Genomic DNA, 57,024 nt, shown 5'->3' on the forward strand with positions numbered 1-57,024 from the left:
ACTCCCGAACTGGGCGGCCGCGGGGGCGCGTGTGCGGGGGGCGGGGGCGGCCCCGGGGGTCCTCGCCGCCGTGCACGCCGGGGGGGCCGCACCCCCCCGGGCGGCCGCCGCGGCCGCGGCGGGCAGCCTGATCACCGTGATCGACAACTCGCACGCGGATTCGGTGGTCGAGATCGACCGGTCGGCCAACGTGCAGGCCGCCGGCCCCGGCACCGCGGGCAGCGACCACGACGGCAGCGCCGTCGAGGTGCTGGCCACGCTGGTCCGAGCGGCTCGCGACGGGGCCCGCGCGGACTAGGGCCGGGGTCGGGCCGGGCCCGGTGCCGCGAACAGCTCGGCCAGGGTGCGCCGGGCGACCTCGGCGAGCACCGGGTTCCTGCCGCCCCGGTAGTAGTGGACGGCCGTCAGGCCGAAGCACAGCGCCCAGCCCCGGCCCCGCAGCCAGGTCGCCGCGTCCGCGCCTGCGGCCTCCCGGAACGCCTGCCGGGGTCCGGCGGAGAACAGGGTCCAGGCCGGCATCAGGTCGCAGGCGGGGTCACCGGAGCCGGCCCCGCCGAAGTCGATGACGGCGCCGAGCCGGCCGTCGACCGCGAGCAGGTTGCCCGGCAGGAGGTCGGCGTGCACCCAGACCGGGTCGCCCTCCCACTGGGGCAGGGCCAGGGTCTCCTCCCACAGGGCGGTCGCGGCTGCGCCGTCCACGGTGCCGTCGGCCCCCAGGTCCGCGATGGCCTCCCGGACCCCCCGGTCCCGGCCCGCGAGCGGACCGCCGCGGAAGGACCGGGGCACGCCGGTGGCGTCGACCTCCCGGAGCGCCGCGACGAAGCCGCCGAGCGCGGCCGCGGTCCCGTACGGGTCGCCGGCCGGCGCGTCGAAGAGGTTCTCGCCCTCCAGCCAGCGGTAGACCGACCACGGGAAGCCGTAGCCCTCCCCCGGGACGCCCCGCTCCACGGGGACCGGCACGGACAGCGGCAGCCGGCCGGCCAGCCGGGGCAGCAGCCGGTGCTCCTTGTCGACCTGCCCGACGGCATCGGGGATGCGCGGAAGGCGTACGGCCAGTTCCCCGCCCAGCCGGTACATGGCGTTGTCGGTGCCGGCGGAGGGGACCTCGGTCACGGGCAGGTGTGCCCACTGCGGGAACTGCTCGGCGACGAGTCCGCGGACCAGGGCCGCATCGATGTGGACCTCGTCGGCGTGCATCGGGGTCTTGTTCGGCTGGGCGGTGGTCACGATCCTCCCGGTCTTCCCGTGTGTCGCGGGGTGCGGTCCTGCGGGACCCTATGCCGCCGCGGTTGCGGCGGGCCAGCGGATTTCCGGCACGGGCGACCGGGCGGCGGGCGGTCACCCGCTCCGGGGTGACCAAATGTCAAAATATGGACATGACACACGAGCTGACGGGTCATCGGTGGGACGAGCGGATCCGGGAACGGGTCGGGGAGACCGTCCGGCGGCTCGTGGAGTCGGGTGAGGAGACCGGCCTCCAGGTGGCCGTGTACGTGGACGGCGAGCAGGCCGCGGCCGTGCACGCGGGCACCGGCGGCCGGGTGGACGGGGTCCCGCCGCGCCCCCTCGCGCCGGACTCCCTGGTCCACAGCTTCTCGACCGGGAAGGGGTTCACCACGACGCTGGTCCATGTGCTGGCCGAGCGCGGGCTGATCGAGTACGACGCCCCGATCGCCCGGTACTGGCCGGAGTTCGGGGCGCGCGGCAAGGAACGGGCCACCGTGTGGCACGCGCTGACGCACACCCTGGGCACGCCCCAGCTGCCCGCACGGCTGACCCCGGCCGAACTGTGCGACTGGGACACCATGTGCGGGGTGGTCGCGGACCTGGAACCGCTGTGGGAACCGGGCACGGCGAGCGGCTACCACGGCTGGACGTTCGGCTGGATCCTCGGCGAGACCGTGCGCCGGATCACCGGCCTGACTCCGGGCGCGGCCCTGCGGGAGTACGTGTCCGGGCCGCTCGGGGTGGCCGACGAGATGTTCTTCGGCCTGCCGGAAGGGGCGGTGGGGCGCGCCGTACCGCTGGAGGAGGGCAACTGGGCGGCCCGGCTGGCGCACCTGCCGGAGTCGGCGCCGTTCCGCCGGTACGTGGTGCCGAACCCCGGGCTGTGGACCACCGCCGAGCTCGCGAACCGCCCGGACTACCTGCGCGCCGACCTGCCCGCGTGCGGTACGACGACGGCCCGGGCGGCCGCCCGGCTGTACGCGGCCCTGCTCGGCGAGGTGGACGGCGTGCGCCTGCTTCCCGCCGAGCGGGTGGAGCGGGCGGCGGCCGTGGCGGTCGAGGGCGAGGACCGGATACTGCTCGGCCGGTACGCCAAGGGGCTCGGCTGGTTCCTGGGGCTCCCCGCGATGGGCGGCGACCCGGCCTGCTTCGGGCACCAGGGCAGCGGCGGCAGCATCGCCTTCGCCGACCGGAGCCGTGGACTGTCCTTCGCACTGACCCGGACCCGGCTGGTCGGGGGCTCGGCGGACACCACGGCCCGATTGCTGGCCGCGGAGGTCCGGCCGCTGGTGCCTCGGGTGCGTTGAGCGGCCCGTGGAGGGGCAGACGCGGGACGACGGACGGGAGGGACGAGAGAAGAGATGACCGCGGAGAAGAAGGAAGAGAGGAGCCGCATGATGGCGAGCGAGGCGCAGTTCGAGAACCCGCCGCCCGTGCCGGAGGATCCGGACGCGCAGACGCCCGACCTGCCGGCGACGGGCCCGGACGACGCGGAGGAGGCCGACGTGGAGGAAGCCGCCGCGCCGGACCGCACGGACGAGGCGGCGGACCGGGCGGGCGGCGGGAGCGAGCACGCCGGCGGGGCGCACGGGCAGCCGGCCGGACCGGGCAACGCCCCGGCCCAGGAGCCCCCGGACTAGGGACCGGCAGAACGTCCTGGACCGGGCCTTCTGCAGCACCCTTTAGACGTAGCCGTAAGCGGCGAGGGTCGTCTGGATGTCGTTGTAGTACCACCACTCGTTCACGAACAGGGAGCCCCAGGAGTACCCCGCCTCGAACATGCTGTCGGCGTTCAGGGCCACGCCGAACCGGGCGAGGGCGATGTCGCCGCTGCCGTAATCGCTCCAATCGACCACCGTCCACGTGTTGGGGTCATGGCTCGTGGTGCCGTTGAGCGAACTCGACGTCCAGTTCACGTTCATGAGGGTGGAGTTCGCGATGAGACCCAGCTGGGTGTTTCCGCCCGCATTGGCCGTCACCGCGCCACGCACCTGGGTGCTCCCCGATTCCAGGCGCACCTTGCACGCCGTGCCCGCGCTGTCGCACGCCCTCCCGCGGAACACGTTCTGACCCGCCCCGCTGTCGATCCACGAGAACCCGTTGTGGATCAGCGCCTGCTTGGACGCCTCACCGAACCCGTCGGAGGCCGGGTCGGCGACCGCGATCCGGTTCCCGCTCGCCGCCAGCCAGCTCACCACGCCCGGGATCGACGTGGGCGCCCCGCCGGAGACCGGCGGCGCGTCACACCGGGGTGACTGCGGCCTGCCGTTGCCGCTGCCACTGGCGTCCGAGCCGAACGCGAGCCTCGGAGTGGCGCTGTTGGACGGGTCGGCACCCTTGGCCGCGCCCGCCCAGCTGCCGCTGCAGCTGTAGATCGCCAGCTGCCCGGTTCCCAGCCACGACTTGCTCCAGCCGGTGCCGTTGCACTCGACGGTCTCGCTCGCCGTGCACGTCCCGGCGTCCACGGTCGGGATGACCGCGTCCACGGCGGCTTCGTCGGCCCCCACGAGCGCGTCGATGTGCAAGGGCCCGTTTACGCAGTTGTTCGACGTACGGGGATTGCACGTGGTGAAGGGGCCGTAGCTCTTCAACTGCTGGACCAGGTTCCCCGGCGCGACCCCCCGCATCGTCGTCATGTCGATCGCCGGCTTGTTCCAGTACCCGTCGATCTGCGGTGTGGTCTTCGCCGTGAACGGCGTGAGCGAGTAGATGCCCGCGATGGTGCTCTTCATGTCCCTCACGGCGGGATACATGGGGGTCGCGACACCGACCCGCGAATCCATCGTGTCGGCGGATGCCGCCGGCGCCATGACGGCGAGCAGTGCCGTGGCGAGGGCACCGGCCGCGAAGGCGTTCCGTAAACGGCGCATCGCAGGGAGGCCCCATGGGGCGCTCCGGGCGCGCCTGGACTGTCGTCGCATCTGCTGCTCCTCATCGATCCGGTTCGCGGCGCCGGACGGGCACCCCGTGGGTGCAGGCACATGCCGGGAATCCCTGGGCATGTGCCAGGTTTTCGGCATGACAGCGCCGCACACGCCTGAATGGTGCTCACGCGGGAAGCCGGTAGTCAATGGTTGACGATCATGCTTGCCGCGGATGATCGCCACCGAGCCCGGGCACCCCGCCCGTCAGCGGACGCCGTGGGGGCGGAACTGGATGCTGATGCGGGGGCCGACGGCCCGGGCGGACTTGAGGACGGCGTGTTCCCAGGTGCGCTGGCAGGAGCCGCCCATCACGGCGAGGTCTCCGTGGCCGAGCGGCAGCCGCAGGGCGGCCTGGCCGCCACCGCGCGGGCGCAGGGCCAGTTCGCGCGGGTCGCCCACGGACAGGATGGCCACCATGGTGTCCTCGTGGGACGAGCGTCCGGTGCGGTCGCCGTGCCAGGCCACGCTGTCCCGGCCGTCGCGGTAGAAGCACAGCCCCGCGGTGGTGAAGGGCTCCCCCAGTTCGGCGGCGTAGTGCCGGGACAGAGCCTCGCGGGCCTCCGTCAGGACCGGGTGCGGCAGCGGGTCCCCGTCCCCGTAGAAGGCGAGCAGCCGGGGTACGTCGACGTCCTGCTCGTACATCCGGCGGCGCTCCGCGCGCCAGGGGACGCCGGCGGCGAGTTCCTCGAACAGAGCGTCGGAGCCGGTGAGCCAGCCCGGCAGGAGGTCCACCCAGGCTCCGCCGCCGAGTTCCTCGCGGCGCAGCCCGTGCAGCGGGGCGAGCCGGACGTCGTCGGTCTGGTCGAAGAGCGATCCCTGGAGTGGCGCGTGCATGCGTCCACGCTACTCCCCAATCCGAACACGTGCACGAATTTCGGGCGGCGGTGGTGGACGCTCCGGGGCTCCGGCAGGTTTGGAGCCCGCCACCACGGGCACCCGCGCGTCATGAACGACTTCCCCCAGGGCGGCGCCGTGAGCGCGCCCGCGGACGGCCGGTCCGACCACCGGCGCCCGCCCGTCGGAACGCCGGCCGAGACCGCCGCCCGGACGCCGCTCACCGAGCGGAAGGTCGACCTCGACCGGCTGGCCGAGGAGCACCTCGCATCGGCCCGGGCCGACGAGCACGGCCGCAGCGCCCTGCTGGTGCTGCGCGACGCCCCGCTGCGGCAGGCGGTCATCGCACTGACCGCCGGCACCCGGCTGGGGGAGCACAACGGCCCGCCGGCGGCATCGCTGCAGGTGCTGCGGGGCACCGCACAGGTGACCACCGAGGACGCGGTGGTCGAGCTGTCGGCGGGCGCCCTGCTGCTGCTGCCGGACGGGCGGCACTCGGTGGTCGGCGTGACGGACACGGCCCTGCTGCTCACGGCCGTCAATCCCTGACGCGGAAAGGCGGTCCGGGGCGGCGGTCGGCAGCGGCACCCCCGACCCGGGACGGCCGACGCGGCCGTTCGCCCCGGCCGCGGCGCCGCTACGAGAGCTTGCCGTCGTAGTCCGGGAGCTTGAAGGTGCGCTCGGCGTGGCCCCCGACGAGGTCGCTCTGCTTGTTGCCGATATTGGCGATGATCTTGTAGCCGCGGGCCTCGATCTCGGCGCGCTTGGCCGTCTTGTACGCGCTCACCTCGTCGAACAGGTCGGGCAGGTCCCGGACGTAGAGACCGGTGACCGGATAGCCGACCGCCTTGAGGTTGTACTGGGTGAGCGACTGGATGATGCCGGGGCGGGCGGTCACGAAGAAGATGGCGGCGCCGTGGGCGTGGGCGTACTGGACCAGGTCGCGGACCTTGGCGATGGCCGGGGTCGGGAAGGTCCAGAAGTAGTGGAAATCCGTCTCCAGCGAGGAGTTGTCGATGTCCAGGACGATCGCGGGCTTCTCGCCGGCCGGAGCGGCGGCCAGGCGCTGCTCGACGTAGGGGCGGGCCCCGTCGATCACCGTCGCCACGTCGCGCTGCCAGGTGCCGTAGTCGATGCCGAGGAGGGCGGCGTTGCCGCCCGGGGCCCAGGCCGTGGCCGTCGCGGCCGCCTCGGCCCGCTGCGGGGCGGGGGCCGCCTGGGCCGCGCCCGCCGGGACCAGGGCGAGGACGGCGGCCGCGGCCGTCACGGCGGCCGCGCCGGCGGCGGCGCGCGACGGGAGGGACGTACGGGAGGCACGGGGCGTGCGAATGCCGGGGTGGCGCATGGGGGGCTCCTCGATCAGCATGCGGATGGCATGGACACGTCCAGGGTTGAGCATGATCCAGCCACGTGTCTACCGGTCGGTAGGAAACTCTTCGTTGCCGCCCGGTGAACCCATGATCCAAAAGCCCCGAAGGGCCCGCGCCGGGCGAACGCCCGGCGCGGGAGGGGCATTTCGGCCCCGGGGGTCAGTCTCCTCGGGTCAGCCCTCGGATCAGTCCTCGCACTGCCCGGTGCGCGGACCGGTGGCCGTGACGCCGTCCAGCCGCGGGGCCGGGTCGTTGCCGGTGCAGCGCAGCGGGCCGGTCACCCTGGCCCCGGACAGCTCCACACCGCCGGTGTTCCGCTCCACGGTCACCGCGCCGACGACGGTGTTCGCCGCGCAGGCCTCGGCACCGTCGGCTCCGGTCCCGGCGAGCACCCGGCCGGTCGTACCGCCGATGGACAGCGGGCCGCTGACCGAGGTCCCGCAGACCGTCAGGGCGAGGGCGCCCTCGGCCGAGAAGGGGCCCGCGATCGCGGCACCGGTGACGGCCAGGGCTCCGCCCGCCTGGACCCGGACCGGGCCGGTCTGGGTGGCGCCGGCACCGATGCACAGCGCCTCTCCGGCGCCGACGGTCAGCGCACCGCGGTGGGAGCCGGTCAGGCACGGGCCGCTGAAGCCGACGGTGACGTCGGTGGGAGCGGCGGTGACGGCGGGCTCCAGGCCATCGGCGCCGGCGAACCGGGCGGTGAACGAGTGGGTGCCGGGCCGGAGCGTGCCGGTACGCAGCCGGGCCCGGCCGTTCTCCAGCGTCGCGGTGCCGAGCACGGCCTCGCCGTCGCGGAACTCCACCGTGCCGGACGGGGTGCCCGCGGCCGGGTTCGCCGCTTCGACGTCGGCGGTCAGGGTGACGGGGCGGCCGAAGAGCGGGGTGCCCTCGTCCGCGGCGAGCCGCACCGTGCTGCCGTAGCGGAAGCTGATCAGGGCCTTGCCGCCGCCGTGCTGCACGCCCGCCCGCAGGGAGGCGTCACGGACGGAGTCGGCCGTGTGGCCGCTGCCGCCGCCACCGCCGGCCGCGTACAGGTTGTCCGGGTTGCCGCCGCCGGAACCGCCGCCGCCGCCCTGCCAGCCGCCGCCACCCCCGCCGCCGCCGTTGCCGCCGCGGGCGCCGTTGCCGCCCGAGCCCCCGCTGCCGGGGTTGACGGTGCCGTACCAGTTGTCGATGTCGCCGCCGGGGGCCCCGGGGGCGCCGAGGTTGGAGTTGCGGGGGCCGCCGGCGCCGGCCGTGGCCTGGGTGCCGCCGCCGCCCGCGAGGCCGGAGCCCTCGGGACCGCCGCCCTGGCCGCCGGGCTCGCCCTCCGGGCCGCCGCCGTCTCCGCCGTGCAGCAGCGGACCGCCGTTGCCCGCTCCCCCGCCGGCTCCCGCGACCATCACCCGGTCGTAGGGGCCGAAGGCGCCGGTGCGGAGGTCGGTGGCGCCGCCGCCGGAGCCGCCGCCGCCGTGCGCACCACCACCGCCCGAGCCGTGTCCGTAGCCGCCCGGGCGGGCGTACTCGCCCTTCCGGGAGGAGCCGGGTATGCCCGCGGCGCCGACGGTCAGCTGGAGGGTCTGGCCGGGGGTGACGGCGAGGGTGCCACGGGTCTCGCCGCCGAGGCCGCCCGGGGCCCCCTCGTTCGGCGGGTTGGGGGCGACGAATCCGGCCGCGCTGCCACCCTCGGCCCCGTAGAGGGCGACGGTGACGGCGGTGACGCCGTCCGGGACGGTGAACACGTCGGTGCCGACGGCGTCGTAGCTGCAGGTGGGTGCGGCGCCGGTGGCCGCGGCGAGGACGCCGCGCGCACCGCAGGGGGAGGCGGCCGGGCTCGCCGGCTCCGCCGGGGCCGACTGGTCCGCCCCTTCGGCGGCGGCGGTCGCGGGCGTCAGCGCGGCGGCCAGGAGCACGGCCGCGGCGGCCGGCAGCAGCGGCCTGAACTTCTTCTTCACGAGCGGGGGTTGCCTTTCGAACGGGGCCCTGGGCCTCCGTCCGGGCACAGCACCGGGCGCCGGTGGGCGGCTCGGTCTGGTCCGGCGCGGGAGGCGGGGGGCCGGTGCCGGAGTCGGTGCGGGTGCGGCGCCGGTGTTCGGCGCGGGGAACGAGGGGGCGAACGGGGATGGGGTCGCCGGGAGCGCGGCGGACCGGAGAGGTGGAGCGGTCGCCACGCCACCCTGCACTCGGATGGCACCTGCGGACTGTAGCAGGGGATTCCAGCCGCATCCATGGCCTGAAGCAGCCCATTAACTCGCACATGCAAGGTTACCGGCGGGTCGCTCGCCGGCCGGTCCGGCGCCTGCCCTGATCCGGCCCGGTGCCGCTCCGATTCCGGTGCACTACCGGTCCGGTTCCGGTGTGCTGACCGGTCCGGTTCCGGTGTGCTGCCGGTCCGGTTCCGGTGTGCTGCCGGTCCGGTTCCGGTGTGCTGCCCGTCCGGTTCCGGCGTGCTGCCCGTCCGTACGCCGCGTCCGCGTTGCGCGCCGGTGGCCCCCGGGGCAGGGTCGGGAGGGGCCCGCCCGGAGGAGGACGACCATGCCCATCGCCACCGTGAACCCAGCGACCGGCCAGACCGTGCGCACCTTCGAACCCTTCGCCCCGGAAGTGGTCGAGCGCTGCCTCGGTGACGCCGCGACCGCCTTCACCGCCTACCGGACGACCTCCTTCGCGGAGCGTGCCGAGCTGCTCCGGCGCGCCGCCTCGCTGCTGGAAGAGGACGCCGAGGACGTCGCCCGGACGATGACCCTGGAGATGGGCAAGCCGATCGGGGCCTCCCGCGCCGAGGCGGCCAAGTGCGTCAAGGCGATGCGCTGGTACGCCGCCCACGCCGAGGAGCTGCTGCGGGACGAGCTGCCCGCCGAGGCCGACGTGCGCGACTCGGGCGCCTCGGCGGTCCGCGCCCACTACCGGCCGCTCGGGGCGGTGCTCGCCGTCATGCCGTGGAACTTCCCGCTCTGGCAGGTCGTACGGTTCGCCGCGCCCGCACTGATGGCCGGGAACGTGGGCCTGCTCAAGCACGCCTCCAACGTCCCGCAGACCGCCCTGTACCTGGGCGAGCTGTTCCACCGGGCCGGCTTCCCGCGCGGCTGCTTCCAGACCCTGCTGATCGGGTCGGGTGCGGTCGAGGCGGTGCTCCGCGACCCCCGGGTGGCCGCCGCGACCCTCACCGGCAGCGAGCCGGCCGGACGGGCGGTGGCCTCGGTGGCCGGCGACGAGGTCAAGAAGACGGTGCTGGAGCTCGGCGGCAGTGATCCCTACGTCGTGATGCCCTCGGCGGACGTGGCGGCCGCGGCCCGGACCGCGGTCACGGCCCGGGTGCAGAACAACGGCCAGTCCTGCATCGCCGCCAAGCGGTTCATCGTGCACGAGGACGTGTACGACGAGTTCGCCGAGCGGTTCACGGCCGGGATGGCGGCGCTCACCGTGGGCGATCCCATGGAGGAGTCCACCGACGTCGGGCCGCTGGCCAGCGAACAGGGCCGTGCGGACCTGGAGGAGCTGGTCGACGACGCGGTGGAGCACGGCGCCACCGTGCTGTGCGGGGGCCGGCGGCCGGCGGAACGGCAGCACGGGTGGTTCTACGAGCCCACGGTGCTGGCCGACATCACCCCGGTGATGCGCGTGGACCAGGAGGAGACCTTCGGGCCGGTGGCGACCCTGTACCGGGCGGCCAGTCTGGACGAGGCGGTGGAGCGGGCCAACCACACGCCGTTCGGGCTGAGTTCGAACGTGTGGACGCGGCGCGAGGAGGACGTCGCGCGGTTCGTCCGGGACCTGCAGGCGGGCGGGATCTTCGTGAACGGGATGACGGCCTCGCACCCGGCGCTGCCGTTCGGCGGGGTCAAGCGTTCCGGGTACGGGCGGGAGCTGTCCGGACACGGCATCCGCGAGTTCTGCAACATCACCACGGTGTGGCAGGCGGCGGACGGGTCCTGAAGACCGGTCACTCCCCGTCGGGCCGGACCGGCAGCCAGGCGATGCACTCCGAGTCGATCTGGTCGGCGACCTGGTACAGCGCGCCGGCCAGTGCGAGCACGGTCTCGGGCTCCAGGTCTCCCCCGGTCTCCTCCGCGGACCGGATCCACGCCGTGCCGAGCCGCCGGAGCAGTCCGGTGACCTCCTCCGCCGGGATCAGGAGCCTGCCGTCGGCGGCGGACATGGCTGACAGGGAGGTACTCATCGGCGAACCGCCTCCGTGGCCTGCGGACACTCTCGTACGCGTGCCGCGCTACTGCGCGGGTACCCGGACGGTCGGGCGCTAACCCCGGGCGCCCGGGCACACGGCCGGGGTCGGTACCGGTCAGCGGCTCGGCACCGGCGCGGCGGCGCGGCACAATCGGGGGGTGACCGATACCGATCCCTACCTGTGGCTGGAAGACGTGACCGGCGAGGCCGCGCTCGCCTGGGTCCGGGAACGCAATGCCGAGACCTCGGCCGCGTTCACCTCCGGGCCCGCCGGGCCGGCGTTCGCCCGGCTGACCGCCGAGGTGCGCGAGGTCCTGGACGACCCGGGCCGCATCCCTTACCTGCGCCGGCGGGGCCCGTACGCGTACTCGTTCTGGCAGGACCGCGACCGGGTGCGGGGCGTGTGGCGCCGTACCCCCCTCGCCCGGTACGACGCGGAGGATCCCGGCTGGGAGGTGCTGCTCGACCTCGACGCCCTGGCCGCCGAGGAGGGCGAGGACTGGGTGTGGGCCGGGGCGGACGTACTGTTCCCCGGGTACGGGCGGGCACTGGTGAGGCTGTCCCGGGGCGGCGGGGACGCGGTCACGGTCCGGGAGTTCGACCTGTCCGGCCGGTGTTTCGTCGCGGACGGCTTCCGGGTGCCCGAGGCCCGCACGACGATCGGGTGGATCGACGCGGACACCGTGTTCGTGGGCACCGACTTCGGCGAGGGCAGCCTCACCGCCTCCGGCTATCCGCGCACGGTGCGCCGCTGGCGCCGCGGGACCCCGCTGCACGAGGCGGTGACCGTGTACGAGGCCGCGGAGCGGGACGTGTCGGCCGCCGGCTGGCGCGACCCGACGCCCGGGTTCGAGCGGGACTTCGTGATCCGCCACGTCGATTTCTGGAACAGCGAGCTGTACCTGCTGGACGGGGACGGCGCGCCCGTCGCGCTGGACGTCCCCGCCCATGCCGACAAGCACGTCCACCGGCAGTGGCTGCTGGTGACCCCCAGGGAGCTCTGGCTGGGGCACCCGGCCGGCACCCTGCTCGCCTTCGGCCTGGACGCGTACCTCGCCGGCGGCCGGGACGCCACGGTGCTGTTCGCCCCGGACGAGCGCACCTTCCTGACCGGGTACGGCACCACCCGGAGCCACCTGGTGCTGGAGACCCTGGCCGACGTCTCCACCCGGCTGGAGGTGCTCACCCCCGGCCCGGACGGCTGGGCCCGGCGCCCGCTGGAGGGGGTCCCGCCGCTGTCCACCGCCACCGTCACCGGCACGGACCCGTACGCGGACGACGCGTACTTCCTGGACGTGACCGGCCCGCTGCAGCCGGCCACCCTGTACGCGGGCGAGCTCGGCACCGCCGCGGACCCCGGCGCCGCCCCGGACTCCGGCACCGCCGGGGTCACCCGCACCGCCGGCCCGCCCCCGGCGCACCGGGTGGTCAAGCGGGCCCCCTCCCACTTCGACCCCGCAGGGCTGTCGGTGCGCCAGTACTTCGCGGAGTCCGAGGACGGCACCCGGGTCCCCTACTCCGTGGTCGGCCCGGAGCACCGGGACGGCCCCGGCCCCGCCCTGCTCTACGGCTACGGCGGCTTCGAGTACTCCCTGACCCCGTCCTACCAGCCCGTCACCGGCCGGGCCTGGCTCGCCCGGGGCGGCACCCACGTGGTGGCCAACATCCGGGGCGGCGGCGAGTACGGCCCGGCCTGGCACCGGGCCGCGCGCGGCGCCGGCCGGGTGCGTTCCTTCCAGGACTTCGCGGCGGTCGCCCGTGACCTGGTGGCGCGCGGGCTCACCACGCCCGGCCTGCTCGGCATCGAGGGCGGCAGCAACGGCGGCCTGCTCGTCGGCGCGATGCTGGTCCGCCACCCGGAGCTGTTCGGCGCGGCCGTGGCGGCCGTGCCCGTACTGGACCTGCTGCGCTTCCACACCCTGCTGGCCGGGGCCTCCTGGACGGCCGAGTACGGCGATCCCGACGACCCCGCCGACCTGCCGCACCTGGCCGCCCTGTCCCCGTACCACCAGGCGGGGGCGGGCCGCCCGTATCCCCCGCTGCTGCTGCTCACCTCCACCCGGGACGACCGGGTGCACCCGGGGCACGCCCGGAAGATGGCGGCGCGGCTGCGGGAGCTCGGGCAGCCGGTGTACTTCCACGAGCACACCGGCGGCGGCCATGCGACGGCGAGCGACCACGCGCAGGCCGCGTTCAACGAGGCGCTCACCCACACCTTCCTGTGGCGCCACCTCGGCCCGCCGCCGGGCAAGGGGTGAGGCGGCCGGCGGCCGGCGCCCGCCCGGCCGGACCTCATCTGATGTAGCGTCAGAAACGTGGTGTACGGGTCTGGGAACCGCGGGGGCCGCGCGCTACTCTCCGCCGCATGATTTCCACGGTTGTCTGGGGTACCGGCAATGTCGGACGGGCGGCCGTCCGCGCCGTCGCGGCCCATCCGGGGCTGGAGCTCTCCGCCGTCCTGGTCTCCAATCCCGCCAAGGTCGGCCGTGACGCGGGAGCGCTGGCGGGGCTGGACCGGGAGCTGGGGGTGGCGGCGACCGACGACGTCGCCGCGGTGCTGGCGGCCGGGCCGCGGGCCCTGGTGTACGCGGGGTCCGGGGACATGCGGCCGGACGAGGCGCTGGCCGACATCGCCCGGGCGGTGCGCGCCGGGGCGGTGGTGGTGACGCCCGCGCTGTACCCGCTGTACGACCAGCGCAACGCCCCGCCGGAGTTCCGGGATCCGGTGCTGGCCGCGGTGGCGGAGGGCGGGGGTTCGCTGTTCGTCTCGGGGGTGGATCCGGGCTGGGGGAACGACGTACTGCCGCTCCTGGTCAGCGGGCTGGGCAGCGTGGTGGACGGGATCCGCTGCCAGGAGATCTTCGACTACTCCACCTACGAGCAGGAGGACTCGGTCCGCTACCTGGTCGGGATGGGGCAGCCCATGGACTACGTCCCGCCGATGCTCGTCGAGTCGGTGCCGACCATGGTGTGGGGCGGGCAGATCCGGCTGATGGCGCGGGCGCTGGGCGTCGAACTGGACGGGATCCGCGAGACCCTGGAGCGGCGGGCGCTGGAGTCGACGGTGACCACCCGCACCATGGGCGACTTCTCCGCGGGCACCCAGGGCGCGGTGCGCTTCGAGGTGCAGGGGATCGTCGGCGGCGAGCCGCGGATCGTCATCGAGCACGTGACGCGGATCCACCCGTCGTGCGCGCCGGACTGGCCGGTGCCGCCGGACGGGGCCGGGGCGCACCGGGTGGTCATCGAGGGCCGGCCCCGGATCGAGGTCACGGTGGAGGCCACCGACGAGGGCGAGAACCGGTCGGCGGGCGGCAACGCCACGGCGGTGGGGCGGCTGGTGGGAGCCATCGACTGGCTGGTGGAGGCGGAGCCGGGGCTGTACGACGCGCTGGACGTGCCGTTGCGGCCCGCAGTGGGGAAGCTCGGAAGGAGCGGATGACGGTGTTGCGGATCGACATTCCCGAGGGGAAGCATCCGATCGAGTACGTGTGGGGCGACATGGTCCCGGAGATCGGGGCGGCCGCGTCGAACTTCTCGCTCTCGGTGTACGCCCACACCACCCTGGGGCTGCGCGAGTTCGAGGCGGCGCGGCTGCGGATCGCGCAGATCAACGGATGCACGCTCTGCCAGGACTGGCGCACCGAGAAGGACGGCGAGAAGGTCGAGGAGGAGTTCGCCGGGGCGGTGGAGCAGTGGCGCACCACCGACCGGTTCGACGAACGCACCCGGCTGGCCGCGGAGTACGCGGAGCGGTACGCGCTGGACCCCCACGGTCTGGACGAGGAGTTCTGGGCGCGGATGACGGCGGCGTACGGCCAGGCGGAGATCGTGGAGCTGAGCATGAGCCTCGGCTCGTGGCTGGCCTTCGGCCGGCTCAACCACGTGCTGGGCCTCGACAGCGTGTGCGTACTGCCTTCGGGGTGACGTGCGCGAGGGGGCCGGCCGGTGCGACCGGCCGGCCCCCTCTCCACCTGCTCACGCGGTCACGGTGCGGCGCGTCACAGGTCGGTGGCGATGATGTGCTCGATGTTGCGTTCGGCGAGTGCGGTGATGGTGACGAACGGGTTGACCGTGGCGTTGCCCGGGATCAGCGCGCCGTCGATGACGTACAGGCCGGAGTAGCCGTGCAGGCGGCCGTGGTTGTCGGTGGCCCGGTCCAGGACCGCACCGCCGAGCGGGTGGTAGGTCAGGTGGTCGCCCCAGATCTTGTTGGTGCCGAAGAGGTCGGTGCGGTAGATCGTCCCCTCCTTCGCGTTGATCTTGTCGAAGATCGTCTTGGCCATGGCAATGGAGTCCTGCTTCCAGGCCCGCTGCCAGCTGAGGTCGACGGTGCCGGTGGCCGCGTTCCAGGTGAACTCGGCGCGGTGCGGGTTCTTGGTGATGGAGAGGTAGAAGGAGGCGTAGGTCTCGATGCCGGTGGGCAGCGGGGCGACCTCGGCGAAGGCGCCGCCCGCGTCCCAGTTGTCGATGCCGGCGGTGGGCATGGCGGACTGGAGCTTGCCGGTGGCGTCCCACATGTGGTTGGCCCGGCCGCACATCACGTTGCCGTTGTCGCCCCATCCCCTGCCGACCTCGTCGCTGAGGTCCGGGAGGGCTCCGGTGGCCTTGAGCCGGACCAGCAGCTTGCTCGTGCCGACGCTGCCGGCCGCGAAGAAGACGCGGTCGGCGGTGACCGTCTTGGTGGCGGTGACCGTCCCGGTCGTGTCGAGCTGTTCGAGGACGACCGTGTAGCCGCCGCCGGACGCGGCCGGGGTGACCGAGGTGACCCGGTGCAGGGGCGAGATCGCGACCCGGCCGGTGGCCTTCGCCTGGGCCAGATAGGTCTTCTGCATGTGCTTCTTGCCGGCGTTGTTGCCGTAGATGACCTCGCCGTCCAGGGCCGACTTGGGCACGGTGCCGGCGGCCTCCTGCTTCATGTAGTCCCAGTCGTAGACGTTGGGGACGAACACGAAGGGGAAGCCGGACCGCTGGGCGTGCTTGCGGCCCACCCGGGCGTACTGGTAGCAGGCGGCGGACTCCCACCAGGCGGGATCGACCTGGGTGACGCCCAGCCCGGCGTTGGCCCGCGGGTAGTAGACGTCGTACATCTCGGCGGGGTCGACGGTGGGCAGCACGGAGCCGAAGCGTTCCCGGCGGGGGGTGACGGCCATGCCGCCGTTCACCAGGGAGCCGCCCCCGACGCCGCGGCCCTGGTACACGGTGATGCCGGCGAACTCCTCGGCGTCCAGGATCCCGGTGTAGCGCGGTACGTCCTTGTCGAGCGGGAACCCGAGGAAGTTGCTCAGCGGCTGCTTGGTCCGGGTGCGGAGCCAGAAGGAGCGGTGGTCGGGCTTGGTGGTGTTGGCGAAGATCTTGCCGTCCGGGCCGGGGGTGTCCCAGGCCATGCCCATCTCGGCCATGTGGACGTCGACGCCGGCCCGGGCGAGCCGGAGCGCGGCGACGGAGCCGCCGTAACCGGTGCCGACGATCAGCACGGGGAGGCGGGCTCCGTTGTCGAGGCCCTGGACGACGGTGGGGACGGCCGCCGTGCGGGCATACGCGGCGGAGCCGTGGCCGGCGAGGGCCACGGCTCCGACAAGAGAACTCGTTCCAGCAAGAAATCCACGGCGGGACATCTCGCCGGATCCCTTGTTGCAGGGGGTTTTGTTGCCCATGTGGGCTTCCTCACTCTTGGCGGAAGAGGAACGAGTTCTACTGCCGCCCGTGAGGTAAGTCGATAGATACCAGTTGGTAACTTTTGTCTGTACCATCGCCCTTCGCGGGCGGACGGTCAGTTGCGGACGAGCACGACCGCGACGGCGAGGACGGTCGCGAGCGCCAGGGCCCCGATCCCGTAGACCATGCGGTGGTCCCGCAGCACCGGGACGTAGCGGTCCGCCGCGAACCGGCCGGGGCCGGCGATGGCCACGGCGGCCGCCGAGACGGCCAGCAGGGACTCGAACTCGATGCCCTGCTCGCCGAAGACGGAGCCGGTCCACTTGACGTCCATGGCGTTGATCATCACGCCGAAGATCCCGGCGGCGGCCAGCGGGGTGAGCAGCCCGACGATCAGCCCCAGGCCGCCCAGGGTCTCGGTCAGGCCCGCGATCAGCGCCATGGACTCGCCCGCCGGATAGCCGGCCTTGGTGAAGAACCCGCCGGTGCCCTCGATGCCGCCGCCGTCGAACCATCCGAACAGCTTCTGCACCCCGTGGACGAACATGATCAGCCCCACCGCGAGGCGGATGAGCAGCAGGCCCACGTCGTACGGGGTGCTGTCGGTCACGGTACGGGGCACACGGGCGAGGTCACTGGTGATCATCGCGATCTTTCTGGTGGGAGGGGAGGGGGAAGTGCCGGCGGGCCGACACGAGGGGGCGGTGGTCAGCCGAACTGGAGTGAGCGTTTGGCCAGGCCCATCCAGAAGCCGTCCACCGGGGTGCGCCGGACGCCGAGGTCGCCGGCGGCGTCCGCCGCGCCCAGCGTGACGAAAAGCGGGGCGAAATGCTCGGTACGCGGATGTGCGAGTCGGCCGGACGGGGAGGCGTGCTCGAAGTCGAGCAGGGCGTCCACGTCCCCGGCCGCCAGCGCCTCGCGGCCCCAGTCGTCGAACTCGGCGGACCAGCCGGGCACGCCGGGGCCCCGGTGGCGCAGGGCCGCGAGATTGTGGGTGAAGAAGCCGCTGCCGACGATCAGGACGCCCGCGTCGCGCAGCGGGGCGAGCCTGCGGCCGATGTCCATCAGCCGGCGCGGGTCCAGGGTGGGCATGGAGATCTGCAGGACCGGGATGTCGGCCCCGGGGAACATCTCCACGAGCGGGACGTACGCACCGTGGTCGAGACCGCGGTCCGGGATGTCCTGTACGGGGGTGCCGGGGGCGCGCAGCAGTTTGCGGACGTCCTCGGCGAGCCCGGGGGCGCCGGGGGCGTCGTACCGGACCCGGTAGTAGTGCTCCGGGAAGCCCCAGAAGTCGTGGACGAGCGGGACGCGCTCGGTGGCACCCAGGGCCAGCGGGGCCTCCTCCCAGTGGGCGGAGACCATGAGCACGGCGCGGGGCCGGGGCAGCCCGGCCGACCAGACGGCCAGCTGGCCGGGCCAGACCGGATCGTCGGCGAGCGGGGGCGCGCCGTGGCTGAGATACAGGGCCGGCATGCGGCCGGACCCGGGTGTGGTCATGACGGCGCTCCCTCGTTCCGGTGTTGTTCAAATTCAAACGACTACACCCACCGTAGCTCCGAGTTCGAATTTGAACAACTTCCCTTACCCTGGATCCATGACGGACACGGAGACGGGCACGGAGACGGGCACGGACATGGGCAAGGGCACGGAGCCGGGCGACCGGCTCGCCGACGCGGAGCCCAGATGGCTCGGCGACCACGAGATGCGGGCCTGGAAGGCGTTCCTGGCCGCCTCCGCGCTGCTGGGACGGCGCCTGGACCAGCAGCTGAGGACCGACGCGGGGCTCTCCCACGCGCAGTACGAGATCCTGGTGCGGCTGTCGGCGGCGCCGGAGGGCGAGCTGCGGATGACCGAGCTCGCGGACGCCCTGATCAACACCAAGAGCGGGCTGACGTACCAGGTCACCCAGCTGGAGAAGGCCGGCCTGGTGCGCCGCCGGAGCTGCCCCAGCGACGTGCGCGGGGTCTTCGCCGTGCTCACCGGGGCCGGGCGGCAGCGGCTGGCCGAAGCGGCGCCCGGGCACGTGGAGACGGTCCGGGAGCTGCTGATCGACGTGCTCACCCCGGAACAGCTCACGGCGGTGGCCGACGGCCTGGGCGAGGTGACCCGCCGGCTGCGGGAGTCCGGCGCCTGACCGGCCGGCACGGGCGGGGCGCCGCTCCCCGGCCCGTCGCCCGGGTCGGCCCCGGGGCATCTGCCCGGTCGTCATCGGCCCGCCGTCACGTCATCCGCCCGGTCGTCATCCGCCCGGCCGCGCAGCGGATGCCGGGCCGCGCGCGCCGCGTCAGGCTGCGGTCAACGGCACCACCGCACAGACGAGGACCGAGCCATGTCCCACCTCCGGCGTTTCGGGGTCATCACCGGAGCGGCACTGCTGCTGCTCACCGCCACCGCCTGCTCGGCCGGCAAGACCACCACGGGCACCCTGACCTTCCGCGCCCACGACTCACCGCTCGAGCTCACCTACTCGAACACCCCGGTCCAGGGCTGCCACCGGATCGCCCTGCCGCACGGCGCCGCCCACGTCGAGAACAACACGCTCGTCGACATCGTCCTGTACCGGACCCCGGAGTGCCAGAAGGGCGAGAAGGCGCCCGGGATCTACGTCGCGACCTCGCTGTCCAACGTCACGGCGCCCGACAGCCTGCCCTGGCGCAGTTTCAGCGTGGTCGGCAGCTGAGCCGCCGGTGCCCCCACGACCGGCGGCTCAGCCCACCGGCCCCAGGGCCCAGTCGCTGAACCGGGCGGTGCCGCGGGCCCCGGTGCCGGCGTTGGCCGCGGTCATGAACAGCCCCGCGTCCTGGGCCGCCGCCGCGCCCGGGACGCTCACCGTGGCCACGGTCCGCCAGGTGCCTCCCCCGTCGGCCGAGCACTCGGCGGTGAACCCGGTCCCGGAATGCCGGGTCAGCCGCAGCAGCGCGGGGGCCGCGAGGCCGGAGATCCGGCGCAGCGCGTCCAGGGTGCCGTCGCCCGTGCTGTCCCAGGAGAGCACGATGCCCTGTGACGGGGTGGTGGCCAGGTTGAGGAACCCGGCGGAGCCCGGCCGGTCCAGCCGGTTGCGTACGACGATGCCCGCGCGGGCCCAGCCGCCGGTCGCGTCCTGGGCGTCCACGCGCAGCCGGACGGTGGTCCCCGGGGTGAGGGCGGCCGGCCGGTAGGCGGTGCCGAACTGCTCCAGGTTCCGCCACAGGTCCTCGCCGGCGCCGCTGATCGCGAAGCGCCGGCCGGTCTGTCCGAACACCGCCGCGTTGCTCGTACGGGTCCGCCAGCCGGGGTCGAGCGGGGCGGCCAGCAGCAGACTGCCGCGCTGGGTGACGGTGACCGGGGAGCGGTCCTCCGGCCCGTAGCGGGCCGTCACCCGGAGGGCGTACGGGAGCGGTTGCAGGGGTTCGGCGGCCGGTCCGAGCGGCGCACTGATCCGCCAGGAGGCGCGCACGGTGCCGCCCGGGGCGACGGGCCCGGCCGGCGGGAGGGTGAGCGGGGTGGCCTCGGCGATGCCTTCGGGCCCCTCCAGGACGAGGCCGACCGGGCCGGTGGCACGCAGCCCGTTGTGGTTGCGGAAGGCGGCGGTGAGGGTGGCGGTGCCGCCCGGCGGGAGGGTGCGCGGTTCCAGGGTGAGGGTGGTGAAGCCCTGGTAGGGGGCGTCGGCGAGGGTGTCGTACACGGTGCGGGCGGTGCGGTACGCGTCGCCGGTGGGGCGGACCGGGTGGCGGCGGCCGCGTTCGGCGGTCCACTCCTCCTCCCGCGGGTAGAAGTCGAAGGCGGCCGGGTCCCGGTCCTGCTCCAGGGCCGCGGTGTGCTCCCGCAGGTACTCCTCCCACTGTGGCAGGTGCAGGTCCGCGATCAGGCCGTGCCAGTCGCGGCCCGCGTAGTTGTTGAGGGTGGTCGCGGCCGGCCGGTCGGCCCAGGTGGTGATCAGCGCGCGGGCGGTGCGTTCGAGGGCGGCGGCCTCCGCGGGGCCGGTGGCGAACCGTTTGGCGGCCTCCAGCCAGGGGCCGAGCAGGAAGTCGCGGTGGCAGCCGGCCGTGGTGTCGGCCAGCCGCATCAGCTTGAGCCAGAGCGCGGCCACCGGGCGGAACGCCTCGGCGTCCCGGCTCAGCCAGGCGGTGCGCAGCACCTGGTGGAGGGTGCGGGAGCGGTTGGCCAGGGCCTGGCGGGCCAGGTCGGTCAGGTCGCGCCGGTAGGCGTCGGAGTCCCGCAGGGCGGGTGCCACGGCGAGCAGGGCGGCGAAGGCCCGGTCGGAGCCGGCCGGGTCGAAGGCGGTGGCGGAGGAGGAGTACAGCCTCGGGCGGCGGGTGAAGAGGGAGTCGTGGGGGCGTCCGTCACGGCTGGTCAGCCGGTAGGCGGTGGCCGCGAGCGCGGCGAGGGCGGTACGGGCGGCCGGGTCCGGGGCGCCGTAGCGGAAGTCGGCGTACCCGGCGAACCAGGCGGCCCGGTCGACGGGCTCCTCCCGCCAGGCGAGTTCACCGAACAGCTCGAAGGCGGCGGCGTCGCGGCCGGTGGCCTCGGGCATCCAGGCGGTACCGGTGCAGGCGCTGCCCGGCTTGTCGCGCCAGGCGGGGAACCTGCCCGTCCAGCGGTCGGTGTTGGCGCCGAGGGTGGTACGGCCGCCGAAGTTGGGGATCGTGCCGAAGGCGTACGGGGTGCCGCCCCAGTCCCGGTCCCGGTCGGTGACGGCGTCGACGTCCGACAGTCCGTCCACGATCAGCAGGCGGCTCCTGTCCACGGCGTCGAGGAGGGCGGGCAGCGGGTTGTGCTGCCAGCCGAGCAGCACCCAGGTGGCGCCCGGGTGGGCGGTGTGCAGGGCGCGCTCCACGGCGCGGGCGGCGTCGGCGACCGGGACGTCTCCGGGGGTGCCGCCCTCGTGCAGCAGGTCCATCTTGAAGTGGTCGGCGTCGCCGAGGAGTTCCCGCTGGTGCCGGTAGAAGGAGGCGGCCGCCTCGGCGAACGGCGGGGTGCGGGGGTCGAGCCAGTCGGGGCGGCGCAGCCCGCACCACGTGCCCTGCGGGACCACCCGGGCGGTGGGGTGGCGGTCGGTGAACCCGTCGGGGACGGTGCCGAACCAGCCCGGCAGCACCGGCCGCATGCCGTACGAGCGGAGCCGGTCGGTGATCCTGCGGCCGAGTTCGGCCCGGCGGGCGATGAGCGCGGCCGACAGCGGGCCGCCGTAGCCGCTGAGGTTCTGCAGCAGCCACCAGGGCTGGTGGGAGGGGGCGGGCAGCCAGGCGCGGGCCTCGGCGTCGGTGTAGCCGCAGTCCAGCAGGAGGCGGCGGTAGACGGCCTCCTGGCCGACGGTGACCAGGACCTGGTTGAAACCGTGCAGGGCCAGGTCGTCGATCAGCCGCTCCCAATGCGCCCAGTCGGCATAGGGGCCGGTGTACCCGTCGTGGGTGTCGTTGAGGGCGAAGCGGTTCGGGACGGTGGCCGACCGCTCCAGCGGCTCGTCCGGAGCGGGCAGTACGGCGGGCAGGTCGGGCGGTCCGCCGGACGGGGAGAGCTGCGCCCGGCAGACGTACTTGAGGTACCAGTGGAGCCCGGTCAGGAGGGCGGCCGGGGCGGTGCCGGTGATCTCGATCCGGCCGGTGGTGCCGGTGACCTCGAACCGGTCGCGGCCGCCCGGCCCGGCGGGGTCGAGCCGGAGGACGAACTGGGTGGCGTGGTGCGGCAGCAGGCGGTGGAGCGCCCCGTGCGCGGCGGCGGTCGCTGCCGCGGTCCCGGCGGCCGGGCGGGGCGCGCCGGGCTCCGGGGACGGGGCGGGTTCCGGTGCCGGGCCGGGGAGGGCGGCCGCAGGGGCTGCGAGTCCGGGCAGGCCCGCGGACAGGCCCGCCACCCCGGCCGCGCCGAGCAGGGCACGCCTCGACAGCACGTCCATCGGTGTTCTCCGTGGTGCTCGGGCGGCGTCCGGGACGCCGGGGGGCAACGGGCTCCTGCGGAGCGCAGGTTATCGGCACGGATCGGGATATCAGGGGCGATACGGCCGGGACACGGGCAGCGGGGTGCCGAGGCCGGCCATCCGGTCCGCGCGGCAGCGCGGAGCGCGGATGCGAGGGCGGGGCGGCGTCCGCCCGGGGCAGCGGGATCGAGGTGCAGGTCGGGTCCGGAGTGCGGCCTCACCGGACGGGGCGGGACAGCACCGCACCGGACTGCACCGGACCGGATCCGACCGCAGTGGAGCCGAGCGCACGGCACCGGACCGGTCTTCCGACGCGCAAGTGGATCTTACGGCCGGGCCGGTGGCGGCGTACGTTCGCACACGTGCGCGCACCGGTGCACCATGCACCCGTACACCGGCACGCGACCCGCAACAGACCCTCCACCGGAAGGACTTCGGCTCCGTGGCCCTCATCGCCCACCTCAGCGACATCCACCTCGACACCGCGGACGGCGGCCGCAGCGCCGCCCGCACCCGGGCGGTGATGGACTACCTGGAAGGCCTGCCCGTCGATCTCGACGCCGTGCTGGTGACCGGGGACATCGCCGACCACGGCCGGCCCGACGAGTACGCCTCGGCCCGGGAACTCCTCCTCGGCTCCCGGCACCCGGTGCTGGTCTGCCCCGGCAACCACGACGACCGTACGGCCTTCCGGACGGGTCTGCTCGGCCTGCCCGGTTCCGTGGAACCCGTCAACCAGGTGCTCCGCACCGCCGGTTGCACCATCGCCCTGTGCGACTCCTCGGTGCCGGGCGAGGACGAGGGCTTCCTGTCGGACGGCACCCTGGCCTGGCTGGAGGAGGTGCTGGCCGGGACCCCGGCCGGGACCCCCGTGCTCGTCGGCTTCCACCACCCTCCGGTGGAGCTGCACACCCCGTACGTGGACCAGTGGCGCCAGTTCGGGGAGGAGCGCCTCGCCGCCCTCGCCCGGCGGTACCCGGACCTCGCGGGGTTCCTGTGCGGTCACACCCACACCGCGACGGCCACCGTCTTCGCGGGGCGCCCGCTGCTGGTGGCGCCCGGTGTGGTGTCCGCACTGCGGCTGCCCTGGGAGCAGCCGACCGGGCCCTCGCCGCACGTGCACCTGGACCTGCCGCCCGCCGTCGCCTTCCACGTGGTGGACGGTGGCGGGCGGCTGACCACGCACTACCGCATCGTCGACGCGAGCAGCGGGTTGGGCAGCGGCAGGTAGCGGGCGTCGGCGCCGTCCGCGCCCGTCCAGCGGAGCAGCAGGTTGGTCTTGCCCGGCAGGGCGGGCGCGGTCAGCAGGGCGTCGATCTCGGGCAGCGGGTTCGCGGCCCGGTACCGCAGGAGTTCGCGGCGTACGGCGGGCCAGAGGGAACCGGCGGCGCGCGGGTGCCGGGCGGCGAGCGCGGCCGCGATCTCCGTGAGGTGGTTGACGAAGAGGCAGTAGACCAGCCGTTGCCAGCCCGCCTCGCGGGTCACGGCGGGAAGCCGCTTGACGCCCTCGGCATCCCGGAACAGGGCCTGCGCGGGGATGCCGGCCGGGTCGAGCGCGATCAGGGTGTTCTGCAGGTGGGCTTCGATCACCACTCCGTCCCGGGCGTACACGTCGAGCACCGGCGGCAGGACCCGGCGCAGGTAGGCCACCCACCAGGCGACCGGGTCGGGCAGGGTGTCGAGCGGGCCGCCCGAGAAGCCCTCGGCGAGCGAGGCGGCCAGCAGCGGGGTGGTCCCGGGCAGCAGGTGCTGCCGCAGGCCGTCGCGGACCAGGACGGCCAGTTCCTCGAAGGCGAACGCGGCGGTGCGGTAGCCGCGGTCGCTCAGCCAGGCCGCCGCGTCGTGCCGGCCGGTGGACCGCGCGCCGTCCTGCCCGGCCGGCGTCCTGCGCGCGGCGAAGGCCGCGGTGACGGCCGCGTCCGTCTCGCGCAGGGCCAGCAGGTCGTGCCGCCACAGCCGGCGCACGTCGTTGGTGATCCGCACGTCCAGGCTGAACTTGACGAAGAGGTCGGGGGTTCCGGCCCGGCCCGGCACGTGCACGGTCCGCACCGAGGCGGTGGGGTGGACGTGCTCCACGGTGGGGCCGAGGCGGATCAGCCGGCCGTCGGCGAGGGCCTCCCGGACCGCCGGGGTCCCGGAGACCAGGGCGAGCTGCCAGGGGTGCGCGGGCAGCAGCCGGTATCCGCGCGGCGCCTCGGGTCCGTTCAGCAGGGCGGCGAGGCCGTCGACCGCGTCGGCGGCCGGCCGGCCGCCCTCCTCCGCCGCCTGGTCCTCGCGCACGGCGAGGAACTCCAGCGGGAAGCTCGCGTGCGCCTCCGGCGCGTAGGGCAGCCAGCGCGCGGCCGGGCCGCCGCCGCGGGTCTTGGGCGCCGGATGGCAGGGGTGTCCCATCACGAGTGCCTGCTCCGACCGCAGGTAGGGGTCCCCGGGTGCGGCGGCCCCGGCGCGGGCGGCGAGCAGCGCGGCCACCGCGTGGCGGCTGTCGGCCATCTCCACCGGGAGCTCGCCGCCCGGCACGCCGGTGAGGTGGTACAGCTCCTCGGAGGTGATCTTGACCAGTTCGGCGTGGCCGAGCGGCTGCCAGCCGGCCGCGGTCCGCAGTTCGGGCCGGACCGGACGGCGGCCGCCGGAGGTGCGCAGGAGCCGGCCGGTGGCGCGCAGCCGGTACGCGCCGCCGCCGACATGGTCGGCCACCTCCTGGAGCAGACAGTTCAGGAGCGGTGCGGAGGCGTACGCATCGGCGGCGTCAGAGATGTGCTTCACGGATTCCTAGTATCCGTGGTGGGAACCATCGAAGCGGAAGCGGGTACTTACATGGACCACCGGTACGACGGACGCGGCCGGCACGGCGCGGGATCGCCCGCCGAGGACGCGGTCGCCGGCGAGCTGGCCTCCGTACGGCCGGCCCTGCTGCCGGGGTACGGTGCGGCCCTGCCCGGAGCGCGGGCGGCGGTCCTGACCCGGCTGTGGCGGGGGCTGACGATCGACCCGCTGCCGTGGGTGGTGCGGCGGGAGGACGGCGCGGACGGTACGGAGCTGCTGCTGGCCGGGGGCGCGCGGCTGCGCGGTCCCCGCTGTGATCCGTTCGCGACGGGGGCGTACGTGACGGCGGTCCGCCTGGACGGGCGGGAGTTCCGGGACGCGGCGGCGCTGGTACGGGCGCTGGGGCTGCCGGCGGGCTCGGGCTTCGCCGCCGAGCTCGACCACAGCACCGCCTCGCTGGCGCTCTCGCTGGCGTCGGCCGCCGCCCGCGGCGGGGGGTCCGGCGCACGCGATGCGTACGGGGCGGGCTGGGAGTGGGAGCAGCGGGTGGTCGACGGGCATCCGTACCACCCCAACTGCCGCTCCCGCCCGGGGTTCTCGGTGGCCGAGCAGCTGGCCTACGGGCCGGAGCACGGCGGGGTGGTGGAGCTGGGCCTGGCGGCCGTCCCTGCGGACGAGAGCCTGGTGACGGGCGACTGGCCGGACGCGCTGCGGGACGCCGGGCGGATCCTGGTGCCGGTGCACCCGTGGCAGGCCGAGCACGTGCTGAAGTCCGTGCCGGAGCCGGGGTCCGGGATCGCGGCGCATCCGCTGATGTCCCTGCGCACCCTGGCTCCGGCCGCCGGGGCGTGGCCGGGGGCGGAGGCATCCGGCGGGCGGCCCGCACCGCACGTCAAGACGGCGCTGAGCAGCCGGCTGACCTCCTCCGTCCGGGACATCTCGGTGTACTCGGTGGAAACGGCCGCGGCGGTCTCGGAGTTCGCCGGGGCCCTGGCGGAACGCCTCGACGGGCGGCTGCAGTTCACCCGGACGCTGGGCGCGGCCACCGCACGGACCCCGGACCTGGCGGCGGTGCTGCGCGAGGCACCAGAGGTGTACGCGGCTCCGGGCGAGCGGGTGGTGCCGGTGGGGGCGCTGGCCGCCACCGGGCTGCCCCGGTCCCCCGGCTGGACCGCGGAGTTCGCACGGCTGGCCGTGGGCGCCTGCCTGCGGGTGCTGGATCTCGGCGTGGCGCTGGAGGCGCACGGCCAGAACCTCCTGGTGGTGCTCTCCCCGTCGGGTGCGCCGGTCCGGCTGGTCTACCGCGACCTGGCCGACGTACGGATCAGTCCGGCGCGGCTGGCACGGCACGGGCTGGCGGTGCCGCCGCTCTCGGGGCGGCTGGTCACGGACGACGTGACCACACTGCGGCGGAAGCTGTTCGGGGCGCTGCTGGCCGGTGCGCTGGCCGGCGCGACGGGGTCGGCGGAGGCGTTCGGGGAGGCCCTGGAGGCCGCCTCGGCGGAACTCCCGGACAGCGCGGACGCCCTGGCCCTGCGCACCCGGCCGCTGCCGACGAAGGCACTGACCCTGATGCGGCTCAGCCCGGGCACCCCGGGCGACCAGTGGACGACGGTCCCGAACCCGCTGGCCTGAACTGCCCCGACGTGCCGGTGTCCGGCCCCCCGCGGGGGGCCGGACACCGGATCCGACTATGCGCGGCCGACGGGTTCAGCCGTCCGGCTCATCGCCGCGCGCCTGTCAGGTGCAGTTCCACCAACCGCCCCAGACACCGTTGCCCGGGTCGGAGATGCACCAGAGCGAGTTGCTGCCGGCCACCCACACCTCCACGACCCGCTGCCCGGTGGACCGGTTCTCGTAGGCGTTGGACGTGTCGTCGGCCAGCCCGCCGTTCGGCATCTGTTTCCAGGAGCCGCTGCCCGGCCAGGCGTGCCAGATGCTGCGTCCGGGCGCGATGCCGAAGCTCTCGTAGCGGCCGGAGCCGAACCAGTTGACGTCCATGACGCGCGAGCCGTCCTGGAACGTGCCGGTGTAGCCGTAACGCGTCAGGTTGTAGCTCTGCGCGCCGAGGGCCCGTGCACCGGATCCCTCGGCGGCGCCGCCGCCCTTGCGGACCTCCGCCTTGGTGTAGTGCGACCGCCAGTCCGCATCGGAAGGCGCCGCCGAAGCGGGAGCGGCCAAGGCGCCCGCGAGGGCCAGTACGGCGGCCGCGCCGGCCACGTGCATACGGATCTTCAAGGTTTTCCCCTCACTCGGTTGCGGGGCGGTGGCATGTGTGGCGTGCCGCCGACCCCCTTGGGAGGGAGCCTTGAAGAGCGCGAGAGGAGGAAGCAATCATTCAGGCCTGATCGGCCTGAATTCGCATGTTCATGGCTTTCCAGGCGACCTTGCCATCCCGGGCGCACCATGCACCACGGCACATCACCGGTCTCCCACCGCGCTCTGCGACCCCGGGGCCGCGGATGCGGATGCCGATGCGGGTACGGCTGCCGATTCGGGCGCGGGTGCGGGCACCCTTGCCTTGGCGGGATCCGCACCGTCCCGGCCGGGAGACGGGTGCTGTGGCGGAGCCGGCTTCGGGCCCAGCCGGGCCCGCCGGGGGTTCCCGAGGGTCCGCGGGCCGGCCGGGAGGGGCGGTGCGTCGAGCGGGTCGGCGGGCGGCAGGGAGAGGTGGCGGCGGAGGTCGGCCACGGCCGCGTGCAGGGCCGCAAGGATCAGCTCGGCCCCGGGCCGGGCGGTGACCAGGGCGTTCGCGGTCGCCTCGATGGCCTCCACGGCGTCCTCGGCGGCGGCCCGGCTCCAGCGGCCCGGCCCGGCGGCGTCACACAGGTGGCAGGCGGCCTCCGCGACGGCGTCGGCCCGCTCTCCCATCCCCGGCGCGGCAGTGCTCGGCAGCAACTCCATGTCCGGTAAACGACCGGCGGGCGCAGGCGTCATCGTGTGAGGATCCCTGCCATGGCCGTCAAGGGGATCAGAGGTGTGCTGCCCGGGCACCGGGTGCCGGGCGCAGCGGAGTTGTGGGCGGGGCTCGGGACGCCGCGGCGGGCCCGGCGGGTGGGGAGCAGTCCCCGTTCGCGGGTGTGGCGGGTGGAGCTGGACGACGGGCCGGTGGTGGTGAAGCAGGCCGTCGGCGGGCCCGATGCCGGGGAGCGGTTCGGGCGGGAGGTCACGGCCCTGCGGCTGGCCGCCCGGCGCACGCCGGGCGGGTCCGGCGGGGCCGGCGGGCCGGGCGGGTCCGGCGGGCCGGACCGGGTCCCGGTGGTGCCGGAGGTGCTGGCCGTGGACCCCGGGGCCCGGGTGCTGGTGCTGGAGCACCTGGAGCACGGGCGGCCCGCCCCCGACTGGACCGTCGGGTACGCGGCGGCGCTGGCGCGGCTGCACGCCGCCGGGCGGGCCGGGGACGGCACGGGGCTGCCCCGCTGGTCCGGGCCGGGCGAGCGGGACGCGGACGCCTTCCTCGGGCTGGCGGACCGGCTGGGCGTGACTCCGCCGGCCGGGGCCCGCGAGGAGCTGTCGGCCCTGCTGGAACGGCTCGCGCAGGCGCCCGGGCATGCACTGCTGCACGGGGACCCCTGCCCGGGCAACGACCTGCACACCCCGGACGGGATCCGGTTCGTGGACTTCGAGCAGGCCTCGCTGGGCAGCGGGCTGACCGAGCTGGCGTACCTGCGGATCGGCTTCCCGACCTGCTGGTGCGTGACGGCGGCCGCGGAGCCGCTGCTCGACCGCGCCGAGGCCGCCTACCGGGCGGCGTGGCGGGCCGAGACCGGCGAGGACCCGGACACGGACGGGCTGGCGGACGCCTGCGCGGGCTGGCTGATCCGGGGGGACGCGCTGGTGCCCCGCGCGCGCCGGGACGGCCGGGACCATCTGGACCGGGCGGCCTCCCGGGACTGGTCCTGGGGCACGGCCACCGCCCGGCAGCGCCTCGTACACCGGCTGGGGGTGGTGGCCCGGCAGGCGGAGGGCAGGCCGGAGCTTTCCGCGACCGCCCGGCTGTGCGGAGCGCTGCGGGAGCGGATGCGGGAGCGCTGGCCGGCGGCCCGGACGGCGGTCCCGGAGGAGCGGCCGGAGGACTGACGGCCGTCAGGACCGACAGCGGGGGGACCGACGGCCGGACGACGGGACGAGGCCCTGCCGCTCAGTCGGTCGGCCGCTCGGGCGGTCGGCCGCTCGGGCGGTCGGCCGCTCGGGCGGTCGGCCGCTCGGGCGGTCGGCCGTGAGGAGGCGCCGCCTCGCGCTCAGACCAGGGCCGCCCACTGCACCCACAGCGGCAGCAGGAGCAGCGCCGCCACCGAGCTCTTGATGACCAGCGCGGCCGACAGGTCGACGTCGATCTCGTAGCGCTGCGCGAAGATGAACAGGTTCTGCGGGGTCGGCATCGCGGCCAGCAGCACCAGGTACGCCAGCCAGTCGCCGGACACCCCGAACAGCCCGCCGCACACCGCCCAGGTGAGCAGCGGGAAGCCCAGGCACTTGAAGGCGACGATCGCGGCCTCCTCGGCGGTGGTGCCCCGCAGGTTCAGCCCCAGGCCCCCCAGGTGCAGGCCGAGCGCGAACAGGGCGACCGGGGAGGCGCTGTCTCCGACGAAGGAGAAGCCGTCCAGCAGCGGCCCCGGCAGCGGCACGGAGAGCAGGTTGAGCACGATGCCGGCGTTGCAGGAGAGCACCAGGGGGGTGGTCAGTGAGGCGGCGACCGCCCGCAGCGGCCGGCCACCGCTGCCGGGGCGGCCGAACTCCATCACCGTGATCACCACGAGCGAGAGCACGCACACCTGGAACAGCAGGACGGGGAAGACGGGCGCGGCCGTCCCGAAGAGGGTGATGAACACGGGGACGGCGAAGTAGGCGGTGTTCACCTGGACCGCCGCCATGATCCGCAGAGCGGCCCCGCGGGCACCCGTGCCGCCGTACAGCCGGGCGGCCAGCCCGACCCCGACCACCGCCACGCCCGCCGCCGTCGCGTAGCCGAGGATCGCCCGCCAGTGGAAGAGGGCGCCGAGGTCGCTGGCGTAGATGTTCCCGAAGAGGTAGCAGGGGACGGCGAAGAGGAAGGCGTAGTCGGCGAAGACCCGGGACGCCTCGGCCGGGACCACTTTGCGCCGGGCCAGCAGGACTCCCCCGCCGAAGGCCAGGATGACCGGTATCAGTTTTTCCAGTGCCGCTGCCGTACCCATGTGCCGCGCCCCGTCCCGTTCCGTCCCCGGCCGTACGCGTGGTGGCGTACGTGCCCCGTGCCGTCGCACCTGTGGGTGCGGTCCGGAGCCTACGCCGCCGTGATCACGGTCCCGCCGGTACCCCGGGCGGGTGTCCCGACGGGGCGTCAGTGCGGGCCGGGGCGCGCAGGGTTGACGTGCCCCGGCGGGCCGGGGACGGCGGACCGGGCGCGCCGTCTCGGAGCGTGGACGGGTGCCGTCATATGCCCGGCCACCGGCGGCGGGTGGGATATGTTGGACACGAGTGGCGGAAAAAGGAGGCACGACGGTGCCATCGGGGCAGCGGGCACGCGCGCAAGCGGCCGCGATCACACCCAGCGGCCAGGCGCCGGCGCACGAACGCGCCCCGGCCGACCGGGTCCGCGCCCTGTTCAACGGGCACCGGCTCTCCCCCGGCCAGCGGCGGATCGCCCAGTACCTGATCGACCACCTGACCGAGGCCGCCTTCCTGTCGATCACCGAGCTCGCCGAGCGGGTCGGCGTGAGCCAGCCCTCGGTGACCCGGTTCGCCACCGCACTCGGCTTCAGCGGCTACCCGGCCCTGCGCGAGGTGCTGCAGCCCATCGCCCTGAGTGCGGTGGCCGGGACCCCGGAGGGCAGCGAGGAGATCCGCCGCAACGAGCTCCAGGCTGCCGTGGACGCCGAGATCGCGAACCTGGAGAACGTCCGCCGGCTGCTCGCCGACACCGACCAGGTGCTGGACCTCGGCCGGGAGCTGGCCAGGTCGGTGCCGGTGACCGTGCTCGGCCTGCGGATCTCGGTCTCGCTCGCGCACTACTTCGCGTACGCGGCCCGGCGCATCCACCCCGACGTCCGTCTGATCACGGAGGGCGGCAGCGTCGCCTACGACACGCTGATGCAGGCCCGGGCGGCCGGCGGGACCTGGGTGCTGGCCTTCGCGATGCCCCGGCACGCCAAGGAGACCCTGGCGGCCCTGCAGGCGGCGCGGAGCGCCGGGCTGCGGGTCGCGCTGATCACGGACCTCACGCTGGGGCCGCTGGTCGAGGAGGCCGACGTGGCGCTGACCGCCGCCACCGGCTCGCGGCTCGTCTTCGACTCCTACGCGGCGCCGAACATCCTGTCGGCCGCGGTGCTCCAGGCCATGGCGGACGCCGATCCGGAGCGGACGCAGGCGCGGCTGGAGAACTACGAGCAGGTCGCCGAGCAGCACGGCTTCTTCCTTTAGGTCCCGTCGGCCTTCGTTTTTTCGAGCGGGAGGGCGGTTCGCCCGGTCCGGGTGGATTTTCATACCCACCCGACACATGAAATTTTTCATTCCCTTGCTTACTCGACGGTATATATGTTTACTTCAGGCCACGCGAACCACTCCGGCCGGCGACTCCTCCTCACGCCGGCCCGTCGATGCGCCGGACGGGCCCCACATCCCGCACGGCGCACAGGCGGCCTCGGTCACCCCCTGGGCCGAGGCCGCCTCCCCTCTCTCGATACCGTTCGACCCCTCGGAAGCGACGAGAATGCCTCAGACCGTTCAGGCGGTACGCACCGCACTCAGCCCGGACTGGCCCTGTCAGGTGAAGGCCCCCGGCACGCACGACTGGGAGCGCACCGCCGCCCGCTGGCTGCGGGACCTGCTGCCGGCCCGTTACGCCGGCTACTCGACGCTCACCCGCCACAACGTCCTGCTCGCCCGCCACGCGCAGCTCCAGGTGCAGCACGAGATCCGCGCCGTACGCGTGGCCCTGCACACCAGCCGGCAGGAACTTCCCGCGCTGGGCGTCGCCGAGGGCGTCATAGAGAACTCGATCCGCATGTACGCCGTCGAGCTCGAGCAGCTGAACCGTCTCGCCCGGGGCATCCGCCTGGTGAGCGAGGCCCTCGCACGCCCGTCGGCCGCCCGCCCCTGAGGGGCGCCTGGTCCCCGGCCGGCTCATTCCCCAGGGCCGGCCGGACCGGAAAAAGGACACCCCCGGATCCGAAGGAGCGGATCCGGGGGTGTCCCCGGTGTGACGGCCGGGCCGAGCGGCCCGGCGCGCAACCGGTCAGTGCGGTGCCCGGCCTGTCCGCGCGGTGCGCGGCGGCCGGTTCAGGCGATGGAGGCCGCGACGACGGCGGCGACCGCGATGTTGCAGGAGGCCGTCACCCAGACCGCGGGGTGCGGCTCCGGATCGACCACTATGGCACCCAGCTTGCCCGGCGTCACCAGGTCCAGCACCAGGAACGCGACGCCCATCAGCACCAGGCCGAGGACGCCGAACGCCGCCGTGGCCACCAGGCCCTTGCCGAAGTCGTGGTACGTGGTCCAGATCGACGTGAAGACGATGCCACCGATGCCGAGCAGCGCCGAGCTGAGCAGGATGGCGGCGTTCCGGTTCCGGTCCTCCCAGATCTGCCGGCCGAGCTTCCCGGGCGTCAGCACGTCCACCAGGACGATGCCGAGGATCAGCAGCACCAGGCCGAGGGCACCGAAGGCTGAGGTGCGGCCAAGTCCGTTGATGATGTCGCTCATTGAGAAGCCTGTCTCCGGAGTGGTGGGACGGGGTGGATGGGAAGGTGAATCTATCGCACGGATGGCGGAAAGCCGATGGCCGGGGAGGGGTGCTTCATGCGGGTACGGGCCGCACGGGCGGAGGAGGCGGAGGCGCTGACGGCGCTGGTCCGCCGCTCCAAGGCGCACTGGGGGTACGGGGAGGAGCGGCTCGCCTCCTGGGAGGCCGAACTGCGCATCGGGGCGGCCGAGGTCGGCCGCCGCCGGATCGTGGTCGCGGAAGACCCGAACGGAGTACCGGGGATACGGGGCGTCGCCTCGCTGGAGGGCCCGGCCGGCGCCGCCGACGCGGTGCTGGGCCTGCTGTTCGTGGAACCGGAGGCGATCGGGCGGGGCGTGGGGCGCGCGTTGTACCGGTACGTCCTGCGGCGGGCCCGGGAACTGGGCTTCCGACGGCTGCTCGTCGACGCCGATCCGCACGCGGCGGGGTTCTACCGGACGATGGGCGCGGTGCCCGGGAAAGGGGCGGAGACCGCCGCGTCACGGGAGGACCCCGCGGCGGGCCGGCTGGTCCGGTTCACCGTGGAACTGCCTCCGCCGGCCGGCTGGACGGCGGCCTGGACCGGCGGCGAGCGGGCCGTGCACCTGGGGAACGTGGCCGAGTTCAACGCCCAGTTCCGCGATCCCTCGCTGGACTCCTCCCAGTACGCCGCCCACCACTACGCCTCGCTGGCCGCCCTCTACAGCCCCCACCCCGCAGCCCTGGTGCTGCCCCTGCCCGTCCCGTCCGGCTGGCTGGACCTGCTCTCCCGGGAGCTGGCATGGGATCCGGTCGAGCTGTACGAGGGCCTGGCGGACGGGGCCGGGCCCGGCCTGTCCGCGGCGGTGTCGGCCCGCCCGGCGCTGGCCGGGCGGCTGCGCGGGCTCGGGCTGCCGCTCGTACCGTGGGGCCGGACCGAGGAGTTCGGCCGGCTGTCCGGCCTGCCGCTGCCGGCCGGGGCGCTGCTCCACGAGTCCAAGGCGGCCTCGAACGCCCTGTTCCGGCGGCTGGCCGCGGGCGGGGCGCATCCCGGGATCGTGGTGCCGGGGCAGTGGGCCGCCCGGAACCGCCGGGCCGCGGCCCGGCTGCTGGCCGCACGGGCGCGGGAGGGCCTGGACACCGTGCTGAAGTCCGAGCACGGCGTCGGCGGCTCGGGGACCACCGTGGTCACGGCGGAGCGGGTCAGGGAGGCCGGCGGGGCCCGTGCGGTGCTGCGCGGCCTGCCCCGGGGCCCGCTGCTGGCGGAGGAGTTCATGGCGCGCGGCCCGGACTCCGCGGTGCGCGACCTGACGTACGACGGATTCGTGGACGCCGGTGGCAGGGTGCACGAGGTGGGTGCGGCGGTGATGCACGTGGTCGGCACCGGCTACCGCGGGGCGACGGTGGGGCCCGGGGTGGTCCCGGAGCCGTTCCTCGGGCCGCTGCTCGCCTTCGGGCGGGCCGTGGGGGCGGAGCTGGCCGCCTCCGGTCACCGGGGCTGGTTCGACGTGGACTTCGTGGCGGACGACCGGGGCCGCCTGGCCCCGGTCGAGACCAACCTCCGGCTGACCGGCCCGTCGATCGCCTTCATGGCCGCCGCCCGGCTGGACGACGTACGGGGCGGGCAGCACGTCGTACGCGTCCTGGACCGGGTGGAACTGGGCGCCCGGCTGGCCGACCCGCAGCTGGGCCCGTTCCTCCGCTCCCTGTCCCGGGGCTGCGCGGAACTCGGCGCCGTTTTCCTGCCGGTCATCGCGACGGCCGCCTTCGCCCCCGCCCCGTACCTGGGCGTACTGGTCGCCGCGCACACGTCGGCGGCGGTGGACGCGGCGGAGTCCTGGGTCCGGAAGGAGGCGCGGGCCCTCGGGCGGATGTTCGGCGACGGGTCGTATCAGCCGGACTGAGCGTCGGACCGGCGGTCGGATTGCGGGTCCGATTGCGGGTCGTATTGCGGGTCCGATGGCGGGTCGGATGGCGGGTCGGACCGGGGGTCGGGGGGATCGGCCGGGCGGTGCGGGTGCGCGGTCTCGTGCTTCCAGCGCATGCTCACGTTGAGGTGGCAGTTGGCGCGGCTCCTGGTGATCACCACGCCGGCCTCGACGGCCAGGTCGAGGCCGAACTCGACCGTGATCTCGTCCGGCCGGGCCTTGCGCAGCTGGTCGAGGGCGATCCGGGCGGCCTCGGTGACCGGTTCCAGGGCTTCGCGCAGGGTGTGCGGCAGGTCCTGGACGGCTGCGCCGAGACGGCCTTCCTCCAGCGCACCCTCCCCGACGGGCCCGTCCGGCTGTTCGACCAGGATCCAGCCGCCGCCGTCCAGCGGAACGCGCGTCAGAGATGCCATGACGCCTCCCCAGTCTCGCCTTCCGCGCCTGCCTGCCGCGTCCGCCCCCGGGTGCGCCAATGGGTGCGCCTCCGGGTACGCCAACGGGCGCGGCGGTGTGGCCAGCATCGCGGCGGGCGCCTCCGGCCGCATCCGGGGGTGGGCCGCCCGGAGGTACGACCGCCCGTGGGAGCGCGGCTCCCACGGGCGGCGGTGCGTGCGCGCTCCTAGCGCTCCTAGGAGGAGGCGGGGTAGACCTGCTTCACCTTGCCGTTCAGGTCAGCGGTGAGGTAGCCCGTGGCGTGGTAGTCGTTGGTGAGGTAGATCTTGATCCGGGGCTCGTCCTTGGCGAAGAGGTCCGGCTCGACGAGCACGTAGCGCATCGTCGGCTTCTCCACCTTGAGCTTGCTCTCGGCCTGCTGCATCAGTCCGGGCAGCACGTCCCAGTTCACCTTGTCCAGGTCGATCGGCTCGGACCCGTCCGTGACGGTGCCGCCGGGGCCGAAGCGGGACATGCCGCCCTGGTACCGGTAGCTGTCGTAGCCGTTGGCCGGGGACTTCACCGGCACGTTGACCATCGCGTACTCGCCGTAGATCGACAGGCGTACGACGTTGGCGCTGCCGGTCTCGTCGCGCACGGCCGCCGTCACGGCCTTGCCGCCGGCGGCGGTGAGCAGGTCGTCCGGGTCGTCCGCGGTGGTGCCGGTGCCGGTACCGCCGCCCTTGGTCGCTGCGGGGCTGCTCTTCGGCCCGCTCCCGGAGGTGCTCGGGGTGCTGCCCGGCCCGCTGCCACCGGTGGGCCCGGCCGAGGTCGTCCCGCTGCTTTTGGCATCGTCGTCGCCGTCCGGCAGCAGCCAGTTGACGGTGCCGACGGCGCCGGCCAGCAGGACGCCGATCACCACCAGGAACACCAGCACGGGCACCCCGCGCCGGGTGGGCGGAAGGGGCGGGGCGGCCGGAGCGCCCAGGCCGACCGGGGTCGTGGTCATCCCGCCCGGCGGGCCGAAGCCGTTCGACGGGGAGCCGTAGCCGGCCATCGGGCCGTATCCCGTCGGTACGGTCGGCTGTCCGCCCGTCGAGTGGCCGGGGCCCACGGCCGGGCTGCCGGCCGGGGGCGTGGGCGGCACGGCGGCGGGCGCGCCCGAGGCCGGCACGGCACGCAGCAGTGTCTCCAGGCGTGCGGCGTCGGGCCGTGTCTTCGTGTCGCGGACGAGGAGTTCGGACAGCACCGGCGCGAGCCCGCCCGAACGCGACGGGTACGGGAGGGGCTCGTCGAGCACGGCGACGACGGTCGCCATGGCGGTGGCCCGCCGCAGCGGGTGGACGCCCTCGGCGGCCACGTACATCGTCATGCCGAGCGACCAGAGGTCGGAGGAGGGGTTGCCCTCCTCGCCGCGCACCCGCTCGGGAGCGATGTACTCGGGGGACCCGACCAGGTCGCCGGTGGCCGTGAGGCCGGAGGACTCGGGCAGGACCGCGATGCCGAAGTCGGTGAGGACGGCACTGCCGTCGGGGCGCAGCAGCACGTTGGCGGGCTTGACGTCTCGGTGGTGCACCCCGGCCGCGTGCGCGGCCCGCAGCGCGGACAGCACGTCCAGGCCGATCCGGACCACCTCGTCGACCGGCAGCGGCCCCTGGGCCAGCCGGTCGTGGAGGGAGCCGCCCTGGACGAGCTCCATGACGATCCACGGGTGCGAGCCGTCGTCCGGTTCGACGATGTGGTGGATGGACACGACGTTGGGGTGGGCGAGCCTGGCCAGGGCCTGCGCCTCACGGATGGCGCGCTGGCGCAGTTGCAGCGCGATGTCGGGCCGGGCCTCGATCAGCGCCGGGTCCGCGGGCCGCACCTCCTTCAGCGCGACGTCCCGCTGCAATGCCGTGTCCCGGGCCCGCCACACGGTGCCCATGCCTCCGCTGCCCAGCCGGGAGATCAACTCGAAGCGGCCGTCGACGAGGCGTCTGCCGCCCTCACTCGTATCCATGGCTGCACATCGTAGGGACTCTCCGGACCTCTCGGTTCCGGGGGTCGGCAGGCGGACGGGACGGGCCCCGTGGAAGGGCCCGCCCGCCCGGTCGCCCGGATCCGGTGCGGGCCTGCTCACCCGCCTCGGCCGTCCCGTCGGCCGTCCCGCCCGCCGTCCCGTGGTCCGGCCGGACGGGTCGGCCTGGTCGTGGCCCAGACGGCGACGATCCCGGCGGCGATCATCAGCGGGATGTTGAAGGCGTAGACGAGAAGGGCCTGCATCGGCCAGTCCGTCTTGGCCGTCAGGCGGTAGGAGTTGTCCTGTGGCCACCATGCCATCAGGAGGTAGGCGATGGAGAGGTGGGCGGCCACGGTCAGGCGGCGGGGCCGTCCGGTGCGGAGCATCGGGGCGCGGCCGACGAAGAGGTGGGCGACGCCCGCGCCGAAGGCGAGGCACTCGAAGACGTAGAGCAGGAAGAAGAGGAACGCCCACGGGCCCGGTACGCCGGACAGGTCGGTCGAGCCCGGCCAGATGCCCAAGGTGAGGACGAAGGCCACGGGGGCCACCAGGACGGTGATGCAGCCTGCCCCGCCGAGCGGATTCGACACGAAGGCGGCGCCGTACTTGCCCGAGCCGGGACCGCTGTCGGGCGCCGGGGGCAGCGGGAGCGCCCCACGGTCCTCCCGGCCGGCCCGGTCGCGGGGCAGCCCGGGCAGCCGGACGACCGTCGCCGGTATGTCCTGGGCGCTGAGCCGGCCCTTGAGGTGGGCGCGCAGTTCGGTGTCGTCGGGCATCCGGGTCGGGGCGCCGGATCGTCCCGGGGCGGTCGTGTCCGGTACGACGTACGCGACGAGGCGCTGCCTGTTCCCGTTGGTGACGGCTCCGACGAGGGCTCCTCCGATGGCCGGGTGCTCGCGGAGGAACGCCTCGATCCGGTACGGGTCCACCGTGCGGTGGCCGAAGTCGAAGCGGTCCACGGCCCGTCCCGTGAACTCCAGCAGTCCGTCGGGGCGGTACCGGCCGAAGTCGCCGGTGGGGACGAAGTCACCGCCGCCGGGCGGGCCGAGGTGGATCTCGCCGTCGCGGACGTCCGCGCCACAGCCGGGGAAGGGCCTGCCGAGCAGGCTGTGGCGGGCGGGGTCGGTCACCGGCCCGCCGAGCTGGGACAGCTCGAACCAGGTGCCGGTGCCGGCCGTCTCGGCGGTGCCGTAGACGCTGAGCAGGCGGGCGCCGTCGGGCAGCAGGGCCTGTGCCGCGATGTGTTCGTCGAGGTGGAGGCGGTCTCCGGTGACGGTGACCAGGCGGAGCGTCCGGAGCTCCGGTGGCCGGGGGGTCTCGGCATCGTGCAGGCCGGCCAGGCCGCCCGGGTCGGTGTGCAGGACAGTCACCCGCTCGGCGCCGATCAGACGGCGGAGTCCGGCGTCGTAGGGGACCGGGGGCCGCGGGCCGGGCGCGACGAGGGTGCCGCCGGTGCACAGGGCGCGGGTCCAGCCCGCGGCGAAGGCGGTGACGTCCGGGCGGGCGGTGAAGAGGTGGCGGTCGCCCGGGCCGAACCCGGCCGTACGGATCCACCCGTCGAGGGCGGCGAGCAGTCGGCCCTGGCGGACCCGTACGGGCCGGGGCTCGGGCCCGCCGGTGAACAGCACGGTGTTGGCCTCCCAGGCCACCGTCCAGGGATAGCGGCGGGGGCCCGGCACGCGCGACGCCCCGGCGGGCGGGCGGGCCCCTCGGCCGGAGGAGTCGGGGGAGGCGGAGGCTCCGGCGGAGGCCGGGGAGGTGGAGGAGTCTGCGGAGTCCGGGGAGGCGGAGGCTTCGGCGGCCGGCTCTCCGTCGATCGGGATCACCCGCGGGCCCCGCCCGGAGTCCAGCCTGGCCCAGTGGCGGGAGTCGGTGACGAGCACGTACGGACTGAGGGCGGTGAGCTGCCGGACGGCCGTGACGGCCGCCTCGGGGTCGACCAGGGCGTAGGCCGCACCGGCCTTGAGGACGGCGATCACCCCCGTCACCGCCTCGGCGGTACCGGGTACGCCGATGGCTATGACGGCGCCGGCCGGCGGGCGCTCGGCGCGCAGCCGGGCAGCCAGCCGCGTGGCCGCGCGGTCGAGTTCCCGGTAGGTGAGGACCGTCCCTCCGGTGACGACGGCGGGCGCATCGGGGGTGTCCAGTGCCCACTGCTCGAAGCGGTGGAGGACGCTGTCGGCGGTGTCCGGAGCAGAGGTCTCCGGACCGGAACGCTTCGACTCGGGTTCCTGCTTCATGGCCCGATGATGCCACCGGCCGCCGACAGCGGACCGGCTTGGTACACAAGGGTGTTGGGATGGAGACGGCCCTGTTGCACGGGGTGCCGGAAAACATTGACCTCAAGGGCGGTCGAGGTCCTACCGTCGACGGCATGGATATGGAAGTCACCGCCTGGACGTCCCTGCACAGCGCGATCAACGCGCAGACCGACCGCCGCCCGTTCTCCCGGGCCGGTCTGCGCCGCGTCGCCGCCTTCGCCCGCCCGCACCGCCGCGGTCTGACGCTGTTCTTGTTCTTGAGCGTGGTCACCGCGCTGCTGGCAGTGGCCACTCCGGTGCTCGCGGCCCGCGTGGTCGACGCCATGGTGGAGGGCCGGGACACCGGCACCGTCACCCGGCTCGCCCTGCTGATCGCGGTGATCGCGGTGGCCGAGGCGGGACTGGGCCTGCTCACCCGCAAGTTGTCGGCGACTCTCGGCGAGGGCCTGATCCTGGACCTGCGGACGGCGGTCTTCGACCACGTGCAGCGGATGCCGGTGGCCTTCTTCACCCGGACGCGTACGGGTGCGCTCGTGAGCCGGCTCAACAACGACGTCATCGGGGCGCAGCGGGCGTTCAGCAACACCCTCTCGGGTGTGGTGGCCAATTCGGTGACGCTGCTGCTGACCCTGACCGTGATGCTCGGCATCTCCTGGCGGATCACCGTGCTGGCGCTGGTGCTGCTGCCGGTGTTCGTGCTGCCGGCCCGCCGGATGGGGGCCAGGATGGCCCGGATGCAGCGGGAGGCCGCGGAGCTGAACGCGGCGATGGGGACCCAGATGACGGAGCGGTTCTCGGCGCCGGGCGCCACCCTGGTCAAGCTGTTCGGGCGGCCCGCGGAGGAGTCGGCCGAGTTCGCGGCACGGGCGGCCCGGGTGCGGGACATCGGCATCCGCACGGCGATGGCCCAGTCGGTGTTCATCACCGCGCTGACCCTGGTGTCGGCGCTGGCACTGGCCCTGGTCTACGGGCTCGGCGGGTACTACGCGCTGCGCGGCAGCCTGGACGCGGGCGCGGTGGTCGCGCTGTCGCTGCTGCTGACCCGGCTGTACGCGCCGCTGACCGCGCTGGCCGGAGCCCGGGTGGAGGTCATGAGCGCGCTGGTCAGTTTCGAGCGGGTCTTCGAGATCCTCGACCTGAAGCCGCTGATCGAGGAGCGGCCGGACGCCCGCCGGGTGCCGGACGGGCCGGTGTCGGTGGAGTTCGACGCGGTGTCCTTCGGCTACCCCTCCCCCGACAAGGTCTCGCTGGCCTCCCTGGAGGAGGTCGCGACCCTGGATGCGCGGGGCGGCACCCAGGTGCTGCACGAGGTCTCCTTCCGGGCCGAGCCCGGGCAGATGATCGCCCTGGTCGGTTCCTCGGGGGCGGGCAAGTCCACCATCGCGCAGCTGCTGCCGCGGCTGTACGACGCCGATTCCGGGACGGTCCGGCTGAACGGGGTCGACGTACGGGACCTGACGGCCGACTCGGTCCGCGAGACCCTCGGCATGGTCACCCAGGACGGGCACCTGTTCCACGAGTCGGTCCGGGCGAACCTGCTGCTGGCCCGGCCGGGCGCGGCGGAGGAGGAGATCTGGGAGGCGCTGCGCCGGGCCCGGCTGGACGGGCTGGTCGCCTCGCTCCCGGACGGCCTGGACACGATCGTGGGTGAGCGCGGCTACCGGCTCTCCGGCGGGGAGCGGCAGCGGCTGACGATCGCCCGGCTGCTGCTGGCCCGGCAGCGGGTGGTGGTGCTGGACGAGGCGACCGCCCACCTGGACTCGACCTCGGAGGCGGCGGTGCAGGAGGCGCTGGGCGAGGCCCTGGCGGGCCGGACCGCGGTGGTGATCGCGCACCGGCTGTCGACCGTACAGGCGGCCGACCAGATCCTGGTGGTGGAGGACGGGCGGATCGTGGAGCGGGGCACGCATCCGGAACTGCTGGCCGCCGGCGGACGCTACGAGGAGCTGTACCGGACCCAGTTCGAGCCGGGCGGTGCGGTGGACGGCGGGCGGCGGGACGGCGGGCACCCGTCCGGCGCCCCGGCGGGCGGGCATCCGGCGGGTGCGGCGGGCGGGCCCCTGCCGGCGGGCGCATGATGGGGCGATGGACATCAAGCTGGAACTCGTGATGGTGCCCGTCACGGACGTCGACCGGGCGAAGTCCTTCTACGAGCGGGCCGGGTTCCACGCCGACCACGACGTGACGGTGAGCGAGGAGGTCCGGTTCGTCCAGCTCACCCCGCCCGGCTCGGCCTGCTCCATCGCCCTCGGCAAGGGCCTCACCCGGATGGCCCCGGGCTCGCTGGACAACCTGCAGGTGGTGGTGGAGGACATCGAGGAGGCCCACGCCGTGCTGACCGCCCGCGGCATCGCGGTCAGCGCGGTGGAGGACCATCCGTGGGGGTCGTTCGTGTACGTCGAGGACCCCGACGGCAATCGCTGGTCGGTGCAGCAGAAGGTTCCGCGCGGGGGCGCCCGCTGACCCGTCCGCGGCGATGCGGTTGGGTGGGGGCATGAGCAATTCCGCCGGTACGGGACCGGTCCTGGTCGTCATGGGGGTCTCGGGGTGCGGGAAGACCACGGTCGGACGGCTCCTGGCCGCCGCGCTCGGGCTCCCGTACGCCGAGGGCGACGCGTTCCACCCGGCAGCGAACGTCGCGAAGATGGCCGCCGGGGTGCCGCTGGACGATGCCGACCGGGCGCCGTGGCTCGATGCCGTCGGCGCGTGGGCGGGGGCGCGCGGCCGGCCCGGGGAGGGCGGCGGGGTGGTGTCCGCGTCGGCCCTCAAGCGGGTCTACCGGGACCGGCTGCGGGCGGCCGCGCCCGGGGCGGTCTTCGTCCACCTCGCGGGTGACCGGGAGCTGATCGGGCACCGGCTGGCTGCGCGCACCGGGCACTTCATGCCGGCTTCGCTGCTGGACTCGCAGTTCGCGGCGCTGGAGCCGCTGGAGGCGGGCGAGCGCGGGGTGACCGTGGAGGTCACCGGCACGCCGGAGGAGATCACGGCCCGCGCGCTGGCCGCCCTGCGCGGCGCACCGCCGGCACCGCCCGGACCGCCCGCACCGCCCGCACCGCCCGCACCGCCCGGACCGCCCGGACCGGGCATCATCGACGGGTGATCATATTCCTGAACGGTACGTCGAGTTCCGGGAAGTCGAGCATCGCCCGGGAGCTGCTCCGGGTGCTGGACGAGGTCTGGTTCCACCTGCCGGTGGACGCCTTCCACGCGATGCGCGCCCGGAAGGACCTGCCGCCGGAGGAGGTGCCCGCCCTGCTCCGGCGGACCTGGGAGGGCTATCACCGCGCGGTCGCCGGGATGGCCGCGGCCGGGAACCACGTGGTGGTCGACCACGTGCTGAGCGAGCCGTGGCGGCTGCGGGACTGCCTGGGGTTGTTCGAGCCGGACGAGGTGCTCTTCGTCGGGGTGCACTGCCCGCCGGAGGAGCTGGCACGGCGCGAACGGGCCCGCGGGGACCGGCCGGAGGGGCTGGCGGCCGGTCAGCTGGAGCGGGTGCACGCCCACGGCGTGTACGACCTGGAGGTGGACTCGGGGGCCTCCTCCCCCGCCGGCTGCGCGCTGCGCATCGCGGAGTTCCTCCCGCACCGGCCGCGGCCGACCGCCTTCCGGAGACTCCGCTCACAAGCGGAGGGGCGTCTTTCAAACCCGTGATCGATTTTCGGCCGCGGGGCCAGTATGATCACCCGCGACAAGGCCGTAGCGCAGAGGTCGTCGCGCCCACGCATCAAGCTGGAGGACGTCGGTTCAAATCCGACCGGCCTTGTCACCTTGCCTTTTCGTACGTTTCGTTGTGGACGCCGGTCACCGGCGAAGGACCGGTGGAGCGGTGATGACCCAGCCGATACCCGTACGGTGCCCCGCGATCGAGCACCCGGACCTGCCCCTGGCCGACCCGGCCATGCTGGACCCGCTGCTCGCGCGGCTGGCGGACGACCGGCCGGTGGCGGAGGACGAGACGTACCCGCTGGGCACGCTGCGCGCCGACGGCCGCGTCGACCTGTGCAAGCAGGGGCTCGGCCCGGACGGCGCCGCCCGGCTGCTGCCCTTCGCCGCCGCCTCGGCCCATGCCTCGCACCTGCTGCTGGGCACCAACTCCATCGGGGACGAGGGTGCTTCGGCGCTCGCCCGGGCCCTGTCCGCGGAACCCGGCCACGGCCTGCACACGCTCTACCTGGGCTGCAACCGGATCGGCCCGGAGGGGGTCGCCGCGCTGGCCGGCGCCCTGGACGGCGACACCTCCGTGCGGGCCCTGTGGCTCAAGCGGAACCCGGTCGCCGTGGACGGCGCGCGCACCCTGGCCGGCCTGCTGCGCCGCAACTCCGCCCTGCGCACCCTCGACCTGGTCAACACCGGCCTCGGCGCCGAGGGGGTCCGGCTCCTCCTGGACGCCCTGACCGAACGCCAGGCGCCCCTGGAGCGCCTTTTCCTGGGCGGCAACGGCCTCGGCCCCGACGCCGCGCCGCTGCTCGCCGCCCTGATCACCGGGGCCGGCGTACGCGAGCTGTACCTGCCGGCCAACCACCTCGGCGACGAAGGGGCCGCGGTCCTGGCCGCCGCGGCGGCGGCCGCGGACCGGCCGGTGCGCCTGGGACTCGGCGGCAACGGCATCGGCCCGGACGGGGCGCGCGCGCTGGCCGCCGCCCTCGGCGGCATCGAGGCCCTGGACCTCGGCCGTCCCATGTCGGAGCGCAGCCTGGGCTCGCCGCCGAACGCCACCGGGGACGCCGGTGTGCAGGCCCTGGCCGCCGCCCTGCCGGGCAGTCCGCTGCGCCGGCTGGAGCTGTGCCACACCGGCCTGACCGGGCGCGGCGCCAAGTCGCTGCTCGCCGCCGTGCCGGACGACTCCCCCCTGGAGTACGTGGGCCTGGGTCCGGGGCTGCCGCGCCGCGTCAAGCGGTCGTTCGCGGAGCGGCTGCGGCCGGCCCGTGCCGCCCACCCCGACCTGCGTGCGATCGGCAGCGTGTACCGGTGAAGCGGACGCCCCTGCCCGGCGGGCTCGACCCCGAGGACGTGTCGGTGTGGCTGCGCGTCCGCCGCTACGCCGTTCCCCGCTGGATGATCGAGCAGGCCACGGAACACCGGCTGGCCGGTGACTGGCGGGCCGCGTGCGCGGCCGCCGCCGTCGACCACGACATCGACCTCGACGACCTCGCCGCCCGGTTCGGGGAGAGCGCCGCCGCGGCGGTGGCCGAGGACCTGCGCCATCTGGCACCGGACCTGGTGCGCTGGCACCTGCCCCGGCTGCTGGGCGGCCGTACGACGCTGGACACGGACCTCCGCGTCCTGCTCGCGTGCCACGGCCCGGAGGCCGGATCGCCGGAGGTGCTCGGCCTCTGGGTCCACACCACGCCCATGAGCGAGGGGCCGCAGCGGCTGAGGCTGGTGTGCGCGCCCCTGGGCACCCGCTTCGCCCAGTCCGGCGCGAACTGGACGCAGGCCCGCGACCTCTGGGACGCCCGGCACGCGGCGGGGCTGCGCGCAAGGCTCTCCGGCGGAGCGGACCGGCTGCCGTTCTTCCGTGCCGACGGCACCCCGCTCGCACCGGACGAGTACCCCGTCGAGGACCCGGGTGCCGCCGACCCGGCGGCGCGGGCCGAGTGGGTCACGCTCCTGCGGGACCGGGGCGAGCACGACGAGGCGTTCCGTGCGGCGGGCGTCGAAGTCGACCTGACCCCGCCGGAGGTGCGGTCCGGGTCCTACCGGGCCGAGCCGTCGAGGATGTTCCGGGAGGTCCGGTTCGACCTCGGCCGCCTGGCCGGCGAGGTCCGCCGGCTGGCGGCGGCCGGCGGCGCGGACCGGCTCAAGGCGTTGGGCGGCTGGCGCCGCGCCGTTCTGCTGGAGCCGTCCGGCACGGGCGCCGGGGACCCGGTGCACGCGCGCGTCGTCCACGCCGAGGACGTCAAGGAGGTGGCAGTGCTGCCCGGCCACGCCCGGCAGCCCCTGCCCGACCTCCACCTGGTGCACGCCGGCCTGATCACCCCGGCCGAACTGCACCCGCTGGTCGCCGCCTCCCTGTTCCCGGATTCCGGGCCCGCCGCCGGTCCGCCCGCCCCGGCGGCTCCGGCGCCCGTACGGGTGCGCTGCCGCGGCGAGTGGCACGAGGTGCGCTTCCACGGCGGCGAACTCGACATGCCGCACACCCCGCAGGAGCGGCAGCGCGAGGAGGCGCTGCGCGCCTTCGGCGGCGCGGTCGCCGGCTGCTTCGCCGTCCGGCAGACGGTGACCACCGGCGACGGCAGGCTGCCGCGCGCGCTGCGCGAGCAGCGGCGGGAGCTGGGGCAGCGGGTCCAGCACGGCGACACCCCCGGTGTGCTCGCCCTGCTCGACGCCGGGGTCGACCCGCGGATCAAGCTGCCGAACGACCGCACCCTGCTCCACCTGCTCCACCTCCTCGACCACGAGGAGCTGCTGCCCCGGCTGCTGGCGGCCGGACTCGGCATCGAGGCCGAGGACAAGACCGAGCGCACCCCGCTGCTGATGGCCGTCACCTACGGCGGGTCGCCGGGGCTGGTGCGGGCGCTCGTGGATGCAGGGGCCCGGATCGACGTCGTCGACGCCATGGACACGTCCCTGGCGCAGATCATCCGCCGCTACCGCCGCGAGGACCTCGGCTTCCTCAGGGACCGGGTCCGGGAGGAGTTCCCCGGCCTCGGGAACGAGTGGTGGGACGACTGGATGGACGACCGCGAGGAGTACGAGGAGGACGACGAGTGAGCGGCACGCCCCTCCCGGAACCGCTGGCCGCCGCCGACGCCCTCAACGCCCGCCTGCGTGCCACCCGGACCGAGCCCGCCACCAACCCCCAGCTGGACGCGCTGGCCCTGGCCGTGACGGCCAACCAGCCGGTCCTGCTGTGGGGTGAGCCGGGCATCGGCAAGTCGGCCGGCATGGAGCAGCTGGCCGCCGGGCTCGGCGTCGCGCTGGAGACCGTCATCGCCAGCGTCCACGAGCCCTCCGACTTCGCCGGGCTGCCGATCGTCGGAGACGACCCGGCCACCACCGGTGTACCGATGGCACCGCCGGACTGGGCGGTCCGGCTGGCCCGTACCGGGCAGGGTCTGCTGTTCTTCGACGAACTGTCCTCCGCACCGCCCGCAGTTCAGGCGGCCCTGCTGCGCGTGGTGCTGGAGCGGCGGGTGGGCAGCCTGGTGCTGCCCGAGTCGGTCCGCATCGTGGCCGCCGCCAACCCGCCCTCCAGCGCCGCCGACGGCTGGCACCTCAGCCCGCCGCTGGCCAACCGCTTCGTCCACCTGGACTGGACGCACCGGCCGCGCACCGTGGCGCGCGGCATGGCGGGCATCTGGCCGGAGCTGACGGTGCCCGCGGTGGATCCGGCCCGGGCCCCGGGTGCGGTGGCCCGCGCCCGCGGTGTCATCTCCGGCTTCCTGACCGCCCGGCCCGGGCTGGTCCACCACCTGCCCGCCGAGGCGGAGGGCCGTGGGCGGGCCTGGCCCTCCCCGCGCACCTGGGAGATGGCGCTGCGGCTGCTCGCCACCGGGTACGCCGCCGGGGTCGGCCGCGAGGCGCTGGCCGCCGCGCTCACCGGCGCGGTGGGCGAGGGTGCGGGCCTGGAGCTGCTCTCGTACCTGGAACACCTCGACCTGCCCGATCCGGACCGGGTGCTGGCCCACCCGGACGCCTTCGCCCTGCCGCAGCGCGGGGACCGGCAGCTCGCCTTCCTGATCGCCGTGGTGGCGGCCGTACAGGCCGAACTGACCCGGGAGCGCTGGGAGGCGGCCTGGGCCGTGCTCGCCAAGGCCGTGGAGGCGGGCGTGCCGGACGTGGCCGCACGGGCGGCCGCCGACCTCGCCGCGATGCGGAACCCCGAGTGGCCGGTGCCGGAGGGCATCGACGCCTTCGTGGAACTGCTGCAGCTGGCCGGCGCCCTGCCGGGCGGCGGCTGACCGGGCCGTGGCCACAGCCGAACCCGAACGCGCGGCGCGGCCCGGGGACTCCGGGCCGCCCGGCGGGGCCGTACGAGCCGGGGACGCCGGGCAGCCCCCCGGACGCGCCGTGCCGGGCGGTCCCGTGCCGGGCGGTTCCGTACAGGCCTGCGAGCACGCCGGACCGCCCGGGGACGACGCGGGGCGACACCTCGACACCGCGAAGCTGCTGGCCGCCCGCTACCGGGCGGCCGAGGACCGGCCGTACCTCGCCTCCGCCCTGTACGCGCTGACCGTGGTGCCCTCCACCCGGGTCCCGACCATGGGCGTGGACCGGCACTGGCGCTGCTACGTCTCGCCCCGCTTCGTGGACGCCACCCCGGTGGCGGAGCTGGCCGGCGTGTGGATCCACGAGGTGGCGCACCTGCTCCGCGACCACCACGGGCGCGCCGACCGGCTGCCGGCCGCCGACCAGCGGGACGCCGTACGCGTCAACATCGCCCAGGACTGCGAGATCAACGACGACCTGCTCGCCGACGGGATCGCGCTGCCGGCCGGCCGGGTGGAGCCCAAGGACTTCGGCCTGCCCACGGGCGGGCTGTTCGAGGGCTACCTGCCCTCGATCCCGCCCACCCCGACCGTCCGCGCCCCGGACTGCGGCTCCGGCGCCCACGGCGCGCCCGCACCGTGGGAGCTGCCGGAGGACTCGGGCCCGGCCCGGCTCGGCCCGGTCGAGGCCGACGCCCTGCGCCGTACGACCGCCCAGGCCGTGCGCGCCCACCAGCGCACCCGCGGACGCCTGCCGGCCGGCTGGCAGCGCTGGGCCGAGGAGCTCCTGGAGCCCACCGTCGACTGGCGGCAGGCGCTCTCGGGCGCGGTCCGGGAGGCCGCCGCCTGGGCCTCGGGCGCGGTCGACTACACCTACCGCCGGCCCTCCCGCCGCACTCCCGCGCTGCGCGGGGTCGTCCTGCCGAGCCTGCGCAGGCCGCTGCCGCGGGTCGCGGTGGTGATCGACACCTCGGGGTCGATGGGCCCGGACGACCTGGCCGCCGCACTGGGCGAGGTCACGGGAGTGCTGCGGCAGGTGGGCATCCGGGGCAACCGGGTGGCCGTCCTCGCCTGCGATGCCGACGTGCACACCGTCTCGCGGGTGACCGGCACCGACCGGATCGCCCTCGCCGGGGGCGGCGGAACGGACATGCGGGTGGGCATCGCCGCCGCCCTGGCCGTCCCGGACCGCCCGGGCATCGTCATCGTGCTGACCGACGGACACACCCCGTGGCCGGACGAACTGCCCTCCTGCCGCCTGATCGCCGCCCTGATCGGCGAGAACGCCCCCCGACCCCCGTCCTGGGTCGAAACGGTCCACGTCACCCCGGGCGGCTGACCTCCCCGTCCCCACGGCGGGCCGGTACGTCCCGCCCGCTTCCGGCTAGTCGGTGGGGACGCAGAGGACCGGGAGGCGGGAGAGGTGGAGCAGTTTGTGCGGGGTGGAGCCGAGCAGGGCACCGCGCATGGGGCTCTCGCCCCAGCTGCCGACCACGATCACCCGGCCGCCGTGCCGTTCGGCGGCGTCCAGCAGGGCCTGGGCCGGCTTTTCGTCGACGATCTCGACCGTCGAGGGGACGCCGGCCTCGTCGGCCGCCTCGACCGCGTGTGCCAGGGCCGTGCGGCCGACCTGGCGGATCGCCTCCTGGTGCGCGCGGTACTCCTCGCCGAGCGCGCCCGGTGCGGCCGCCCCGTACACCAGGACCAGTGGCTCTCCGAAGGCCGCCGCGACCTCGAGCGCGACCCGCAGGGCCCGTTCCGCGCCGGGGGATTCGTCGTAGCCGAGGACCACCGCCATCTCAGGCCCCGCCTCCCTGCCCGTTCGCGGGCCGCCTGGACTTCCGCGGTTTGCCGTGCACCAGGGTGGGGTCGGCCACGCTGCGCCGCTCCTGCCAGAAGAGGCCGTGCCGGATCCGCCAGTAGATCATCACGATCACCCCGAGCAGGGCGATGCCGATGCCGATGACCAGGGGCGGGCCGAGACCGAACCAGGACTCGCCGCTGTAGGAGTTCGCCGGGTCGGACATGTCCACGATGGATTCGGCGAGCAGCCAGGTCAGCAGGACCGCCCCGACCACCGGGCCCAGCCCGATGAAGAGGAAGTTGTGCACGCTCTCCAGCAGGTGGCGGCGGTAGTAGACGGCGCAGGCCACGCCGGTGAGCGCGTAGTAGAACGCGATGAGCAGGGAGAGCGCGGTGATGGAGTCGAACAGTGCGTTCTCGCTGATCGCGTTGACCACCAGGTACCAGGCGATGGCGATGGCCGCGACCAGCCAGGTGCTGATCTCCGGGGTGAGGAACCGGGGGTGGATGTGGGCGAGCCGTTCCGGGAAGGCGTGCCGGCGGCCCATCGACAGGGCGGTCCGGGAGGCCGGGATGATGGTGGTCTGGGTGGAGGCGAGGGCGGAGGTCGACACCGCGAGCAGCACCACCCAGTCCCAGCCGCCCATCACCTCGTGGGCGAGGGTGGCGAACACCGACTCCTCCTCGCCCGCGTTCTCGGCGAGGAACCGGGTGCCGGCGTAGCCGACCACGGCGATGCCCACCGACAGGTAGGTGACGAGCAGGATGACGGTGGACCAGAGTCCGGCCTTGCCGGGGGCGGACGCGGAGTCCTTGACCTCCTCGGTGAGGTTCACCGCGGACTCCCAGCCCCAGTAGATGAACACGCCGAGCAGCAGGCCGCCGGTGAGCGCGGCGCCGCCCGCGCCGAACGGGTTGAGCCAGGCCAGCTGGGGTTCGATCCCGTCCAGCGAGCTGGTGCCGGCGTAGACGCGGTAGATGGCCACCCCGGCGAACAGCAGCAGGAAGAACACCTGGGCGAGGATCAGGACGTTCTGGAGGTGTGCGGACATCTCGGTGCCGAGCACGCAGATGGCCGTCATCACCAGGACCACCAGCACGGTGAAGGTCTGCCGGACGGGTTCGCTGTTGGCCCAGCTGTCCAGGCCCACGGTGAGGAACCCGAAGCGTACGGCGACGTCCGCGAGCGAGCCGATGACCAGGACGCCGGTCATGAAGATGGCCCAGCCGCCGAGCCAGCCCGCCCAGGGGCCCATGGCCCGGGTGACCCAGGAGAAGGTGGTGCCGCAGTCCTGGTCCACCCTGTTCAGGTAGTAGAACGCGGTCGCGATGAGCAGCATCGGCACGAACGAGGCCAGCATGATGCCCGGGGCGTAGATCCCGGCGAGGGCCACGATGGGGCCGATGGCCGCCGCGAGGGAGTAGGCGGGCGAGGTCGAGTTCAGCCCGATCACGAGCGCGTCGAGGAACCCGATCGCATCGTGCTTGAGCTCGGGGACCGCAGGTTTCCCCTCCGCCACGTCACCGGCCATACCTGCATGGTGGACCGGGCGGGTGGGGGGCGCACGACGGGTAGGCTGTCCGCGTGACCCAGTCCCCCGACGCCTCCCGTCCGAACGCCTCCGACCTGCCGGAACAGGTGGTTCCGACCCTTCCGGCGGTGTCCTCCTTCGACGGGCTGGACCTGCCGGAACCGCTGCTGCGGGCCCTGGCGGCGCTGGGCGTGACCGTGCCGTTCCCCGTCCAGGCCGCCACCCTGCCGGACTCCCTCGCGGGGCGTGACCTCCTGGCCCGGGCCCGTACCGGGTCCGGCAAGACCCTCGCCTTCGGCCTCGCGCTGCTGGCCCGTACGGCGGGACTGCGGGCCGAGCCCAAGCAGCCGCTGGCCCTGGTGCTGGTGCCGACCCGGGAACTGGCGCAGCAGGTCACCGACGCGCTGGTGCCGCTCGCCCGTGCGGTGGGACTGCGGGTCGCCACCGCGGTCGGCGGGCTGGCGATCAACCAGCAGGCGGCGGCGCTGAAGGCGGGCGCGGAGGTGCTGGTGGCGACGCCGGGCCGGCTGACGGACCTGCTGGAGCGGAAGTACGTACGGCTGGACCGGGTGGCCGTGACGGTGCTGGACGAGGCCGACCGGATGTGCGGCCTGGGCTTCCTGCCGCAGGTGACCGACGCGCTGGAGCGGGTCCGGCCCGACGGCCAGCGGCTGCTGTTCTCGGCGACCCTGGACGGTGACGTCGACGGGCTGGTGCAGCGGTTCCTGGACGACCCGGCCGTGCACTCGGTGGACCCGTCGGCCGGCACGGTGACCACGATGGACCACCTGGTGCTGCACGTGCAGCCCGCCGACCGGTTCGCGACGGCGACGGAGATCGCCGCGCGTGACGGGCGGGTGCTGCTGTTCCTCGACACCAAGGTGTCGGTGGACCGGTTCACCCGGCACCTGAAGGACAGCGGGATCCGGGCCGCCGCGCTGCACGGCGGCAAGTCCCAGCCGCAGCGCACGCACACCCTGGAGCAGTTCCGGAACGGCGAGGTCACCGCGCTGGTCGCGACCGACGTGGCCGCCCGCGGCATCCACATCGAGGACCTCGATCTGGTGGTCAACCTGGACCCGCCCGCCGACGCGAAGGACTATGTGCACCGGGCCGGGCGCACCGCCCGTGCCGGCGGGTCCGGGACGGTGGTCACCCTGGCCGCACCGAAGCAGCGCCGCGACCTGTCCAAGCTGCTGTCCGAGGCCGGGATCCGGGCGCGTACCGCGCAGGTCAAGCCGGGTGACCCCGAGCTCGCCCGGCTGACCGGGGCCCGCCCGGCCCCGGCCTCCGCCGGCGGCACGGGTGCCGGCGGCAAGGGGCAGACCGAGCTGGGCTTCCGCGGCCGGGGCACCCGCCCGGCGCCGAAGGAGAACCGCCGGACGTCCGAGGCCCGCAAGGTGGCGGAGGCCCGCCGCGCCGCCCGGGTCCGCCGCGGCTCCTAGACCGCGCCTCCGGATCACCGCGCCCTCCGGATCGGGCCGGCTCAGGCCGGCACCAGGTCCCGTACGTGGTCCCGGAGCGCCGACGGCGCCGTCGGCGGGGCCAGCAGGACCCCCCAGCGGCCGTGCCGCGGGGAGACCCAGAGCGCGGACGGGCCGAGCACGGCGTGGTGGACCCACAGGTCCTGGCGGGGGTGGCTGCCCGGGACGGGGCGCCACATCAGGCCCCGGGCCGGGAAGAGCTCGCCGGTGCGGATGCGGAGCGAGTCCGCGATCCAGGCGGCGGTGAGCGGGCCCTGACCGGGTGCCAGCAGGTGCCGGAGGAAGGCGGCGGCGTCCTCGACCGTGGTCCGCGGCTCGGGTCCGTGCGTGGTGCCCGCCATCCCCAGGGGCTGCCAGACGCGGGTGGCGGCCAGTTCCGCCAGCGGGGTGCCGGTGACCTCCTCGGCGAGCCTGGTCAGCGTCCCGTCGCGGTCGGGCACGTGGTCCGGGCCGCTGCCCGGGGGGCCGCCCGCCGGGCCGGCCGGGCCGCGCCCGGAGGTGAGCAGCTGGTGGGCGGTGGCCCGGCCGGGAAGTCCGTAGGCGTCCAGCGGGGTGTGCAGCCGCAGGGCGCCCTCCTCGACGAGGGTGCCCAGCACGGGCCAGAGCGCGAGGGCCCCGCCGAGCCCGGCGGCGGCCGGGGCCGGGGTTCCGCCGTCGGGGGTGCCGCTCGCGCGGATCCCGTCGGCGTCGCCGGTGGCCCAGGCCGCGCCGGGCGGGAGCGGGGGCGGCTGGGTCGGCGGGCTCGCCGCGTCACTGGTCATCCGTACCAGCTGAGCACGGCGGTGCGGGGTCCGGCCGCGCCCCGCCCTGAGGCGGGGCCGGTGACCACCCGGTTGCCCGAGCGGCCGCCGGCGCGGACCCCGCGGGCCGTCAGGCCGCCCGGTCGGGGCGTTCGGTGACCCGCAGCGTGTTCAGCAGCGGCTTGCCGAAGCCGGTGTGGGTGACGAAGCGGAGGTTGAGCGTCCCGTCCGTCACGGTGACCGTGTAGGTGCGGTTCAGGGCCGTGTACGTGCCGGCCTCCAGGGAGATGTCCAGCGACGGGAGCACCTGGGTGCCCTCGGCGAGGACGTCGAAGACCCGCTTGTCCGGCCTGGAGGAGGACAGTTCGGCGAAGCCGAGTTCCACCGTGTAGGTGCCGTTGGGCACGTTGTCGAAGCGGTACTCGTACATGCCCTCGCGGGCGGTGCGGAACAGCCGCTGGTCGTCCGTGCCGGCGATGGTGCGCCCGGTGGACTTCACGGTGGAGCTGCCCTGGTAGCCGTACGAGCCGGGGGTGTACTTGCGGTCCGGGCTCCAGGTGTCGCCGAGGGCGTCCGTGCCGGCGTAGTCGGCACCGGGGTCGAGGGCGGCCTGGTAGCGGGGTACGACGACCTTGACCGGGACGGTGAGCACCGGGCTGCGCCCGCTCGCCGAGGTGATCCTCAGGTCGGTGGTCAGGACGGTGCCGGGGGCCGCGCCCGCGGTGTCCACGGCGAGGGTGACGGTGGCCCTGCCGTTCGTCGGCAGGTTCCCGGAGGCCGGTCCGGCGGTCAGCCAGGCCGCGTCCTCGGCCACCGTGAAGGCGGTGCCCAGGCCGGGGTTGGTGAGGTCCAGGGTGCGGGTCCGCTTCTGGTCCGGGGTCACCACCACCTCGACGGACGTCCGGGAGGCGGTCACCCTGGCGGTGCGCAGCGACCGGCCGAGGGTGGTGACGTCGGCCGCCTTGATCTCCACGGCCGCTTCGGCGGATTCGTAGGAGGGGGCGGTGACGGTCACCGGGACGGTGCCGGAGGGCGCCTGGACGACGTAGCCGCCGTCCGCCGCGGTGGTGGCCGAGACGGCGGAGGTGCCGCTGCCGAGGGTGATGGTGGCGCCGGCGATGCCGCCGCCGTCGTTGGCGTCCAGGATCCGGCCGGACACCACTCCGCTGCGGGTGGTGCGGAAGGAGACGGACAGGCCGTCGGTGAGGGCCGGGGCGTTGTAGGAGTACTTGAAGGCGTCGGTGCCGGTCTGGTTCTCCACGCCGACGGTGGCCGTGGAGCCGCCCTTGGTGCCGCTGCCGGTGGTGCCGCGGTAGTGGTAGGTGACCCGGCCGTCCTCGCCGATCACGGCGGAGAAGGAGAACGGGTCGGCCTGTGCGGAGTAGTGGGCGACGTTGCGCCACTCGACGACGTACGAGCGGTGCGGGGCGGTGCCGGTGACGGAGGTGAAGACGCCGGAGCCGCTGTCGGCGGTGCCGACGACGAGGTCGTCCCAGAAGGGGTACAGGGCCGCGTTGGGCGTGGCCGTGCTGGGGATGTCGCCGTTGAAGTCGCCGCCGTGGGCTCCGCCGAAGCTGACGGTGCCGTTGGTGCCGATCCACGCCTGGCCGTACGTCTTGCCGTACAGCGGCAGCGGGAAGGGCAGGTCGACGCGTTCGGTGTTGTTGTCGCCGGTGAGGGCGAGCCTGCGGTCCCCGGCCTGGTAGGGGCGGTCGCCGGCGGCCGCGCAGGCGTAGCCGTAGCCGTCCGTGCGCTCCGGGAGGGTGACCGCGACGGTCGTGTCCCCGGCGACGGTGACCCGGCTGCTGCCGCCGGTCAGGCAGCGGGAGCCGTGGGCGGCCCGTACGTCGTAGGTGCCGTGCGGGAGGGTCACCTCGAAGCGGCCCTGGTCGTCGGCGGTGGCGGTGACCGGGGTGTCGGCGATGGTGACGGTGGCCCCGGCGGCGGGGCCGGCGGCGGAGCCGACGGTGCCGGTGAGCTTGCCGGAGGGGGCCTGGGTGAGCGTGAAGTCGGCGGTGGCGGTGGCGCCCTCGCTGACGGCGCTGGTGGCGGACTCCTGGCCGTAGCCGAACTTGCCGGCGGTCAGGGCGTAGTCACCGACGGAGAGCGACGGGAAGCGGTAGCTGCCGTCGGCCGCGGTGGTGGTCGTACGGTCGATGGGGCCGTCGGCGGTGACCTTGGCGCCGGCCACCGGCTCGCCGCCGGACCGGACGGTTCCGGCGAGGGAGCCGAGGGCGCCGCGCGGGGCGGCGCGGACGGCCGCGAGGGCGTCCAGGCGGCCTTCGCCGAAGACGTTGTTGTCGGCGGCGGTGCCGCCGCAGCCGGTGTTGTCGGTGTCCACCGCGGTGCCGTCGAGCAGGGCCTCGGTCTGGGCCACGTCGCCTTCGAGGGCGGGTGCGGCGGACCAGATCAGGGCGACGGTGGCGGCGGTGTGCGGGGAGGCCATGGAGGTGCCGGAGAAGGAGTCGTAGCCGCCGGGCACGGAGGAGCGCACGTTGACGCCGGGGGCGGCGATGTTCGGTTTGATGCCGCCGCCCTGGGGTGCGCCGCGCGAGGAGAACGGGGCGATGGCGTTGTTGATGTCGAAGGCGCCGGAGCTGTAGGAGGAGGCGTAGTCGCCCGGTGAGCCGCTGGTGGCGCAGCCGGGGCCGGAGTTGCCGTTGGAGAAGGCCGGGAAGATGCCGGCCGCCCGCCAGGTGTCGACGACCTGCTGGTACCAGCCGTCACCGCCGGCTCCGCCCCAGGAGTTGTTGACGATGTGCGGGGCGAGGTCGGGCCGGGGGTTCTGGCCGTTCGCGTCGGTGGGCGCGACGATCCACTGGCCGGAGGCGAGCAGGGAGGCCTCGGAGCAGGAGTTCGTCTCGCAGCCCTTGGCGGCGATCCACTTGGCCCCGGGGGCCACGCCGATCTTGTTGGCGCCACCGTCGTCGCCGACCATGGTGCCCATCGTGTGGGTTCCGTGGTCGTTGTTGTCGCAGGGGGCGCCGCCGGCGCAGATGCCGGCCGGGTCGAACCAGTTGTAGGCGTGGCTGACCGTGCCGTCGGCGGCCCGGCCGCGGTACTGGGCGGCGACCGCGGGGTGCGTGTAGTCGACGCCGCTGTCGATGTTGGCGACGACGATGCCCTCGCCGCGGACGCCGAGCTCCTCCCACACCTTGGGGGCGTTGATCCGGTCGATGTTCCACTCCACGGCATCGGCGGATGCTTCCCGCCGGCCCTCGACGGGCTTGGGGAGGTCCACCTCGTCGTCCGCGTCGATGCGGGCCACCTCGGGCCGCTCGGCCAGGCTTCCGGCGAGCTTGCGGTCGCCGACCACGCGGACCGCGTTGACGATCCAGTAGGGGGTGTACTCGGCGCGGGCACCGTCCAGGGCCGTGCGCAGCCCGGCCTGGGTGCGGTCGGCGTGGGCCTTCTTCGCCTTGTACACGGTCTCGGCCTTCGCGGCCCTGGTGGTCTGGCGGCCGGCCGCGGTGAGGTCGGCGGCGCTGTCGAGGTAGACCCAGAAGACGGCCTTGCCGGAGTCGTCCAGCCGATGGCGGAGTTCGGGCTCGATCTTGCGTTCGGCGACGGCCGCGGGATCGGGCGGTGGTGCGGCGGTGGCCGCGACCGTGCCCGCGGGGATCAGGAGCAGGGAGGCGATGAGGGTGAGCGCCGTGCGTAACGGGCCGTTCCGTTGGGTCACGTGGTCTCCTCTGTGGCGTACGGAGCCGGTGGCGGGGTGCGGGTGCGCCGATGTGTATGGCATGCGCATGACATGTGCGTGACGTGTGCGCGCCATGCTCAGCCATGGGACGAGGGCAGGACAAGACCGCCCCGGCCCGGGAACCCGCTGCACGGCCGGTTTCCGGCCACCGGGTGGCCCGCCCGGGGCGGGACGGGGAGCCTTGAGGCATGGCCCCCTCCGCTCCCGGCACCCCGGACCGGCCGCCGGACCCGCCCCCGCCCCCTCCGGCGGACACGGGAACGGCCGGGCCCGGCCGGGGCGCGCCCGGGCCCGGCGTCCGGCTGTCCTCCGCGCGCGGCCGGTGGATCCTGCTGACCACCGTGCTCGGCTCCACGATGGCCCTGCTGGACTCGACCGTGGTCAACGTGGCCCTCCCCCGCATCGGCGAGGACCTGGGCGCCGACATGGCCGCCCTGCAGTGGACGGTCAACGCCTACCTGCTCACCCTGGCCGGGCTGATCCTGGTCGGCGGAGCCCTCGGCGACCGGTACGGGCGTCGCCGGATCTTCGTCCTCGGCGTGGTGTGGTTCGCGGCCGGATCCCTGCTGTGCGGGCTGGCCCCGAACACCGGCGTCCTGATCGCCGCCCGGGCCCTGCAGGGCATCGGCGGGGCGCTGCTGACCCCCGGCTCGCTGGCGATCATCCAGGGCTCCCTGCACCCGGACGACCGGGGCCGAGCGGTGGGCCTGTGGTCGGGTCTGGGCGGGGTGGGCGCGGCCGTGGGCCC

Annotated in this window: 48 protein-coding genes and 1 pseudogene (1 of these 49 only partly in view); 27 read left to right on the forward strand and 22 right to left on the reverse strand. The window is 74.8% G+C overall.

The features are described 5' to 3' along the window. On the forward strand, nt 1–298 hold a 298-nt coding region (locus AB0O36_RS28040; protein ID WP_365115016.1), incomplete at its 5' end, for a hypothetical protein. Here AB0O36_RS28040 and AB0O36_RS28045 read toward each other — a convergent pair. Beyond that, a complete protein-coding gene (locus AB0O36_RS28045) occupies nt 295–1,197 on the reverse strand; it encodes an aminoglycoside phosphotransferase family protein (protein WP_365115123.1) in 903 nt (300 codons plus the stop codon). The two genes, AB0O36_RS28040 and AB0O36_RS28045, sit on opposite strands and share 4 nt — an antisense overlap. A 179-nt stretch (nt 1,198–1,376) precedes the next feature. Here AB0O36_RS28045 and AB0O36_RS28050 point away from each other — a divergent pair, with 179 nt between their 5' ends. Together AB0O36_RS28050 and AB0O36_RS28055 are read left to right on the forward strand one after the other, a co-directional pair. Continuing rightward, nucleotides 1,377–2,534: a serine hydrolase domain-containing protein gene (locus AB0O36_RS28050; RefSeq protein ID WP_365115017.1), complete on the forward strand. Its 1,158-nt coding sequence runs from the start codon at nt 1,377–1,379 to the stop codon at nt 2,532–2,534. Nucleotides 2,535–2,588: 54 nt separating this feature from the next. Then, nucleotides 2,589–2,867 (forward strand): hypothetical protein, encoded by a 279-nt coding sequence (locus AB0O36_RS28055; RefSeq protein ID WP_365115019.1) that lies wholly within the window; start codon nt 2,589–2,591, stop codon nt 2,865–2,867. 42 nt (nt 2,868–2,909) lie between these two features. Here AB0O36_RS28055 and AB0O36_RS28060 read toward each other — a convergent pair whose 3' ends face one another. Beyond that, nucleotides 2,910–4,097, reverse strand: coding sequence for a hypothetical protein (locus AB0O36_RS28060; RefSeq protein WP_365115020.1), 1,188 nt, complete (start codon nt 4,095–4,097; stop codon nt 2,910–2,912). A 258-nt stretch (nt 4,098–4,355) separates the two neighbouring features. Further along, nucleotides 4,356–4,985, reverse strand: coding sequence for an alpha-ketoglutarate-dependent dioxygenase AlkB (locus AB0O36_RS28065; protein ID WP_365115022.1), 630 nt, complete (start codon nt 4,983–4,985; stop codon nt 4,356–4,358). Between the two features lie 249 nt (nt 4,986–5,234). Here AB0O36_RS28065 and AB0O36_RS28070 point away from each other — a divergent pair, with 249 nt between their 5' ends. Next, nucleotides 5,235–5,534: a cupin gene (locus tag AB0O36_RS28070; protein WP_365115125.1), complete on the forward strand. Its 300-nt coding sequence runs from the start codon at nt 5,235–5,237 to the stop codon at nt 5,532–5,534. Nucleotides 5,535–5,622: 88 nt separating this feature from the next. Here the strand turns inward: AB0O36_RS28070 and AB0O36_RS28075 are convergent, their stop codons facing one another. Beyond that, the gene (locus AB0O36_RS28075) at nt 5,623–6,330 is read right to left on the reverse strand and encodes an HAD family acid phosphatase (protein ID WP_365115024.1); all 708 of its coding nucleotides are present in this window, start codon (nt 6,328–6,330) and stop codon (nt 5,623–5,625) included. A 210-nt stretch (nt 6,331–6,540) separates the two neighbouring features. After that, nucleotides 6,541–8,292, reverse strand: coding sequence for an Ig-like domain-containing protein (locus AB0O36_RS28080; RefSeq protein ID WP_365115026.1), 1,752 nt, complete (start codon nt 8,290–8,292; stop codon nt 6,541–6,543). Nucleotides 8,293–8,872: 580 nt separating this feature from the next. On the opposite strand from AB0O36_RS28080, the gene AB0O36_RS28085 reads away from it, so the two are divergent. After that, the gene (locus tag AB0O36_RS28085) at nt 8,873–10,273 is read left to right on the forward strand and encodes an NADP-dependent succinic semialdehyde dehydrogenase (RefSeq protein WP_365115027.1); all 1,401 of its coding nucleotides are present in this window, start codon (nt 8,873–8,875) and stop codon (nt 10,271–10,273) included. 7 nt (nt 10,274–10,280) lie between these two features. Here the strand turns inward: AB0O36_RS28085 and AB0O36_RS28090 are convergent, their stop codons facing one another. Further along, a complete protein-coding gene (locus AB0O36_RS28090) occupies nt 10,281–10,517 on the reverse strand; it encodes a DUF6213 family protein (RefSeq protein WP_365115029.1) in 237 nt (78 codons plus the stop codon). A 163-nt stretch (nt 10,518–10,680) separates the two neighbouring features. On the opposite strand from AB0O36_RS28090, the gene AB0O36_RS28095 reads away from it, so the two are divergent. From AB0O36_RS28095 to AB0O36_RS28105, 3 genes are all read left to right on the forward strand, one after another. Beyond that, nucleotides 10,681–12,780 carry a prolyl oligopeptidase family serine peptidase gene (locus AB0O36_RS28095; RefSeq protein ID WP_365115031.1) on the forward strand — a complete coding sequence of 700 codons (2,100 nt, stop codon included), beginning with the start codon at nt 10,681–10,683 and terminating at the stop codon, nt 12,778–12,780. Between the two features lie 107 nt (nt 12,781–12,887). Next, entirely contained in the window at nt 12,888–13,964 is a 1,077-nt protein-coding gene (locus AB0O36_RS28100; protein WP_365115033.1) for a dihydrodipicolinate reductase, read from the forward strand. Between the two features lie 5 nt (nt 13,965–13,969). After that, entirely contained in the window at nt 13,970–14,449 is a 480-nt protein-coding gene (locus AB0O36_RS28105) for a carboxymuconolactone decarboxylase family protein (RefSeq protein WP_365115126.1), read from the forward strand. A 74-nt stretch (nt 14,450–14,523) separates the two neighbouring features. On the opposite strand, the gene AB0O36_RS28110 is transcribed toward AB0O36_RS28105, so the two are convergent. The 3 genes from AB0O36_RS28110 to AB0O36_RS28120 form a co-directional block, all read right to left on the reverse strand. Next, a complete protein-coding gene (locus tag AB0O36_RS28110; protein WP_365115035.1) occupies nt 14,524–16,179 on the reverse strand; it encodes a GMC oxidoreductase in 1,656 nt (551 codons plus the stop codon). Between the two features lie 116 nt (nt 16,180–16,295). Further along, nucleotides 16,296–16,826 (reverse strand): DoxX family protein, encoded by a 531-nt coding sequence (locus tag AB0O36_RS28115; protein WP_365115037.1) that lies wholly within the window; start codon nt 16,824–16,826, stop codon nt 16,296–16,298. A 62-nt stretch (nt 16,827–16,888) separates the two neighbouring features. After that, nucleotides 16,889–17,680, reverse strand: coding sequence for a class III extradiol ring-cleavage dioxygenase (locus AB0O36_RS28120; RefSeq protein ID WP_365115039.1), 792 nt, complete (start codon nt 17,678–17,680; stop codon nt 16,889–16,891). 205 nt (nt 17,681–17,885) lie between these two features. Between AB0O36_RS28120 and AB0O36_RS28125 the strand changes: the two genes are divergently transcribed. Beyond that, nucleotides 17,886–18,317: a MarR family transcriptional regulator gene (locus tag AB0O36_RS28125; RefSeq protein WP_365115128.1), complete on the forward strand. Its 432-nt coding sequence runs from the start codon at nt 17,886–17,888 to the stop codon at nt 18,315–18,317. Nucleotides 18,318–18,512: 195 nt separating this feature from the next. Continuing rightward, the gene (locus tag AB0O36_RS28130) at nt 18,513–18,863 is read left to right on the forward strand and encodes a hypothetical protein (RefSeq protein ID WP_365115040.1); all 351 of its coding nucleotides are present in this window, start codon (nt 18,513–18,515) and stop codon (nt 18,861–18,863) included. Between the two features lie 27 nt (nt 18,864–18,890). Here AB0O36_RS28130 and AB0O36_RS28135 read toward each other — a convergent pair whose 3' ends face one another. Continuing rightward, nucleotides 18,891–22,055, reverse strand: coding sequence for an alpha-N-acetylglucosaminidase (locus tag AB0O36_RS28135; protein WP_365115042.1), 3,165 nt, complete (start codon nt 22,053–22,055; stop codon nt 18,891–18,893). Between the two features lie 463 nt (nt 22,056–22,518). On the opposite strand from AB0O36_RS28135, the gene AB0O36_RS28140 reads away from it, so the two are divergent. Continuing rightward, the gene (locus AB0O36_RS28140; RefSeq protein ID WP_365115044.1) at nt 22,519–23,307 is read left to right on the forward strand and encodes a metallophosphoesterase; all 789 of its coding nucleotides are present in this window, start codon (nt 22,519–22,521) and stop codon (nt 23,305–23,307) included. Here the strand turns inward: AB0O36_RS28140 and AB0O36_RS28145 are convergent. After that, on the reverse strand, nt 23,262–24,839 hold the full coding sequence (locus tag AB0O36_RS28145) for an IucA/IucC family protein (protein WP_365115045.1): 1,578 nt from the start codon (nt 24,837–24,839) through the stop codon (nt 23,262–23,264). The two genes, AB0O36_RS28140 and AB0O36_RS28145, sit on opposite strands and share 46 nt — an antisense overlap. Nucleotides 24,840–24,890: 51 nt before the next feature. Here AB0O36_RS28145 and AB0O36_RS28150 point away from each other — a divergent pair, with 51 nt between their 5' ends. Next, complete coding sequence (locus AB0O36_RS28150) at nt 24,891–26,474, forward strand: IucA/IucC family siderophore biosynthesis protein (protein ID WP_365115129.1); 1,584 nt, start codon at nt 24,891–24,893, stop codon at nt 26,472–26,474. A gap of 105 nt (nt 26,475–26,579) precedes the next feature. Here the strand turns inward: AB0O36_RS28150 and AB0O36_RS28155 are convergent, their stop codons facing one another. Further along, nucleotides 26,580–27,077, reverse strand: a complete 498-nt coding sequence (locus AB0O36_RS28155; protein ID WP_365115046.1) for a hypothetical protein — start codon at nt 27,075–27,077, stop codon at nt 26,580–26,582. Between the two features lie 183 nt (nt 27,078–27,260). Beyond that, the gene (locus tag AB0O36_RS28160) at nt 27,261–27,743 is read right to left on the reverse strand and encodes a hypothetical protein (protein ID WP_365115047.1); all 483 of its coding nucleotides are present in this window, start codon (nt 27,741–27,743) and stop codon (nt 27,261–27,263) included. Between the two features lie 51 nt (nt 27,744–27,794). Between AB0O36_RS28160 and AB0O36_RS28165 the strand changes: the two genes are divergently transcribed. After that, nucleotides 27,795–28,919, forward strand: coding sequence for a phosphotransferase (locus AB0O36_RS28165; protein ID WP_365115048.1), 1,125 nt, complete (start codon nt 27,795–27,797; stop codon nt 28,917–28,919). Nucleotides 28,920–29,080: 161 nt separating this feature from the next. On the opposite strand, the gene AB0O36_RS28170 is transcribed toward AB0O36_RS28165, so the two are convergent. Continuing rightward, nucleotides 29,081–30,016 (reverse strand): AEC family transporter, encoded by a 936-nt coding sequence (locus AB0O36_RS28170; RefSeq protein WP_365115049.1) that lies wholly within the window; start codon nt 30,014–30,016, stop codon nt 29,081–29,083. 307 nt (nt 30,017–30,323) lie between these two features. Here AB0O36_RS28170 and AB0O36_RS28175 point away from each other — a divergent pair, with 307 nt between their 5' ends. Next, nucleotides 30,324–31,241, forward strand: coding sequence for a MurR/RpiR family transcriptional regulator (locus AB0O36_RS28175; RefSeq protein ID WP_365115050.1), 918 nt, complete (start codon nt 30,324–30,326; stop codon nt 31,239–31,241). Nucleotides 31,242–31,530: 289 nt separating this feature from the next. Further along, nucleotides 31,531–31,920: a hypothetical protein gene (locus AB0O36_RS28180; RefSeq protein WP_365115052.1), complete on the forward strand. Its 390-nt coding sequence runs from the start codon at nt 31,531–31,533 to the stop codon at nt 31,918–31,920. Nucleotides 31,921–32,099: 179 nt separating this feature from the next. On the opposite strand, the gene AB0O36_RS28185 is transcribed toward AB0O36_RS28180, so the two are convergent. Then, the gene (locus AB0O36_RS28185) at nt 32,100–32,522 is read right to left on the reverse strand and encodes a DUF350 domain-containing protein (RefSeq protein WP_365115053.1); all 423 of its coding nucleotides are present in this window, start codon (nt 32,520–32,522) and stop codon (nt 32,100–32,102) included. Between the two features lie 75 nt (nt 32,523–32,597). Between AB0O36_RS28185 and AB0O36_RS28190 the strand changes: the two genes are divergently transcribed. Continuing rightward, nucleotides 32,598–34,424 (forward strand): GNAT family N-acetyltransferase, encoded by a 1,827-nt coding sequence (locus tag AB0O36_RS28190; RefSeq protein WP_365115055.1) that lies wholly within the window; start codon nt 32,598–32,600, stop codon nt 34,422–34,424. Here AB0O36_RS28190 and AB0O36_RS28195 read toward each other — a convergent pair. The 3 genes from AB0O36_RS28195 to AB0O36_RS28205 all read right to left on the reverse strand — a co-directional run bounded on the left by AB0O36_RS28195 (nt 34,412) and on the right by AB0O36_RS28205 (nt 39,062). Then, nucleotides 34,412–34,861 carry a CU044_2847 family protein gene (locus AB0O36_RS28195; protein WP_365115057.1) on the reverse strand — a complete coding sequence of 150 codons (450 nt, stop codon included), beginning with the start codon at nt 34,859–34,861 and terminating at the stop codon, nt 34,412–34,414. The genes AB0O36_RS28190 and AB0O36_RS28195 overlap by 13 nt on opposite strands. 215 nt (nt 34,862–35,076) lie before the next feature. Then, nucleotides 35,077–36,822 carry a serine/threonine-protein kinase gene (locus tag AB0O36_RS28200; RefSeq protein WP_365115059.1) on the reverse strand — a complete coding sequence of 582 codons (1,746 nt, stop codon included), beginning with the start codon at nt 36,820–36,822 and terminating at the stop codon, nt 35,077–35,079. Nucleotides 36,823–36,938: 116 nt separating this feature from the next. Beyond that, nucleotides 36,939–39,062, reverse strand: a complete 2,124-nt coding sequence (locus AB0O36_RS28205) for an AMP-binding protein (RefSeq protein ID WP_365115060.1) — start codon at nt 39,060–39,062, stop codon at nt 36,939–36,941. A gap of 134 nt (nt 39,063–39,196) precedes the next feature. Between AB0O36_RS28205 and AB0O36_RS28210 the strand changes: the two genes are divergently transcribed. The 9 genes and pseudogenes from AB0O36_RS28210 (at nt 39,197) to AB0O36_RS28250 (ending at nt 48,353) form a co-directional block, all read left to right on the forward strand. Then, complete coding sequence (locus AB0O36_RS28210) at nt 39,197–41,161, forward strand: ABC transporter ATP-binding protein (protein ID WP_365115061.1); 1,965 nt, start codon at nt 39,197–39,199, stop codon at nt 41,159–41,161. Nucleotides 41,162–41,168: 7 nt separating this feature from the next. Further along, nucleotides 41,169–41,546, forward strand: coding sequence for a VOC family protein (locus AB0O36_RS28215; protein WP_365115062.1), 378 nt, complete (start codon nt 41,169–41,171; stop codon nt 41,544–41,546). A gap of 31 nt (nt 41,547–41,577) precedes the next feature. After that, a complete protein-coding gene (locus AB0O36_RS28220; RefSeq protein WP_365115063.1) occupies nt 41,578–42,183 on the forward strand; it encodes a gluconokinase in 606 nt (201 codons plus the stop codon). Then, nucleotides 42,180–42,734: an AAA family ATPase gene (locus tag AB0O36_RS28225; RefSeq protein WP_365115064.1), complete on the forward strand. Its 555-nt coding sequence runs from the start codon at nt 42,180–42,182 to the stop codon at nt 42,732–42,734. Before AB0O36_RS28220 ends, AB0O36_RS28225 begins: the two co-directional genes overlap by 4 nt. Before the next feature lie 39 nt (nt 42,735–42,773). Beyond that, a pseudogene (locus tag AB0O36_RS28230) lies at nt 42,774–42,846 on the forward strand. A 66-nt stretch (nt 42,847–42,912) separates the two neighbouring features. Then, nucleotides 42,913–44,055, forward strand: coding sequence for a gala protein (locus tag AB0O36_RS28235; protein ID WP_365115065.1), 1,143 nt, complete (start codon nt 42,913–42,915; stop codon nt 44,053–44,055). After that, nucleotides 44,052–45,797 (forward strand): ankyrin repeat domain-containing protein, encoded by a 1,746-nt coding sequence (locus tag AB0O36_RS28240; protein ID WP_365115066.1) that lies wholly within the window; start codon nt 44,052–44,054, stop codon nt 45,795–45,797. The genes AB0O36_RS28235 and AB0O36_RS28240 overlap by 4 nt, the downstream gene beginning before the upstream one ends. Beyond that, nucleotides 45,794–46,987 carry an AAA family ATPase gene (locus tag AB0O36_RS28245; RefSeq protein ID WP_365115067.1) on the forward strand — a complete coding sequence of 398 codons (1,194 nt, stop codon included), beginning with the start codon at nt 45,794–45,796 and terminating at the stop codon, nt 46,985–46,987. The genes AB0O36_RS28240 and AB0O36_RS28245 overlap by 4 nt, the downstream gene beginning before the upstream one ends. A 205-nt stretch (nt 46,988–47,192) precedes the next feature. Beyond that, nucleotides 47,193–48,353: a VWA-like domain-containing protein gene (locus AB0O36_RS28250; protein ID WP_365115131.1), complete on the forward strand. Its 1,161-nt coding sequence runs from the start codon at nt 47,193–47,195 to the stop codon at nt 48,351–48,353. A 45-nt stretch (nt 48,354–48,398) separates the two neighbouring features. On the opposite strand, the gene AB0O36_RS28255 is transcribed toward AB0O36_RS28250, so the two are convergent. Both AB0O36_RS28255 and AB0O36_RS28260 read right to left on the reverse strand, forming a co-directional pair. Beyond that, a complete protein-coding gene (locus AB0O36_RS28255; protein WP_365115068.1) occupies nt 48,399–48,812 on the reverse strand; it encodes a universal stress protein in 414 nt (137 codons plus the stop codon). 1 nt (nt 48,813) lies between these two features. Next, nucleotides 48,814–50,349 (reverse strand): APC family permease, encoded by a 1,536-nt coding sequence (locus tag AB0O36_RS28260; protein WP_365115069.1) that lies wholly within the window; start codon nt 50,347–50,349, stop codon nt 48,814–48,816. A 53-nt stretch (nt 50,350–50,402) separates the two neighbouring features. On the opposite strand from AB0O36_RS28260, the gene AB0O36_RS28265 reads away from it, so the two are divergent. After that, the gene (locus tag AB0O36_RS28265) at nt 50,403–51,794 is read left to right on the forward strand and encodes a DEAD/DEAH box helicase (RefSeq protein ID WP_365115070.1); all 1,392 of its coding nucleotides are present in this window, start codon (nt 50,403–50,405) and stop codon (nt 51,792–51,794) included. A 41-nt stretch (nt 51,795–51,835) separates the two neighbouring features. Here the strand turns inward: AB0O36_RS28265 and AB0O36_RS28270 are convergent, their stop codons facing one another. Next, nucleotides 51,836–52,594, reverse strand: a complete 759-nt coding sequence (locus AB0O36_RS28270) for a hypothetical protein (protein ID WP_365115071.1) — start codon at nt 52,592–52,594, stop codon at nt 51,836–51,838. Between the two features lie 109 nt (nt 52,595–52,703). Continuing rightward, nucleotides 52,704–56,255 (reverse strand): S8 family serine peptidase, encoded by a 3,552-nt coding sequence (locus tag AB0O36_RS28275; protein WP_365115073.1) that lies wholly within the window; start codon nt 56,253–56,255, stop codon nt 52,704–52,706. A gap of 209 nt (nt 56,256–56,464) precedes the next feature. On the opposite strand from AB0O36_RS28275, the gene AB0O36_RS28280 reads away from it, so the two are divergent. Continuing rightward, nucleotides 56,465–57,024 carry the start of an MFS transporter gene (locus tag AB0O36_RS28280; protein ID WP_365115075.1) on the forward strand. Its footprint extends 997 nt past the window's final position, so the window shows 560 of its 1,557 coding nt (coding positions 1–560); its start codon is at nt 56,465–56,467; its stop codon lies beyond the right edge, outside the window.

Source organism: Streptomyces sp. NPDC089799 (assembly GCF_040684755.1).
In the GTDB taxonomy this organism is placed as follows: Bacteria; Actinomycetota; Actinomycetes; order Streptomycetales; family Streptomycetaceae; genus Streptomyces.

Coding starts and splice junctions, on each gene's coding strand:
- AB0O36_RS28045 (WP_365115123.1), bottom strand. CDS start 1,197: ATGCACGCCGACGAGGTCCACATCGATGCGGCCCTGGTCCGCGGACTC.
- AB0O36_RS28050 (WP_365115017.1), top strand. CDS start 1,377: ATGACACACGAGCTGACGGGTCATCGGTGGGACGAGCGGATCCGGGAA.
- AB0O36_RS28055 (WP_365115019.1), top strand. CDS start 2,589: ATGACCGCGGAGAAGAAGGAAGAGAGGAGCCGCATGATGGCGAGCGAG.
- AB0O36_RS28060 (WP_365115020.1), bottom strand. CDS start 4,097: ATGCGCCGTTTACGGAACGCCTTCGCGGCCGGTGCCCTCGCCACGGCA.
- AB0O36_RS28065 (WP_365115022.1), bottom strand. CDS start 4,985: ATGCACGCGCCACTCCAGGGATCGCTCTTCGACCAGACCGACGACGTC.
- AB0O36_RS28075 (WP_365115024.1), bottom strand. CDS start 6,330: ATGCGCCACCCCGGCATTCGCACGCCCCGTGCCTCCCGTACGTCCCTC.
- AB0O36_RS28085 (WP_365115027.1), top strand. CDS start 8,873: ATGCCCATCGCCACCGTGAACCCAGCGACCGGCCAGACCGTGCGCACC.
- AB0O36_RS28090 (WP_365115029.1), bottom strand. CDS start 10,517: ATGAGTACCTCCCTGTCAGCCATGTCCGCCGCCGACGGCAGGCTCCTG.
- AB0O36_RS28100 (WP_365115033.1), top strand. CDS start 12,888: ATGATTTCCACGGTTGTCTGGGGTACCGGCAATGTCGGACGGGCGGCC.
- AB0O36_RS28110 (WP_365115035.1), bottom strand. CDS start 16,179: ATGGGCAACAAAACCCCCTGCAACAAGGGATCCGGCGAGATGTCCCGC.
- AB0O36_RS28115 (WP_365115037.1), bottom strand. CDS start 16,826: ATGATCACCAGTGACCTCGCCCGTGTGCCCCGTACCGTGACCGACAGC.
- AB0O36_RS28120 (WP_365115039.1), bottom strand. CDS start 17,680: ATGACCACACCCGGGTCCGGCCGCATGCCGGCCCTGTATCTCAGCCAC.
- AB0O36_RS28125 (WP_365115128.1), top strand. CDS start 17,886: ATGCGGGCCTGGAAGGCGTTCCTGGCCGCCTCCGCGCTGCTGGGACGG.
- AB0O36_RS28130 (WP_365115040.1), top strand. CDS start 18,513: ATGTCCCACCTCCGGCGTTTCGGGGTCATCACCGGAGCGGCACTGCTG.
- AB0O36_RS28135 (WP_365115042.1), bottom strand. CDS start 22,055: ATGGACGTGCTGTCGAGGCGTGCCCTGCTCGGCGCGGCCGGGGTGGCG.
- AB0O36_RS28150 (WP_365115129.1), top strand. CDS start 24,891: ATGGACCACCGGTACGACGGACGCGGCCGGCACGGCGCGGGATCGCCC.
- AB0O36_RS28160 (WP_365115047.1), bottom strand. CDS start 27,743: ATGGAGTTGCTGCCGAGCACTGCCGCGCCGGGGATGGGAGAGCGGGCC.
- AB0O36_RS28165 (WP_365115048.1), top strand. CDS start 27,795: ATGGCCGTCAAGGGGATCAGAGGTGTGCTGCCCGGGCACCGGGTGCCG.
- AB0O36_RS28170 (WP_365115049.1), bottom strand. CDS start 30,016: ATGGGTACGGCAGCGGCACTGGAAAAACTGATACCGGTCATCCTGGCC.
- AB0O36_RS28180 (WP_365115052.1), top strand. CDS start 31,531: ATGCCTCAGACCGTTCAGGCGGTACGCACCGCACTCAGCCCGGACTGG.
- AB0O36_RS28185 (WP_365115053.1), bottom strand. CDS start 32,522: ATGAGCGACATCATCAACGGACTTGGCCGCACCTCAGCCTTCGGTGCC.
- AB0O36_RS28190 (WP_365115055.1), top strand. CDS start 32,598: ATGGCCGGGGAGGGGTGCTTCATGCGGGTACGGGCCGCACGGGCGGAG.
- AB0O36_RS28195 (WP_365115057.1), bottom strand. CDS start 34,861: ATGGCATCTCTGACGCGCGTTCCGCTGGACGGCGGCGGCTGGATCCTG.
- AB0O36_RS28200 (WP_365115059.1), bottom strand. CDS start 36,822: ATGGATACGAGTGAGGGCGGCAGACGCCTCGTCGACGGCCGCTTCGAG.
- AB0O36_RS28205 (WP_365115060.1), bottom strand. CDS start 39,062: ATGAAGCAGGAACCCGAGTCGAAGCGTTCCGGTCCGGAGACCTCTGCT.
- AB0O36_RS28210 (WP_365115061.1), top strand. CDS start 39,197: ATGGATATGGAAGTCACCGCCTGGACGTCCCTGCACAGCGCGATCAAC.
- AB0O36_RS28215 (WP_365115062.1), top strand. CDS start 41,169: ATGGACATCAAGCTGGAACTCGTGATGGTGCCCGTCACGGACGTCGAC.
- AB0O36_RS28220 (WP_365115063.1), top strand. CDS start 41,578: ATGAGCAATTCCGCCGGTACGGGACCGGTCCTGGTCGTCATGGGGGTC.
- AB0O36_RS28235 (WP_365115065.1), top strand. CDS start 42,913: ATGACCCAGCCGATACCCGTACGGTGCCCCGCGATCGAGCACCCGGAC.
- AB0O36_RS28255 (WP_365115068.1), bottom strand. CDS start 48,812: ATGGCGGTGGTCCTCGGCTACGACGAATCCCCCGGCGCGGAACGGGCC.
- AB0O36_RS28260 (WP_365115069.1), bottom strand. CDS start 50,349: ATGGCCGGTGACGTGGCGGAGGGGAAACCTGCGGTCCCCGAGCTCAAG.
- AB0O36_RS28270 (WP_365115071.1), bottom strand. CDS start 52,594: ATGACCAGTGACGCGGCGAGCCCGCCGACCCAGCCGCCCCCGCTCCCG.